Below are 49,342 nucleotides of genomic sequence, written 5' to 3' on the forward strand. Positions count from 1 at the left end.
CGGGAGCGCGGCGTGGACCTGACGCTGTTCTCGCCCCGCGCCTCCGCCATGGGCCACCACCTCGGTGACGAGACCCGCAGCACCGCCTGGACCCGGGCCTGCAACGACCTCATCCACCGGGTCGTCCGGCTCTATCCCGACCGCTTCGCCGGCGTGGGCCAGCTCCCCCAGTCCCCGGGGGCGCCGATCGCCGGCTCCGTCCGGGAGCTGCGCAGATGCGTGAAGGAGCTCGGCTTCGTCGGCTGCAACCTCAACCCCGACCCGAGCGGCGGCCACTGGACCTCGCCGCCGCTGACCGACCACTACTGGTACCCGCTGTACGAGGCCCTGCAGGAGCTCGACGTGCCCGCCATGGTGCACGTCTCGGCCGTCACCAACCCGAACTTCCACGCCACCGGCTCGCACTACCTCAACGCCGACACCACCGCGTTCATGCAGCTGCTGCCGGCCGGCCTGTTCCAGGACTTCCCGGGCCTGCGGTTCGTCATCCCGCACGGCGGCGGCGCCGTGCCCTACCACTGGGGCCGGTTCCGCGGCCTCGCCGACATGCTCGGCCGGCCGCCCCTGGCCGAGTCCGTCATGCGCAACGTCTTCTTCGACACCTGCGTGTACCACCAGGCCGGCATCACCCTGCTCTTCGATGTCATCGACGTCGACAACATCCTGTTCGGCTCCGAGATGATCGGCGCGGTCCGCGGCGTCGACCCGCACACCGGGCACCACTTCGACGACACCCGCCGGTACGTCGACGCCCTGCCGCTCAGCGACGCCGACCGCCTCAAGGTCTACGAGCTCAACGCAAGACGCGTATACCCCCGTCTGCCGTAGGGAGTTCCATGATCCGCACAGTCCTGGCTCTGCTGCTCACCCCGCTCTTCGCCCCGTCGTCCGCCGCACCCGCCCCGGTCACGTGCGGCTCGCTCGCCTCCGCCCGCCTGCCCGGCGTCACCATCGCCTCGGCCTCGGTCGTCGGCGGCAACTGCGAGATCCGCGGCACCATCGCCCCCGCCGGCACCATCGTCGTCCGGCTGCCCGTCAGCGGCTGGAGCGGCCGCTACGTGCAGACCGGCTGCGGCGGCCTGTGCGGCAACGCGAACATCAACTACACCCAGGCCGCCAACTGCAAGCCGATCGCCGACGGCACCGTCGCCTCGGCCACCACCGACATGGGCCACCAGGGCCAGAACGACGGCTCCTGGGCCGCGAACAACCCGCTGGCGCAGATCGACTTCGCCTACCGGGGCGTGCACGAGACCGCCGAGACCGCCAAGGCGCTCATCAAGGCCTTCTACCACCGGGCGCCGCGGTACTCGTACTTCGACGGCTGCTCCGACGGCGGCCGCGAGGCGCTCATGGAGGCGCAGCGGTACCCGGACGACTTCGACGGCATCGCCGCCGGCGCGCCCGCGAGCAACATGGCCGTGCAGAACACGTTCCACCACGCCTGGAACGTGCTGGCCAACCGCGACGCCAACGGCGGCTACATCCTGCTGGCCGACCGGCTCCCGCTCATCCACACCGCCGTGCTCACGGCCTGCGACAGCCGCGACGGCCTCACCGACGGCGTGATCGACGACCCGAGGCGGTGCGACTTCGACCCGGACACCCTGCGCTGCACCGCCGGCCAGGCCCCGGCGACGTGCCTGAGCCCGGCCGAGGCGACGGTGGTACGCAAACTTCACGACGGCGCCACGGACGCGCAGGGCAACCGCCTCGAGCCCGCGATCGCGCACGAGTGGGGCTCGGAGCTGGAGTGGACCCTCTTCATCCCCACCGCACCGGGCCAGACGGTCGGCAGCGAGATGTTCGCCCTGTCCTACCTGCGCTACCTGGCCGACCCGAACCACCCGAACCCGGCCTACCAGCTCGCCGACCTCCAGCTCACCGTGCCGTCGTTCTGGTCGACGGTGATGCCGTCCTCGTCGTACATGGCGGCATTGGACCCGGACCTGTCCCGCTTCGAGCGCGGCGGCGGCAGGCTGATCCTCTGGCACGGCTGGAACGACCAGCACATCTCGCCGCAGAACACGCTCGTGTACTGGGACGCGATGCGCAACGAGATGGGCGGCCGCACCGTGGACCGCTTCGCGCGCCTGTACCTGTTCCCGGGCATGGCCCACTGCGGCGGCGGCGAGGGCCCGAACAGCTTCGACGTGATGACGCCGCTGATGTCCTGGGTCGAGCGCGACAAGGCCCCGGACCGGATCGTCGCCACGAACGCCACCCGGAGCCGGCCGGTGTACCCGTACCCGGCGGTCGCGCGCTACGACGGCACGGGGAGCACGGACGACGCGTCGAACTTCGCGCCGTACACCCCGCGCGACACGGTACGCAACGACGCCCACTGGGTGGGCGAGCGCCTCTTCTCCGGCGACTACCAGACCTGGCCGAGGGCCGTGAACGGGAAACTGGTCCTCTGACGCACGGAACCGGCGCGGTCAGACCCCGACAACACGAGCACGTTCGTGATATCAATGCCCGCGCGTCTGATGATCACGAAGGTGAGTTCGACGAGGCTCCACCGTCGACGGGTTCCTGGCGGATCCGGATCGTGTCGGGGATCGTGGCCGCGCTGATCCTCATCGCGGTCGGCGACAGCCCGCTGACGCAGACCGCGCTGGACTTCCTCAAAGCCTGCGTCACCGTGACCATCGCCGACACCCCAGCCGGACCTGCTGGCGGCCACCCGCACCTGGCTGGAGACGCGGTTCCACCCCGCGGACGCCCGGCAGCCGCAGGTCGGCTGGGTCTGCGGCCAGCTCGCGGTGGACTTCGCGCTCGACCGCCGCAGCGCCGACGTCGTGATCTCCGGCCGGGAGTACTCCGACGACGAGGCCATCCACACGGCGATGCTGGTCCTCGACGACTGCCGGGAGCATTGAGCCGGGCGATTCGGTGCCACGACGGCGCGCTGCGGCTGCAGCCTGCCGGGTTCGATGATCGAACAGGGAGTAATGCTCGAAACCTGTGGATGAACGTCGGGCGGCGTACCCTTCCGACGAGTCCAGGTCCAGGAATCGAGTAAGGCCCGCGCGCCAACGCGGGTCGGGGAGGTACGCCTCTGCTTACCGTAGTCACTGACGACGAGCACATGCCAGCCGCCACGATGACCCAGTCGACCGGGATGGCCGTAGCTGGTGGGTCCCTGATCGATGAGATCGTGCGGAACGGTCGCGCCGAGCCGCGGCAGGTGCTCACGTCGGCCGGTGCGGTCGAGGTGACCGCGCCGCGGGTCAACGACAAGCGGCTCGACGAGGTCACCGGTGAACGCCGGCGGTTCGGGTCGATGATCCTGCCGGCATGGTGCCGCAAGTCCCCGAAGGTCAACGAGGTGCTGCCGCTGTTGTATCTGCACCGAGCAAGCAACCGAGCGGCAGCAGCATGATCATCACACCTCGGCCGCCCGAAGCCGCCGGGCCACTGCACAGCGGCGCACCCGGAGACGACGCGGTGGAGGTCCTGCGCCAACCCGGCGAACCGGTGGTCCTCTGCCGAGCTGCGGGCAGCCGACCCGGGTGGGGCGTGCACCGCGCTTCTGGCCTGTTCATCGGCGTGTACTTCGACGCGCAGGACCGAGTCGACGCAGTCGAGTTCGGTCGCCCCCACGACACCGACGACGCAGTCGTCCACAACGCGCTGAACGTGATCACAACGCCAGCCGCGGACCTCGTCACACAACTACGACGTCACACCACCGTTCACGAAGAGGAGAACGGCCACACCTTTGCGATCTGGGCACACGCTGGCGGTGTGGGAATGCTCGACATGATCGCGAATCGCGTCGCTGGTGGGGCGACCGTGGAGTTTCGCCCTACGGGGACGTCGATGGTTCCGTTGATCCGCAGTCGCCAGCTCGTGACGGTGGCGCCGGTGGAGCTCGCGCGTTTAGAGGTCGGGGACATCGTGCTGGCCAGGGTGGCCGGGGCGACGTACCTGCACCTGGTGTCCGCGATCGAGGCCGGCACCGGCCGCGTCCAGATCAGCAACAATCATGGCAGGGTCAACGGGTGGACCAGCGGCCAGCGGGTCTACGGCATCTGCACCGCGGTCGACGGCGTCGCCCGTCCCCGCCTCGCGGGGAAGGTCCGGTTGCTCTGATTCCGCCGCGCCTCAGTACGCCATGACCTTCTTGAGCTGCGCGATGACCTGCGACAGCGATCGGTCTATCGCCCTGAATCGCCAGGCCTCGTTGGGCGGTTTGAGTACGAGGAGCCGGGTCTCGACCCGCAGTTCCCGGTAGTCGCCCAGTTTCAGCGACTTGACCGCGCTCGCCGGAAGCCTCTCCCACCGGCTCCCACGGCGCAGGAACGGAACGTCCCCGGCGTGGACGCGGCGCACCGCCAGCCATGCCAGCATCAGGTCGCGCGCGCCCAGGCAGCGCTCCTCGAGGCGCTTGTCGAGGTACAGCATCGCGGGATTGTGGCTCCAGGTGACCGCGGTGCAGTAGTCGTGGCACGCGTTCTCGGCGATGGTGAGCAGCTGCAGCAGGAAGGGGTCCGAGCGGTCCTCGACCTTCTTGCTGATCGTGATGTAGTTGCGCAATGTGTCCTGGGCGGTGCGGGCGCTGACGAAGACGCGTTCGTAGCTGTCCAGGTGCTTTTCGAAGGCCCGTTGCAGATGCTCGTTCTGCGTCAGCCGCTTGTGCTGGACGAGGAACGCGACGGTGGAGCCGACCGCGACGATCAGGGCCGTTCCGAGGGCGCCGAGCGCGGTGAAGGCCGCGGGGGACATTGGATCACCTGGTCTGCACGCGATGCATGTTCGGGATGATGATGAACGTGCGGGTCACGGTGACGATCGGCAGCTTCTGGATCTGCTCCATCACGAGCCGGTGGAGCTCCTCGATGGACGTGGTCTCGATTCGCGCGATGACGTCGGCCTCGCCGTAGACCGCCTCGACCTCCTTGACGAACTGGGGATAGTCCTCCAGGAGCCGGTTGACGAGATCGCCGGAGCTCTTCGCCGGCACCGTGATCAGCAGGTACGCCGAGACTACGGAATGGTTGGTCATGGGCGTGTTCCGATCTGGAGCGGCCAATGATGCACGGGCTTCGATCTCGTCGCTGGTCCTCATGGTGGCACCGTCGCGCACGCATTTTCGCTCTTCCGAGGTCGCCCGAAAGGGCACTCCGCAATACGGCCGCTTCGACGCGGTCGTTCTGCCCCGCGCGCCCGCTGACGTGAGCCTGGACCAGGTCGCGCGCCGGACGACGAACGACTACGGAAAAGTCCGGTGGAACGCGCGATGGTCCTGGATGACCCCGCCACGGTCGAGCCGCACGCATGAGCTGGGCGACGGCCGGCCGGTCGACGACGTCGTCGCCGGCCTGATCGCGATCGCGTCGGCGGCCTAGCGTCCGGCCCGGGCCGGCTGGAACGCGGGGAACACCGCGGGCGGCGGGGTTGTCGCGTCCGGCCAGCGGGCGGACATCGCGTCGGCCAGCCGGGCGAACCAGGCCGCCATCGCCGGCAGTGTCGCGGCCCGCTCGGCGAGCCCGGTGAACACCCGGATCTGTTGCACGAGCTGTGCCCGGCGGCGCCGGGTGGTGTCCGAAGGCCGGCCGGAAGCGGCAAGCAGTGGCAGCCGTTGTACCCGAACAGCCAGGGCCGCCGCCGCACCGACCGCGAGCGCCTGGTCGAGGCGGCCGACGACCTCGGCGGGCACGGACCCGGCCAGTTCGCGGCGGTAGGCCCGATCGGCCTCGGTCACCACGCTGCCGGGCAGCGTCGCCCAGTGGGCGCTGTACATCGGGAACGGGAAGTGCAGGAACGACACGTCGAAGCCGAGATGGCCGAAGATCGCGCCTTCGAAGTCCACGAGACGCACGCCCTGCGGCGTCACCAGTGCGTTGCCGGGATTGAGGTCGGTGTGCGTCAGGGCCGCGAACGGGCCGGCGTCGGCGATGCGATCCTCGACGAACGCGGCGTCGCCGGCCGCGCCGCGCGCGTCCGGCAGGCCCAGGCCGGCGCACGCGACCTCCACGTCCCGCCACCGGTCCGCGCCGGGCCACGGCAGCCCGGGGCCGGCGTCCGTCTCCGGCGCGCCGAGACTTGCCAGCGCCCGCCGGTACGCCTCCCCCGCGCCGCGGGTGCCGGCGTGCAGGCGACCGACGGCCACGCCGAGCTCCACCACCGCCCGCGCGGCGGCGTCGGCGTCGGCGTCGAGCAGGACGCCCTCCAGCGTCGGCCCGTCCGCCAGGTCGGTGGTGACGACGACCCCTGCGGCGTGGTCGGAGGCGATGAACCGCGCGGCGACCCCGGTGGGTGCGACCGTCCGCAACGCGGCCTCCTCCCGTCGCAGCCCGGCCGGGCCGCCGTGACCGGGCCCGTCGGCCCGGCGGGTCTTGACCACCACGGTCCGGCCGGCGCCGGGCAGGTCACGGTCGAACGTGAGCCGCGTGACCGGGGCCCAGTCGTGCCCGAGCGGCGTCTGCGCCACCAGCGAAGCGGACCCGCCATGCAGGGGGCGCAACAACGCGAGGACCGTGTCCCGCTGGTGCGCGGTCAGGGGATAGTGCACGACGCATTCTTACCGGTGACGGTACGGACCGGCGTTGCCGGACGGACCTATCCTGCGGGGCATGACCATGCAGGGCGATCTCCTCGCCGAGGGCGAGCCCGAACGCGAGTACACGCCGGGCTTCGCCACCCGGATGGCCAGGAAGTCGGTCGGCGCGGCCCTGCTCGTCCGTGACCCGGGCGGCCGTCTGGTGTTCGTGGAGCCGGTGTACAAGGCGACCCTGGAGATCCCGGGCGGCGTCGCGGAGGAGAACGAGTCACCGGTCGCGGCGTGCCGGCGGGAAGTACTGGAGGAGCTCGGCCTCGGCCTGCCGGTCGGGCGGCTCCTCGTCGTCGACTGGACGCCGGCCCACGGCATCTGGAGCGACGGCCTCACCTTCGTCTTCGACGGCGGCGTGCTCCCCGCCGACGAGGTCGACCGGCTGCGGCCGGCGGACACCGAGCTGCGTGCCGTGCTGCCCATGTCCCTGGACGAGGCCGAGCCCCGGCTGAAGCCGTCCCAGGCCAGGCGCCTGCGGGTCGCCCTGGCCGCGGCCCGGTCCGGGGAGGGGCCGGTCCACACCGAGTTCGGCCGGCGCGTCGCGGCGTGACGTTCGCCGGCGATCCGCGGCACAGCCGGGTGGCCGCGGCCCGCCTCGAAGGTCGGCCACGGCCAGTGTGCTCAGTAGCCGATCGCGGTCGCGGCGACCGCGCGGAGCTCGGACGCGTCGCGGGCGGGCACGTACAGGTCGGGCAGGTCGCGCGGGGAGTCGTGGAAGAGGATGCCGTAGAGCGTGGCCGCGTCCAGGTACCGCGCGGTGTCGTTCGGGTGTTTGCCGTCCGGGTCGATCAGGTACGACGGGCCGTAGGTGGCGATCACCGTCTCGAACTCGTCGCCGATCGGGGCCAGGACGTTCGGGGTGGGCAGGGCCGCCGACAGGGTTGCGTAGCCGGTGTCGATCGCGGTTTTCGCCGCGGCCCGGGACGGGAACGGGGACGGGTCGACCAGGGCCCAGTTCTTGAACAGCACCACCCGGCCGCCCGGCTTCAGGGCGCGGGCGAACGCCGGGGCGTACGTGTGCAGCAGCGTGTCCAGCGCGGCCGGCGGGTTGGTGGCGACCAGCGTGCTGTACTCCTGCAGCACGATGTAGTCGTACCGCCGGCCGCAGCTCAGGGCCGGGGCCGGCAGGCCCTCGTCCCAGGTCTGGCGCAGCGTGTACCCGGAGTGGATGACCTCGGTCACGTTGAGCGTGCGGCCGGTCGACGCGGCCAGGCGGTGCACGAGCCCGGGCGTGTCCTCGTGCGTGGCGCGCGTGAAGCTGCCGAGCAGGCTGTTGCCCACGAACAGGACGTCGAGTGCGGCCGGGGCGGCGGGGCCGGCGGTGACCGTGAAGCGGATCCGGGCGTCGCCGTTCTGCACGGTGTACTCGCCCGGCTCGGCCGGCAGCGGCGAGTCCACGGCGCCGGCTCGGAGGGTGAAGCGACGGCCGGCGAGGCGGGACAGGTCGATCACGGTGCCGTCGGTGAGCGGGCTCAGCCCGAGTACCGGGCGGTGCGTCGCCGCGTCGACGACCGCGACGCCGTGGCCCGCCCAGGAGCCGGCGGCGGCGGAGGTGGCCGCGGACTCGCGCGGCGTGGCCCAGACCAGGCCGGTTGAGAGGACCACGGCGACCGCCAGCACGGCGGCGATCCACAGCCGGTGACGGTACGGCATCCCGCGATAACTCCTCGAACACGACGCTGGCACAGGGGCCCGCCCAGCGTCGTCACCGCGGCGCGGACAGTCAATCGATCGCGCGGCCGCGATGTCGACCCGGACGTCCGACGCCGTAGGGTGCTGGCGTGGCGGTCTCCGCGTACGTCGTCGAACACGCGACCCGGCTCCGGCTCGCCGGGGACTGGCGCGGCGCGTGCGCGGTGGCGAACGTCGTGCCGGACGCGAGCCTTGCGGATCTTCCGCACCTCGCGCCGGACCTGCTGCGGTGGTACCTGGAGCGGGAACCGCGGTGGCGGACGTACACCGGGTTCCGGTTCGGCCTCGGGTGGCACGGCGCCGGGTGGCTCGTCGCCCGGATGGCCTACGGCGAGCCGCAGCGCATCGAGCTGCGCGTCGAGGCGGCTCCCCCGGCGCTGGAGCTTCCGCGCTACCAGTGGGACTCCGGGTGTACCGCCGAGCTGCGCACCCGCTGCGGCGGCGCGACCCGCACGCCGTTCTTCGACCCGGCCGGCCGGCGCCTCGAGCCGGACGAGCTCGGCGGGGCCGGCCCGGAAGGCGTCACCGAGCGGGCCCTGGCGCGGCACGACGCGGGCCGGTCCGCCGACGCCTGGGCCGAGGCCGGGTTCGACCTGCGGGTGCGGCTGTTCGACCCCGCCTGGGGGCCGGTGCGGACCAGCGCGGCCGCGCTCGCCGGCGACGAACGGGCGCGTGGCCGCGAGGTCGACAAGGCGCTGGCGGGGCTGCGGCCGGTACACCTGACGCTCATCGAACCGCGAGACCACCCGGTCCGCCTCGACTGGCCCGGCCGCGGCCTCGTCGTCGAGTGGCCCGCCGGGGCCCGGCCGCGCGCGACGCTCGTGCCGATGCCGACCCGTAAGGAGCGCGCCGCCGGGCGTGACGCGGTCGAGCGCGCCGAGTTCGGCCGCCCGGTCGCCGAGATCCCGCGCATCTGGCCCGACCGGGTGCGGATGCCGCCCGAGGTGGCCGGGCTGCTCGACGGCACGCTGAGCCGCGCCGACCTGCACCCGCTCGTGCAGGCCGCGCTCTTCCCGGCCGCGGCCCCGCTGCGGCCGCCCGCGCCGCCGCCGCTGCCGGACCGGGTCCGGGTGTACTGCGGCGGCGCGGTCCACGCGATCGTCATGCGCGACGGCGCGCTCCACGTGCCGCACAGCCCGGGCGAGATCGACCGCGAACGGGCGCTCGCCGCGCTCGGCGGCCGTGTCCAGGGCTGCGTGGCCGCGCTCGACGGGTGGCGCGACCCGGCGGTGCGGATGCCGCGGCAGATGCGCGCGCTGCGCGACCGGGTCCTCGCCCTCGTCCGCCACGGCGACCCCGACGCGCTGGCCGCGGCCCTCGACCGCGGCCTCGACCCGCACCTGCGCGACACCCTCGGCGCGACGCTGCTGCACCTGCTGCCGCACTTCCCCGGCACCGGCCTGGTCCCGCGGCTGCTCGCCGCGGGCCTGGACCCGTCGGTGCGGGAGCGCTCCAACCGCACCGCGGCCGAGCGCGCGGCCGCGGCCGAGCGCCCCGACCTGGTGCGGGCGCTGACGGCCTGAGGTCAGGGGCGCTCCGGGCGGTACCGCACGTTCACCACCGCCCGCGGCTCCCCCTCGCGCGCCGCCAGCAGCCGGACCGGGTCGCCGCCGGGGTTGTCGAACAGCCGGATGCCGCGGCCGAGCAGGACCGGCGCGATGTGGAGGTCGATCTCGTCGATCAGGCCGCGATCGAGCAGCTGCCGGCCGATCGTCGGCGAGAAGACCTCGAGGTTCTTGCCGCCGGCGGCCGCCAGGCCGATGCGCACGGCCTCGGCCACGTCGCAGTCGAGGAACGTGACGCCCGCCGCGGGCCGGGCGTCCTCGGGGTGGTGGGTAAGGACGAAGATCGGGCCCTGCCACGCCCCGCCGTACGGCCGCGCGCCGTCGATGGCGGCGTCCCACCCGCTGCGGCCGCCGAGGACGGCGCCGGTGGTCTCGACGTACTCCTCGACGAGCCCGGGGCGGAAGGACATCCCCCGGTCCATCCAGTCCATCGCATGACCGGGCCCGGCCACGAACCCGTCCAGGGACATCGTGAAGTGCCACAGGACCTTGGCCGCGGCCGTCTGCCGCTCGGTGTCGTTGCTCATGCGGGTTCAGACGAGCCCGGGCCCGCGAAATCATCGCCGGTTCCCGGAGGATTTCCCTCAGGTGCCGGACGGTTGCGCCGACGGTCCCAGCGTCACACGGAAGCGACACACACCGGGGGCAGGGATGACCACGCCTCACCCAGGACGAGGTCAGCGCCCAGCCCGCGCTCTCCCCGGACGCCACGCAGATCGCCTACGTGCACAACGGCACCGTCTGGGTCATGCCCCGCCGGTCGGTTACATCACCGGCTGACACGCACGGCGAGACGCCGGGCGAGTCATAATCGCCTATGCGTACTCCGCCCTGGCCGGTCGCGGTGGCGGCCGGCCTCTACGCCCTGCTCTGCGTGTCCCTGCTGGCGATCGGCGTCTCGGGCATCTTCGCCGACGACGCGGGCGGCTGGGGTTTCACCATCGTCGCGCTGGTCGCCGCGGCCGTGCCCGCGCTGCTCGCGCACGGCCTGTGGCGCGGCTACCGCGGCGCGCGCGTCGTCGCCTGCATCTTCGCCGTCGTCGGCCTCGCCGCCGGCCTGCAGCGGCTCGGCGGGGGCGAGCTGTCCGGGCTGGCCCTGATCGCCGTGCACGCCTTCATCGCGGTCGCCGTCACCGTCCCGAGGGCGTCGCGGGCCTGGTTCACGCCGCCGGCCTGACACCACCGGCAACTCGCGGTGCCGCCCGGGCCGCGGACGGTACCGTGATCCGGATGGCCGCGCGACGGGAATGGCTGGCCGCCGCGCTGCGGGTGACGCCGGTGACCGGCAGCCGGTGGACGGCCGCCCGCGCCGCGACCACCATGCTCGCCGCCCTGCTCGCGCTGTGGCTCGCCGGCGCGCTCGACCACGCCGCCTACGCCACCTTCGGCGCGTTCGCCTCGGTCTACGGCGGCACGGCCCGCTCGCCGCGCCGGTGGCGGCTGCAGGCGGCGCTCGGCGCCCTGCTCACCACGGCCGTCGCGACCGGCGCGGCGGTCGGCACCCTCGAGCAGCGGGCCTGGCTCTCCGTGCCCGTGGCCGCCGCGTGGGCGGCCGGCGCGGCGTGGCTCTCCGATCGTTTCGCCTGGCGGCCGCCGGGGCCGATGTTCGCGGTGTTCGCGGTGTCCACGTGCGCGGCGATCCCCACGCCGCCGGGCCGCGTCGCCACGGCGGTGCTGGTCGCGGCGGCCACCGCGGCGTTCGCGGTGGTCCTGGGCGCGGCCGAGGCCCGCCTCCCGGGAACCGCGCCGCCGGCCCCGTCCGCGCCGGCGCCGCCGCGGGAGAGGTGGCGGCTGCACGCGGTGCGCTGCGCGGTGGCGGTCGCGCTCGCCGGGGCCGTCACGACCGCGTCCGGGCTCGGGCACCCCTACTGGGCGATGACCGCGTCGGTGGTACCGCTGGCGGTTCTCGAACTGCACCACCAGCTGCTGCGCGGCCTGCACCGGGTCGCCGGCACCGCGGCCGGGCTCGCCGTCGCCGCCGGGCTGCTGGTGCTGCCGCTGCCCGTGCCGGCGACCCTCCTGCTGGTCGCGGCCCTCCAGGCCGGTGCGGAGCTGCTGGTGGTGCGCCACTACGCCGCCGCGCTGGTCTTCATCACGCCTTTGGCGCTGCTCGTCGGGCAGGTCGCGGACCGGCGGCCGGTGCCGGAGCTGATCCTGTCCCGGTTCGCCGAGACGCTGGTCGGCGTCGGCATCGGGCTGGCGGTCGCCGCCCTCACCCGCCGGCGTGACCCCGTTGTTTCCGGGGCCGGGTGAGGGGTAGCGGCAGGGGAATGACCGCCCCCGCGTCCACGTGGAGCCCGCTGCGCATCGGGGTGTTCCGGGTGCTCTGGCTCGCGGTCCTCGGCAGCCAGGTCGGCACGTGGATGCAGACGGTCGGGGCGCAGTGGCTGCTCGTCGACCGGCCCGGGGCGGCCGCGCTGGTGGCGCTGGTGCAGACGGCGGGCACGCTGCCGGTGGTGCTGCTGGCGCTGCCGGCCGGGGTCCTCGCCGACTCGCTGGACCGGCGGCGGCTGCTGATCTGGGTGCAGCTGTTCATGCTCGCGATCGGCGTGCTGCTCACCGGCCTGACCATGACCGGGCAGATGACCCCGCCGCTGCTGCTGGCACTCACGTTCGGGCTGGGCTGCGGCATGGCCATGACCAACCCGACGTACCAGGCGCTGATTCCGGAACTGGTGCCGCGCGCCCAGCTGCCGTCGGCGGCCGCGCTCGGCTCGGTCAGCGTCAACCTCGCCCGGGCGGTCGGGCCGGCGGTGGCCGGCGTGCTCATCGCGCACACCGGTGTCGCCGCCGTCTTCGGCATCAACTCGGCGACGTTCCTGATCTTCGCGGTCGTGCTCTTCTTCTGGCGGCGGCATCCGGAGCCGGACGGGATGCTGCCCGAGCCGTTCCTGGCCGCCCTGCGCGCCGGGGGCCGTTACGTGCGCCACTCCCCGACGCTGCGCCGGTTCCTGTTCCGCATCGAGCTGTTCGTCCTGCCCGCCGTCGCGCTGTGGGCGTTGCTGCCGGTGCTGGCGAGCCAGCGGCTGCACATGGGCGCGGGCGGGTACGGGCTTCTGCTCGCCGCGCTCGGCGTCGGCGCGGTCGGCGGGGCGGTGGTGCTGCCGAAGCTGCGCGAGGCGCTGTCGGACAACCGGATGCTCGGCATCGGCAGCGCGACCTACGCGCTCGCGCTCGCCGTCGTGGCGCTGGTGCGCGAGCCCGCGGTCGTCGTGGCCGCGCTCGTGCCCGCCGGGTTCGCCTGGATCGCCGTGCTGTCCAACGCCAACGCCGGGCTGCAGCTGTTCCTGCCGAACTGGGTGCGGGCCCGCGGGCTGGGCATGTACCAGAGCGCCTTCTTCGGCGGTCAGGCGCTCGGGGCGTTCTGCTGGGGCCTGCTCGCCCAGCGCGCCGGCCTGGTGCCCGCGCTGCTGGTCGCGGCCGCGATGACGGCGGCGGGGGCGGCGACGATCCCGCTGTGGCCGCTGATCGACACCCGCCACCTCGACCGGGAGCCCGCCACGTTCTGGCCGGAGCCGCGGCTGGCCGTGGAGCCGGACCGGTTCGCCGGGCCGGTCGTGGTCGAGGTGACGTACGTGATCGCGCCGGAGAACGAGCCGGCGTTCCTGGCCGCGGCCGACGCGCTGCGGCGCACCCGGATGCGGACCGGGGCCGTGCAGTGGGGCCTGTTCCGCGCCGGGGAGGTGGCCGGCGAGATGCTCGAGGTGTACGTCGTGCCGACGTGGGACGAGCACCTGCGCCAGCACGCCGGCCGGCTGACCGGGGCCGACCAGGAGATCGACCTGCGGGTGCAGGCGCTGTCGGAGCGCCCGCCGACCGTGGTGCACCTGCTGCCGGCCCGCCCGCGGTAGGGCTCAGCTGCCGATGGTGGCCTCGGTGAGCTCCGTCATCGCGCCCGGCAGCCCGGCCCCGTGGGCGGCGGCGCGGCGCTGCCGGTCCGCGCCGGTGCCGTACTCGCGCAGCTCGGCCAGGCCCGACACGACGTGGGCCCGGTCGCCGTGGCGGTCCAGGGCCGGGCCGACCGTGGCGACCAGCTCGTCGACCAGGTCCCAGGCCGGGCGCGGCTCGTGGCTGCGCAGGTCGATCAGGGTGCCGCTCAGCCCGGTGTGGGCGGCGTTCCAGTGCGCCGCGCGCAGCAGGTGCTCCGGCGGGCGCAGCGCCTCGCGGCCCGCGGCGATGCCCGCGATCGACGTGGCGACCAGGGCCCGCACGAGCCCGGCGATGACGACGGTCTCGCCCGCGGTCGGGCACACGTCGCCGACGCGGATCTCCACGGTCGGGTACCGCAGCGAGGGCCGCGCCCACCACAGCACCATCGACCCGTCGAGCATGACCCCGGTCGCGATGAGTTCGCCGACGACCCGCTCGTAGTCCTCGACCGAGTGCAGGTACGGCGACGGGCCGAGGCTGGGCCAGCGTTCCAGGGCCATGCCGCGCCAGCTCGTGTGCCCGGTGTCCGCGCCGGCGTGGAACGGCGAGTTGACGCTGAGCGCCTGCACGACCGGCAGCCAGGGCCGGATCGCGTTGCAGACCTGGATCGCCAGCTCGCGGTCCGGCACGCCGACGTGCACGTGGAAGCCGCACAGCGCCGGGTCGTGCGCGATGGGGCCGTAGTGGCGGGCGATCGCGTGGAAGCGGGGCGTGTCGACGACCTCGAGGTCGGGCTCGCCGACCGGGGTCGCCGCCACCGCGACGAGCCGGGCGCCCACCGCCTCGGCGGCCGCGCCGGCCCCGGACCGGTTCTCGCGCAGGGTGCGGTACAGCTGCGTCAGGTCGGTGCAGACCGGGCTGACCATCTCCATCATGCTGCGCCGGAACTCGACCTGGCTGCGCCCGCGCAAAGCGGCCGGCAGCGCCTCGCGGGCCGCGTCGGCGCTCGGCGCGTTCTGCCAAGAGTGCGGGTCGAGCAGGAGGAACTCCTCCTCGACGCCGACGGTGAGGGTCAGCCGGGCGAGGGTCTCGGCCACCTGAGCCGGGCTCTGCACGGTCAGCGACATCACGTCTCCTCCCGGAGAACCGCGGCGGGACGGTTGGCGACGAGCACGGCGATCGCGATCCGGTCGGCGTGGCCGTAGGCGGGCTCGAGCAGCTTCTCCCCGTAGACGTCGGGGTCGATCTCGCGGTACGTCCACCGCAGCCCGGTGCCGGCGAGCCGCGCGGTGACGGCGTCCAGCAACGGGTCCCGGCCGCCGGCGATCCCGGTGCCGCTGAGCAGCACGAGCGACCCGCCCGGGGCGAGGCGCCGCACGGCGGCGTCGAGCACGGCGAGGGGCAGGTCGTGGCCGTGCGGGCCGCCGCCGTCGCGGTAGGTGCGGCCCTCCGGGTCGATCATGAAGGGCGGGTTGGAGACGATCAGGTCGAACGGGCCGGGCACGCCGGTGAGCAGGTCACTGTGGCAGGGGCGCACGTTTGCCGCGCCGGCCAGGGCGGCGTTGATCCGGGCGTAGCGCAGCGCGGTGGGGTTGATGTCGACCGCGACGACCTCGGCCGCGGGGAGGCGCTTGGCGACCGCGACGGCCACGGCCCCGCTGCCGGTGCCGATGTCGGCGGCCCGGCCCGGCCGGTCCCGCCGCCCGGCCAGGTGGGCGAGCACGGCGTCGACGGTGCGGTGCGTGTCGGGGCCGAAGAACACCGCGTCGGGCCCGTCCGGCGGGAACGCCGAGTGGATGAACAGCTCGCCGTCGTAGGCCGAGACCCGGATCGCGCTGCGCCGCCCGCCGGGCCCGCCGCGCAGCGCCCCGGCCGCCTCCAGCAGCTCGACGACGTCGCCGGGCAGGGCGTCGCCGTCGAACGGCCGGCTCCACCCGAGCACGTCGGTCACGGTGTGCCCGCGGGCGTTGCCGGGGCGCCGGTTCACCCGTTCGTGGGTCGCCGGGGTGACGGTGGTGAACCGGTACCCGGCGGCCTTGAGCCGTGTGCCGAGCCGCAACAGCGCCGCATCGGGCTCGGCGGGAGCCTCGATCGTGGAGGTCATGGTCTGCGACTTCCCCGAAAATCTCATGCTTAACCGAAGTTTGCGCGGGAAGGTGATCACCCATGCAGCTACCCCAGGCTCGCGGGCCGGTGTCGGCCACCCTCGTCGGCGCGCTCGCCGGTCCCCCGCGCGACCTCCCCGCTCACCCCGCGTTCACGGCCGCCGACCCGCTCGGCGACGAGGACCTCCAGCTGACCCTGCACGTCGGCTACGAGCTGCACTACCGGGGCTACGACGACGTCGACGACGGCTGGGAGTGGCAGCCGTCCCGCCTCGCGCTGCACCAGGCGGCCGAGCGCCGCTTCGAGACCGCGCTGCGGCGGCTCGTGCCCATGCCCGCCGCCGTGGCACCGGCCGCGGTGCCGGGCGCGCTCACGGCAATCGTGGAGGCCGACGACGGGCCGCCGCTGTCGAAGTACCTCGCCGGCCGCGCCACCCTCGAGCAGTTCCGCGAGTTCGTCATGCACCGCTCGATCTACCACCAGCGCGAGGCCGACCCGCACACGTGGGCCATCCCGCGCCTGGCCGGACGGGCCAAGGCGGCCCTGGTGGAGATCCAGGCCGACGAGTACGGCGGCGGGCGCCCCGGGCGCATGCACGCCGAGCTGTTCCGGACCACGATGCGCGAGCTGGGCCTCGACGACACCTACGGCGCCTACCTGGAGCCGGCCCCGGCGGTCACGCTGGCCGTGAACAACCTCATGTCGCTGTTCGGGCTCAACCGGCGGCTGCTCGGCGCGATCGTGGGCCACCTCGCGATCTACGAGATGACCTCGTCGCGGCCAAATCGGCGCTACGGCAACGGCCTGCGCCGGCTCGGCGGCGGCGCGGACGCGACCCGCTTCTACGACGAGCACGTCGAGGCCGACGCGGTGCACGAGCAGATCGCGGCCCACGACCTGTGCGGGGCCTACTGCGCTGACCTGCCGCCGGGGCGCCGGGCCGAGCAGACCTCACTGGTGCTGTTCGGCGCCGCGTGCGCGCTCGCCCTCGACGCGCGCTTCGCCGGGCACCTCCTGGCGCGCTGGAAGGCCGGCGGGAGCTCGCTGCGGGATCAGGCCGGCTCGATCGGCCGGCGGCTGGTCGGGGCGCTGGGGGCCTGAAAGCCCACCACCTTGTGGGTACCGTCGCAGAACGGCTTGATCGCCGATCGGCCGCACCGGCACAGCGCGACGGTGCGCCGGCCCGGGTCGATGACCTCACCGTCCTGGGTGAGCAGGGTGAAGTTGCCGCGCACCAGCAGCGGGCCGTCCTCGCAGGGGGTGACGGAGGCAGCGTCGTCCATGCCCAGTGCTGTGCCCGGGCCACCCGCGGCCAAACGCCGATGTGTGGCGGGGTGACCGCCCCGGGAATGGGTGAGGGCTGCGCATGATCGCCGTCGCCGTGCTGGGACCCCTGGTGGCGTTGGGGCTGGTGGGCTGCGTTGACACGGGCGCCCGCGCCGTCGCCACCGCCGGCAAGCTGCTCGGCGCCGTGCGCGACGTCGGCCCCCCCATCGGGCGACGGGCCTGGAGGGATAACCCGGCCGGGCCGGTTTGCGGGCCCGGCCCCGGGGCAGCGGGCGCCGCGTGTCGCTGCGCTACCAGCCGTCGCTGGACGGTCTGCGGGCCGTCGCGCTGGGCGGGGTGCTGCTCGCGCACGGGCTGCCCGCGGTGCTGCCCGGCGGATTCCTGGGCGTCGACCTGTTCTTCGTGCTCTCCGGCTACCTGATCACGTCGCTGCTGCTGGACGAGTACGACTCCCGCGGCCGCCTCCGGCTGGGCGAGTTCTGGCGACGCCGCGCCCGGCGGCTGATGCCCGCGCTCGCGCTCGTCGTCGCGTTCGTCGTCCTCGCCGGGCCGCGGCTGCTGCCCGGGCAGGACCCGGCGCCACTGCGCCCCGACGCCGTCGCCGCGCTGACGTACTGGGCCAACTGGCGCATGATCTACCGCGGCGGCGACTACTTCACCCAGACCGCCGCCGCCTCGCCGCTGCAGCACACCTGGTCGCTGGCGATCGAGGAGCAGTTCTACCTGCTGTGGCCACTGCTGCTGATGCTCGCCGGGCGCCTTCCGCACCCCCGCCGGTGGATCGGCGCCGGCGCGCTGGCCGGGGCGGCGGCCTCGGCGGTGGCGGCCGCGGTGCTGTACGACCCGGCCGCGCCCGACCGCGTCTACTTCGGCACCGACACGCGCGCGAGCGCCCTGCTCATCGGGGCCGCCCTCGCCGCGGCCCCGCCCGGCCTGCGGGGCCGCCGATGGGCCGCCGCGGTCGGGGCGGCGGTCCTCGCCGCCGCCGCGCTGGGCGTCCACGGCGACACCGCCGCGCTGTACCGCGGCGGCTTCGTGCTCATCGCCCTCGCGGCCGCCGCCCTTGTCGCCGCGCCCGCGCGCGTGCTCGGCGTGGCGCCGCTGCGCTGGATCGGCCGCGTCTCCTACGGCGGCTACCTGTGGCACTGGCCGCTGTTCGCGATCCTCGACGCCGAGCGCACCGGCCTGGCCGGCCCGCCCCTGTTCGCGGTCCGGGTGGGGGCCACCCTCGCCGTCGCCGCCGCCAGCTTCCACCTCGTGGAGCAGCCGGTCCGGCGCCGGCGTCCGCTCCCGGCGATCGCCACGGCCGCGGCGGCGATCGCCCTGCTCGCCGCGGTTCCCGCGGAAAAGCCCCGAACCGCGGCGGCGGTACCTCCGGTGCCGGCGACGCCCGCCGCGGCGCCGGTCGCGGCGCCCGCGGTCGCGACTCCCCCGGTGCGGCGAGCGGGCCGCCGGCCGGGACCGCCCCGGGTCACCGTCATCGGCGACTCGGTCTCGTGGACCCTCGGCGCCTACTGGCCCGGCGCCGCGGAGTTCACGCTGAGCAACCAGGGCGTGCAGGGCTGCGGCATCGCCGTGCTGCCCGACGTGCGCTACGGCGGCGCGCTGCACGCCAACTACCCGTACTGCGCCACCTGGGAGTCGCGCTGGGGCGGGTCCGTCGCCGCCGACGACCCGGACGTGGTGGTGATCCTGCTCGACCGCTGGGAGCTCATGGACCGCCGGCTCGGCGACCGGTGGACCCACGTCGGGGAGGCGGACTACGACGCGTACCTCACCGGCCAGCTGGACCGCGCCCTCGACCTCGCCGCCGCGCACGGCGCCCGCGTCGCGCTGCTGAGCGCGCCGTACACCCACCGCGAGGAGCGCCCGGACGGCGGGCTGTGGCCGGAGGACGAGCCCGCGCGGGTCGACGCCTGGAACCGGCTGCTGGCCCGGGCCGCCGCGGACCACCCGAGCCGGCCGGTGGTGCTGGACCTCAACCGGGTGCTGTGCCCGGCCGGGGCGTTCGCCTGGACCGTCGGCGGGGTCCGGGTGCGCAGCGACGGCCTGCACCTCACCCCGGACGGCGTGCGCCAGATCGTCGCGCCGTGGCTCGCGCCGCAGCTGGCCCGGCTGGCGACCATCTGAAACCGGACCGCAACGCAGCAACGGGGCCGGGCTGCCGAACTTACCGGCATGCGCAGTGGCCTGGCCTCGGCCTACCTCGCCGTCGCGGCGGTGGCGGACCTCGGGTTCCTCCTCAGGTGGCGGTGGCCGGCGCCGCGGAGCTGCACCCGGGCCCCACGGCCTGACCCACCGGCAGCTTCCGGGGTCACCCGCAACGGTTACCACCTCGGCGGCGGTCGAAGCGCGCGCCCGTTGGGTACCAGGTGGTACGGGGGTTCGTGCCGCCGGTGAGAGGAGGTCTCCGCTTGCTCGACGAGTTCGCCGTGCGGGTCGACGGCGGGGCCGACGAGGCGACGGTCGCGGTCAGCGGCGTGGTCGACGTCGACTCCGGCAACCGTCTCTTCGACGCCGTCGCGGACGTGCTCGCCCGCGACGGGCTGCGGCGGGTCGTCGTGGACCTCGGGGCGGTGACGCTGCTCGACGCGGCCGGGGTGGGCGTGCTGCTGGCGGCGCGCAACCGGGCCCGGACCGCCGGCGTACGGTTCCGGGTCGGCCGCCTCAGCGAGCCGGCCCGGGACGTGCTGGCCGTCGTCGGCCTGCTCGACCTGGCGAACTGACCCGGCCTCAGGGCACCGGCCGGGCCGTGTCCGTCGGGCCGTGCACCACCGGCGTGTCGCCGTCCCACGTCACCTCGTCCAGCCAGAGCCGGCGGCCCGGCGACGTCGAGCCCTCGGCGCCGGGCGGCCACGCGTGGTAAAGCAGCCAGGTCCGCCCGTCCTGCTCCACCATCGAGGCGTGCCCGGGCCCCGAGGCGCCGCCGCGCGAGGCGAGGATCGGGTTGCCGGGCGCCTTGCGGCACGGGCCGAGCGGCGTGTCGCACCGCGCGTAGCCCTCGGCGTAGGCGGCGGTGTCGTAGGCGTTGGCCGCGTAGAACAGCAGCAGCCCGGCGCCGTGGCGCCACAGGAACGGCGCCTCGACGACGTGGCCCTCCCACGCCTCGGTCTGGCGCAGCAGCCGCGCCGGCTCGCCGAGCAGGCTCAGGCCGTCGGGGGCGAGGCGCTGCGCCCACAGCCACGTGTCCTGGCCGGCCGCGTTGCCGTCGTTCTTCCACAGCAGGTACAGCCGCCCGTCGGCGTCGCGGAACGGGCTCGCGTCGATGGAGCCGCCGAGGTCGGCCTGGCACACGAGCCGCTGCACGGATCCGTAGGGACCCTCCGGCCGCGCGGCCACGCCCCGGGCGATGCACTGCCGGCCGGAGTCGCGGTCCGCGACTGTCACGTAGAGCCCGAACCGGTCGGGGGCGAGCTGGATGATCTCCGGCGCCCAGGTCCTGCCGGGGTCGGCCCAGGCCGGCAGCGCCGGGAGGGCGTCGCCGGCCGGGGTCCAGGTGACCAGGTCGGGTGAGGTCAGCACCGGCACGTTGCGGCCGTCCGTGTTGGTGTGCACGAGGTACCAGGTCGAGCCGGCCCGGATCGCCTGCGGATCGGGCGCGTCGCCCGCGTAGACCGGGTTGGTGTACGTCGGGCCGGAGCAGCCGGCCAGCAGCACCGCCAGGACCAGCGCGACGCGCCTCATCCCTTGAGGCCGCTGCGGGAGACGCCCTCGATGATGTACCGCTGCGCGAACACGAACAGGACCAGCGCCGGAACGCTGGCGAGCACAGCCCCGGCCATGATGACCGGGTAGTCGGAGACGTACTCCCCCTGCAGCAGGCCCAGCCCGGCCGGCAGCGTGAGCCGGCCCGGGCTGAACAGCACGAAGACCGGCCACAGGAAGTCGTTCCAGTTGGTCAGGAACGACAGCACGGTGAGGGTGGCCAGCGCCGGGCGGGACAGCGGCAGCACCACGCGGGCGAAGACCTGCCACTGGTTGGCTCCGTCCAGCAGCGCGGCCTCCTCGATCTCGCGCGGCAGCGACAGGAAGAACTGGCGCAGGAAGAACACCCCGAACGCGCTGGCGGCGCCGGGCACGACGACCACGACCAGGGTGTCGAGCCAGCCGACGGTGTCGGCGATGAGGAAGCTCGGGATGATCAGCGTGGCCGGCGGCACGAACAGCGTCGCGACGATGAGGCCGAAGATCAGCCGGCGGCCCCGGAACCGCATGCGGGCCAGGGCGTAGGCGGCCATGGATGCGGTCACCAGCACCGTGGCCGCGTGCAGCGTCGCGGCCAGCATGCTGTTGGCGAACCAGCGCAGCACCGGGTTCTGCGAGCCGGGCTCGGCCAGGCGGTGGTAGCCGTAGCCGGAGACCGGGTCGGGCAGCCAGGTCGGCGGGGTGTGCTGGGCCGCCGGGTACGTCTTGAACGACGTGAGGACCATCCACACCAGCGGCAGCACGAAAACCGCGGTCAGCAGGATGAGGGCGGTGTAGAGCAGGGCGCGGCGCATGGTCAGTCCTCCCGGTACCGCAGCAGCCGGAAGTTGGCCACGCTGACGATGGCGAGCATGAGGGTGAGGGCCACGCTCATCGCGGCCGCCCGTCCGGCGTCGTTCCGGCCGAGGCCGAGGTCGACCACGTAGGCCACGACGGTGCGCGTCTCGGTGCCCGGGGCGCCCTGCGTGATGAGGTAGGACTGGCCGAACATGTTGGCCGAGGCGATGATCGTGGTGGTGATGACGAACAGCAGCACGGGCCGCAGCCCGGGCAGGGTCACGTGCCGGAACCGGGCCCACGCGCCGGCCCCGTCGACCTGGGCCGCCTCGTAGAGCTCGGCCGGGATGTCCTGCAGCCCGGCGAGGTAGATGACGGCGTTGAAGCCGCACGTCCACCAGACGGTCACGCCGACGAGGGAGATCCACACGTACGGAGTCGCGGTCAGCCACGGCGTGCCCGAGGGCAGGCCGGCCGCCTCCATCACGGCGTTGACGAAGCCGAGGTTGGCGTCGAGCAGGAACCGCCACAGCAGGCCGATGACGGCCACGCCGAGGACGTACGGCGCGAAGTACACCGCCCGGAAGAACGTGCGGCCCGGGAAGGAGCGGTTGAGCAGCAGCGCGATGCCCAGCGGCAGCACGACCAGCAGCGGCACCGAGGCGACGGTGAAGATCCCGGTGGCGCGCACGCTCTCCCACCAGTCGCCGTACACCAGCGATTCGGGGTCGAACAGCTCGGCGTAGTTGTCGGCGCCGACGAACGGCTTGTTGGGCAGCGAGAAGTCCCACTGGTGCAGGCTCAGCCACACCCCGAGACCGATCGGCAGCAGCCCGAAGACGCCGAACACGGCGAGGTACGGCAGCAGGAAGAGGTACGGGGTGGCGCGGCCGTGCGCCACCCCGTTCGCGGCGGACATCCGTCAGCTCCCGTACTTCTTCCGGTTGTCCTCGAGCAGCTTGTCCGCCTTGGCCACGCCGTCGTCGAGCGCCTGCTTCGGCGACTTCTTGCCCAGCACCGCCTCGTTGAAGGCGGTGTAGAACAGCGCGGTGACGTCGCCGATGCCGGGCGCGGCGGGCGGGAACGCGGCATCGGGCAGCTCCGCCGCGAGCGTGTTCATCTCGGTCAGCTCCTTGAACTTCGGGTCGTCGCGCACCGCGTTGCGGGCCGGCACCTGACCGCCCGCGGCCCAGTCCAGGGAGTGCTGGCTGAGCCAGTTGATGAACACCTTGGCCCCGGCGACCTTGTTCGCGTCGGTCTTCTTCTGCTGCACGATGGTGAAGTTGTGCGAGTTGGCCCAGACGGCCTTCCTGCTGCCGATCTGCGGTACCGGGGCCACGCCCCACTGCACGTCCGGGCTCTTCTTGAGGTCGTTGACCTGCCAGATACCGTTGACGTTGAAGGCGTTCTTGCCGCTCTTGAGGGCCAGGTAGTCGGCGTCCTGGCCGACGTTGGCCGGCGAGTGCCCGTCGGCGACCAGCTTCGTGAGCCAGCTGACGGCCTCCACGGCCGGGTCGGAGTTGAAGGTGGCCTTGGTGGCGTCGGCGTTGTACAGGGCGCCGCCGAACTGGTACACCAGCGAATAGGCGGTCATGCCGCCGGTGAACTGGAACGGACTGATCCAGAAGCCCTGGATGCCCTTGCCCTTCAGCGCGGCGAGGGCGGCCTCCATCTCGGCCCGGTTGGCCGGCGGCTTGGCCGGGTCGAGGCCGGCCTGGGTGAAGAGCGCCTTGTTGTAGTACAGGCCGACGGGGTGCATGTCGAGGGGGATGCCGTAGCGCTTGTCCTGGTACAGCCCGCCCTTCCACACCACCGGCGCGAAGTCGGACTCGGACAGGCCGAGCGCGCTCGCCACGTCGTCGATCGGCTGGATCACCTTGCGGGCGGCGAAGGTGGCGAGCATGTCGATGTGCATGACGGCGATGTCGGGGCCGTTGCCGCTGGACACCGCGCCGGGCAGCTTGGCGTAGTAGTCCTCCCACTTGTACGTGGCCACGGTGACGGCGACGTTGGCGTGCTCGCCGTTGAACTGGTCGACGAGCTTCTTGAAGATGTCGCCGTCCCCGCCGGTGAAGCCGTTCCAGAGGTTCAGCTGCACCTTCGGGCCGGTGTAGTCCTTGCCGCCGTTGCCGGGTTGCGCGGTGTTCTTGGCGTCGTCGTCGTCGCCGCACGCGGCCAGGCCGAGCGCGGCGGCGCCAAGGCCGAGGCCGAGGCCGAGTACATGGCGTCTGTTCATGGCGGGGGTCATTGCTCTCAACGCTCCTCTGTCGGGGTGTCTGGAGGCGTCCTACGGGGGTCTACCGGGGGGTCTGGAAGCGGATGAGGTTCCAGGAGGGGCCCGCCAGGCGCACGGTGGCGCGGCCGCCGTCGAGGCGGGGCGGGTCGAGGCGGCGCGGGGTCACGTCCGTGGCGTCGCCGGCGTCGATGGCGAGGTGCTCGACCGCGGTCAGGCCGGGGAAGCCGCGCAGGTCGAGCTCGGTGGTGACGGGCGACTCGCCGCGGTTGACGGCGAAGACGGACAGGGCGCCGTCCTCCTCGTCGTGCACGGCGACCGTCGAGAGGGAGGCGACGCTGCCGTACCGCTTCGTGTCGTGCGACGGCCCGCCCGGCTCGGTGCGCAGGACCGTGCCGCGGGCGTGGCGGGCGGTGAGGGCGAACGGGTGGAAGATGCTCTGCCGCCAGGCCCGCCCGCCCTTCTCGGTGCGGATGGGGGCGATGACGTTGACGAGCTGGGCCTGGCAGGCCACACCCACCCGGTCGGCGTGGCGCAGCAGCGTGACGAGCAGGTCGCCGACGACGACCGCGTCGGTGGCGGTGTAGTCGTCCTCGATCAGCGCCGGCGCCTCGACCCAGCCGCGGCGGTCCAGGTCGTGCTGGAGCCGCGACTGGTACCACACGTTCCACTCGTCGAACGAGATCTTGAGCCGCCGCCGCTGCCGCAGCCGCGCGCCCACGTGGTCGGCCGTGGCCACGACCTCGTCGATGAACGCGTCCATGTCCACCGCGGAGGCGAGAATGCTGGCCCGGTCGCCGTCGGAGGGGTCGTAGTAGGTGTGCGCCGAGATGTAGTCGACGTGTTCGTAGGCGTGCTCGAGGACCGTCGCCTCCCAGGCCGCGAACGTGGGCATGCCCCGGTTGGAGCTGCCGCAGGCGACCAGGCTGACGCCGGGGTCGATCAGCTTCATGGCGCGGGCGGTCTCGGCGGCGAGGCGGCCGTACTCCTCGGCGGTCTTGTGCCCGACCTGCCACGGCCCGTCGAGCTCGTTGCCCAGGCACCACAGGCGCACCCCGTAGGGCTGCTCGACGCCGTGCTGGCGCCGTGCGTCAGAAAAGTACGTGCCGCCCGGGTGGTTCGTGTACTCCAGCAGGTCCAGCGCGTCCTGCACGCCGCGGGTGCCGAGGTTCACGGCGAGCATCGGCTCGACGCCGGCCTCCCGGGCCCAGACCATGAACTCGTCGAGGCCGAACGCGTTGGTCTCGACGGTCTTCCAGGCCAGGTCGAGGCGGCGGGGCCGGTCCCCCACCGGGCCGACGCCGTCCTCCCAGCGGTACCCGGAGACGAAGTTGCCGCCGGGGTACCGCACCACGCTGACGCCCAGCTCGCGGGTCAGCTCGAGGACGTCCCCGCGCAGCCCGAGCCGGTCCGCGGAGGGGTGGCCGGGTTCGAAGATGCCGCCGTACACGCAGCGGCCCATGTGCTCCACGAACGACCCGAAGAGCCGCCGGTCGGCCTCGCCGATGCGGAACGCGGGATCGATCACGACGCGTGCGGTATCCAAAGCCGTGGCCTTTCGTTCGAACGTGATGAGTTTTTACAACGTTGTAGGCAACGTTGTAAAGGGCTCGGCACGCGGTACAGTGCTGCTCGTGCGGCACAGCCTCAAACATGTGGCCGAGCGGGCCGGGGTCTCGGTGAAGACCGTGTCCAACGTGGTCAACGGGTATCCACACATCCGCCCCGAGACGCGGGCCCGGGTGGAGGCCGCCATCGTCGCGCTCGACTACCGGCCGAACCTCAGCGCGCGCAACCTGCGCCAGGGCCGCACCGGGCTCGTCGCGCTGGCCGTGCCGGAGCTGGACAACCCGTACTTCGCCGAGCTGACCCGGCACGTGGTGACCGCCGCCGCCGCGCACGGCTGGACCGTGCTCATCGACCACACCGACGGCGACCCGGACCGGGAGCGCGAGGTCGCGGCCGGCATCCGCGACCACCTGGTCGACGGGCTCATCTTCAGCCCCCTGGCCCTGTCCGGCGCGGAGCTCACCGGCGGCGCCGACCGCACCCCGACCGTCCTGCTCGGCGAGCGCATCGACGCCGCCGACGGCCGCGGCCCGGCCGACCACGTCGCCGTGGACAACGTCGCCGCGGCCCGCGACGCGACCGCCTACCTGGCCTCGCTCGGCCGGCGGCGCATCGCCGCGCTGGGCGTGCAGCACACCGCCGAGGGCGTCAGCGCCCGGCTGCGGCTGGCCGGCTACCAGGCCGCCCTGGCCGACGCCGGCCTGCCCGCCGACCCGGCGCTGCTCGCGCCGGCCGACCGGTGGCACCGGGCCGACGGCGCCGCCGCGATGCGCGCGCTGCTGGACTCCGGCGCCCGCCCGGACGCGGTGTTCTGCTTCAACGACACCCTCGCCCTGGGCGCGCTGCGGGCGCTGCACGAGGCCGGGCTGCGGGTGCCGGAGGACGTCGCGGTGGCCGGCTACGACGGTATCGACGACGGCCGCTTCTCCATCCCGACCCTGACCACGATCGAGCCGGACATCGAGCGGCTGGCCACTCTCGCGGTCGAGCTGCTGGCCGAGCGGATCGGGGGCGGCGCCGACCGGCCGCCGCGGGAGTGCCTCGTGCCGCACCGCCTGACGATCAGGGAGAGCGCCTGACCTCAGGCCTCGCCCATGACGAGGCCCTCGATGGTGTGCTGCTGCCGGATCGGGACCAGGCGGCGATCGCGGAGGCGGCGCCGGCACCGCCCGGCTCGGCCGCCCCCGCTCCCGGCGGGTGCTACGTCGCTCGGCCGCCCGCTCCCGGCCGATGCTGGTCAGCCGTCCCGCTCCTCGCTGGTCCGGCGGCGCACCTCGACGGTGTCGGCGGCCACCTGGTCGATCCGGCCGGCCAGGTTCGGGTGGCGGTCCAGGTGCCTCCGCACGGCGGCGAGCAGGGCCGGCAGGGCGGTGGCATCCGCGTCGCCCAGGGCTGAACCGGGCGCGGTCCCGCCGCCCGGCCGCCCCGGTGTCATCGGGCGGCGGGGCCTCGTCCGCTCACGCGCTCCGGCGCAGGGCCAGGACGGCGATGTCGTCGGTCGGGGCGTTGTCGTCCAGCATCGCGGCCATGACGGTCGCGCACATGGCCTCGGCCGGCGCGCACGTGACCGCGGCGGCGAGCCGGGCCAGGCCCAGCGGCAGCGAACGGTCCCGGCGCTCGACCAGCCCGTCGGTGTAGAAGACCAGTCCCCCGCCGCTTGGCAGCCGCAGCTCCGTGGTGCCGCGCGGCGCGTCGGGGTGGGCGCCGAGCGGCAGGTTGGGCTTGATCGTCGTGAGCCGGCCGGGGCCGTCCGGTTCGACGGCCACCGGGGGGAGGTGCCCGGCGTTGGAGACGGTCACCGCGTCGAGGCTCGGCGGGATGACGGCGTAGACCGCGGTGGCCATGGCGCCCGGCTCGAACCGCTGGATCTTGCGGTCGAGGCGGGTGAGCACGTCGGCGGGGTCGTCGGTCTCCAGGGCGTAGGCGCGCAGCGCGGAGCGGATGCGGCCCATGACGACCGCCGCGCGCAGGCCGTTGCCGGCCACGTCGCCCACGGCGAGGCCGATGCAGCCGGAGGGCAGTTCGAAGACGTCGTACCAGTCCCCGCCCACGCCCACCTCGGCCCCCGGCACGTACCGGACGGCGAGATCGAGCCCGGCGATGCACGGCGGGCGGCTCGGCAGCAGGCTGCGCTGCAGCGCGTGCGCGGCGGCCTGGTCGAGGCTGTGCATGCGGGCCTGCGTGGCGGGCGCGATGCGGTCGGCGGCGAGCTGCAGCAGCTCGACGTCCGGCGCGCTGAACCGGCGCGGGCTGCGGGTGCCGACGTACAGCACCCCGATGACCCGCCCCTCGGTGATCATCGGCACGCCCAGCAGCGACGCGATGTGCTCGGCGTGGACGGCGGCGCTGAGCACGTTGCTGCCGTCCACGTGCTCGATCGCGAGCGGCCCGGCGGCGGCGGCGACCCGGCCGGCGAACCCGCGCCCGACCGGCACCCGGACGCCCTGGTACACCTCGCGCTCCAGGCCGCTGGCGGCGGTCGCGATGAGCTCGCTGCCGGTCGGGTCGACCAGCATCACGGTGGCGGTGTCGGCGTGCAGCAGGGCCCGCGCCCGCACCAGCAGCTCGGTGAGCAGGTCCTCCACGCCGAGCCGGGACAGCGCGGTGTCGGTGATCTGCTGCAGTCGGCGCAGCTGCCCGGCGCTGTCGAGCTCGCCGCCGGGCCCGCTCACGCGATCATCGCGCCGGTATGAGCCACAGGGTCCTCCTCGGTGGCGGCGGGGACCCGGACCACGGGCATCAGGACCGAGCCGGCCGAATCAGTACGGTGCCGAGTCTATCCAGCATCGTCGCCCCCGGGCCCCGCCCCGGCCGTCACAGCGTGCTTTCGAAGTCCGATTCCGCCGTCTCCTTCGCCGGGGTGCGCCGGCGCGGCTCCGGCGCCGGGGTGCTCGGCTCGACCGTCGCGGTGGCGGCCGGCAGCGGCGGCGTGGGCGACTTGAACAGCTCCTGCACCGTCTGCACCGCCTGCCCGGCGGTGGGGTTCTCGCGCAGCCGGCCCGTGCTGGCGACGATCTGCTCGTACTTCTCCCGCCCGGCCCGGGTGCCGAGCACATAGCCGACGGCCACTCCGGCGGCCACAGTCAGCAGACGCATTCAAAGTCTCCTCTTCGTTGTACGGGTTCACGCCCGCCGGCGGCGGACGGCGTAGATGATCACGGTGATCGTCGCGGCGAGCCCGGCGACCACCGCCCACGGCAGGGGCTTGTGGGCCTGCGCGGGCAGGTCGGCGTCGCGCACGGCGGCGCGGACGGAGGTGGCCGCGCTACCGGCCTTGCCGGCCACGGTGCTCGCCGTTTTTCCGGCCTTGCCGGCCACCGTGCTCGCCGTGTCACCGGCCTTGCCGGCCACCGTGCTCGCCTTTTCGGCCACCGTGCTCGCCGCGTCGCCCACGGCCCGGCGGGTCTGCCCGGCCGCGGCGCCGACGCGCTGTCTGGCGTCGTCGACCGCCCCGGCGGCCGCCTCCTTGGCCCGGGCCTTCACGTCGGTCTTGGCCGCCAGCTGCTCGGCCGTGCCGGCCAGCTCGGCGCGGGTCTGCGCGATCTCCGCGCGGAGCCGCTCGGGGTCGTTGCCGTGACTGCTCATGCCCTCCGCCCTTCCCGGACGGCGGTCTTGACCGCGTCCACGTCCGCGTGCACGCCGTCGACCGTCGACGCGTCGTCGCGCACTCCACCAGCGCCGACATCCGTCACGGCGACCACCTCCTCGAGTCGCCGACCCTGTTCCCTGGTCAAACGGCAACGAAACTTCCGAATGCGGCGCTGTCAACGATCGAGGGGCAGCTCGAGCCACACGTCCTTGCCGTCGCCGGGGTGCTCCCGCACGCCCCAGCGCGAGGCGAGCGCCTCGACGAGGGCCAGGCCGCGGCCGTGGTCCAGGTCCGGCGGGGGCGCCTGGCGCACGGTGATCGGCGCGCAGTCCTGGTCGTGCACGGAGATGCCGAGCACCCGGTCGGTGCAGTACAGGTCGATGTGCTCGACCCCGCCGGCGTGCAGCAGAGCATTGGCGGTCAGCTCGGAGACGAGCAGCTCGACGTTGTCGCTCAGCCGCGCCGGGGCGGGCCGGGTGAGCAGCCGCGGCAGCGCGGCCAGCACCCAGGCGCGGGCCGCGGCGGCGACCGACACGTCGGTGCCGATCCGGGGCCTCCAGCGCGTGGAGCGGCCCGAGGGTCTGCCGCTGTCGTCGTCCCGCATGCCGTGTCCCCCGGATTTCACTCGATCCGCATGATCCGGGGTTACCCCGACATCGACGGCGCACACCTGATTGAGGTGACGACAGTGACCGCGCTCAGCGGACCGTGACCCCGCGCGGGCCCGTGAGCGGGGCGATGCGCGAACCGCCGGGACCCGGGACGAGCGGCGGAAGCGGGTACCAGGAGACCATGAGAGCCCTCATGACCCGCGCGGAACGCCGGTCGGCCGCCGCCGTCACGCCGCCGGGTCAGCGCTCCGGGATCTCGTGCAGCGCGGCCTCCTCGGCGCTCGCCCCGCCGCCGGCCGGGCCCGCGTCGTAGGCGATCGCGTCCGTCTCCACATCCGGACCGGTGCCCTCGTCCGGCTTGACGAGGCGGCCGACGGTACCGTTGCCGCCGCCTATGCCGGTGTCGTACATGGACACCGGGGAGCCGAGGTTCGGCTCCACCGGCGTGTCGTCGATCACCGTCTCGCGCTCGATCGCGTCGATCTCGGTGGCCAGCGCGTCCGGGTCGAACTCCTCGCCGTCGTCCGGGGCCGGCCGTACGTCCGCGGCCCGGACCTCCAGCGCCGGGTCGGGGACCTCGCGGTCGAGCTTCAGGTCGAGGGGCTCGCCGGCGAGGGCCTCCTCCGGCGTCGTGCCGAAGCGGTCGACCGCGAGCGGACGGTCCTCGCGGTCCAGCGGCAGCGCGGCGGGGTCGGGGCCGTCGGCGATGCGGCCGGACTCGGCGTCGCCCCGGCCGGTGGAGTCATCGTCAGCGGTGTCGGGAAGGCCGGCGGCCTCCGGGTCCGACACCGGGTTGGGGTAATCGTCGGTACGCATGCCGGAACACGTACCCGGCATGGGCCCGGGCACTCACGACAGGCGCGCGGCGTACACCGGGGGTGGTCCGGCCTCGGCCCGGGAGCGCACGGCCCGCAGCGCGTTGCGCAGGTCCCGCCGCTGCCGCGGGCCGGCGTCGGGCGCGATCCGCACCGCGAGCTCGGTGCCGTGGTCGCCCGGCGCCGGACGGACACGTACCTCGACGGTAAAGCCGAGCTCGTCCAGCGGCGGCGGTCTCGGCCCGAGCCGCTCCGGCGCGCAGTCGATGGTGACGCGGTGCCAGCGGTCGGGGCCGGGCCGTCGGCGGCGGCGCGCCCGGACGGCGCCGGTGAGCGCGCCGGCGCCGGCGGCCACGGCCAGGGCGGCGGGCAGTTTCCACGTGCGCATGCGGTGCGCTACCCGGACGGGCGGCGCCGACACCTGTGGTTGACCGGCGCGCCGGTGGGTACAACCACTCCACCAGCCTCCAGCGCCCGATCGGCCGCCGCGGCCATGGCCTCCAGGCCGTCGTCCGCGCGCCGGGCCGCCCGCCGGCTCGTCGGGCTGGGCGAGCCGGGTGCGCTGGAGCAGGTCAGCGCGCCGGTCCCACCACCTTCTCGCAGATCCGGGCGGCCCGCGCGCCGTCCGGCGCAGATAGGCTCATGAGTGTGCGTTCCTCATTCATCGGCAGCGGACCCGGCGGCAACCCCGCCGACATCGTCACGGTGCACATCACGGACGGCGATCCCGTCATCGTCGCCGTCACCGGCCGGCTCCTGTTCGACACGCTGCAGCCCCTTGCGGACGCGCTGAACGAGCTGGACCCGGCCGAGCGTCCCCGGGTCGTCCTGGACCTCGCCGGCGTGCCGCTGTGCGACTCCAGCGCGCTGAACCTGCTGGTGCGCACCCGCACGGCCCGGGCCGACGCGGGCGGCTGGCTGCGGCTGGCGGCAGTGCAGCCCATGGTCGGCAGCGTCCTGGAGATCACCAACCTGTCATGGATCCTGCCGACGTACGAGACCGTCGAGGAGGCACTGGCCTGAGCCGGCCCGGGGGTCAGTCGCGGGCGAGGCGGCGCGCGGCCAGCTCGGCCAGCAGGACGGCGCCGTCGAAGAGCACGCCGTCGTCGAACCGGGCCCGCGGCGAGTGGTTGCCGGGCAGTCCCCGGTGGTCGTCGCCGGCCGCGGCGCCCAGGAAGAGGTACGCGCCCGGCACCCGCTCCAGCACCCGGCTGAAGTCCTCGGAGCCGGGGACGGGGTGCTCCATGAGCGTGAACCGCCCGGCGCCGAACAGGTCGCGGGCGGTCCCGGCCACGAAGTCGTACTCGCGCGGATCGTTGACGGTCACCGGGTACTCCGGCTCGAACCGCACCTCGGCCCGCAGCCCGTGCGCGGCCGCGATCCCCTCACACAGCCGCACCGACTCGCGGGCGATCTGCTCCCCGGCGGCGGCGCTGAACGTGCGGACGGTGGCCTCGAACACCGCCTCGTCCGGAATCACGTTGCGCAGGGTCCCGGCGTGGAACGCGCCGACGGTGACGACAACCGGCTCGAACGGGCTGTAGCGGCGCCCGACCATCGTCTGCAGCGCGGTCACCATCTCGCACGCGGCCGGGATCGGGTCGGCGGCCTCGTGCGGGGCCGCGCCGTGCCCGCCGGCGCCGACGACCCGCACGAACAGCCCGGCCGCGGCCGACATCAGCGGCCCGGGCCGCGCCGCGAAGATCCCGCGGGGGAACAGGGCGGCCAGCACGTGCAGCCCGTAGGCCGCGTCGGCGGGCCGTCCGGCCGCGTCGAGCACCCCCTCCTCGATCATCAGACCGGCGCCGTCGTACCCCTCCTCGCCCGGCTGGAACATGAGGACCACGTCGCCGGCCAGCTCGCCGCGCCGCTCCGCGAGCAGGTGCGCGGCGCCGACGAGCCCCGCGGTGTGCATGTCGTGGCCGCAGGCGTGCATGGCGCCGGGGACCTCGGACGCGTACGGCACGTCGGCGAGCTCGGTGACCGGCAGCGCGTCCATGTCACCGCGCAGCAGCACGACCGGCCCGGGCCGCGCGCCGCGCAGCACCGCCGTCACGGACGAGAGCGCGGTACCGGTGCTGATCTCCAGCGGCAGCCCGTCGAGCGCGGCGAGCACCTGCCGCTGCGTAGCCGGCAGGTCGAGCCCGATCTCCGGCCGCCGATGCAACCGCCGGCGCAGGTCGATGAGGTCTTCCCGCAGTCCCATGGGCTCCGTTCCCGGTGGTGGGGCCGTCCGGTTCGACAGTATCGGATGGACGACCCGCCCCCGCCGGAGCAGCTCGAGCAGGCCACGGCGAGGAGGCTGCCGGGGCTGACCCAGCGGAAGCCGCCGTGCTTCGCGTTCGACGAAGCCCAGTACAGGATCGCGAACACCAGCGCCACGATCGCCACCAGCACCGGCCGCTTCACGATGTTCCACGTCGTGACCGCCGCGCCGCCGGCGCCGATCCACCGGCCGGGCCCGGCTCGACCTCGCCGAATGGCTGTCCCATTCCCGCCGCGGCGGCGGCCAGCCGCGATTTGTCACCCGGACGGGCGAGTGACGTCGATGTCGTCGACGTAACCGCGGAACGCGCCGGTGCCGCCGGGCTGGTCGTAGCCGATGCGGATCTGGTCGACGGTGCCGCCCGCGAGCGGGGTCAGGTCGACCGTGACCCGGTTCCACTGGTTCGCCCCGAGGTGGCCGCCCTGGCCCTGGTACTGCGGGTGCGCCCGCACGGCGTACTGGTCCACGGCCCCCGAGTCGCGCAGGCTGCGCCCGTCGGTCAGGAACAGGTCGAGGGCCACCGAGGCGCCGTTGGCGTTCTGGGGATGGATCCAGTACGTGAGCGTGGTGTGGGCGGTGAGGATCAGGTGCACGTTGTAGAGGCGGTTGTACGAGTACGAGCCGGACGCGCTCAGGTCGTTGCCCGAGTACATCAGCGCGTAGGTGCCGCCGTGGGCCAGCTCGGCGCGGCGGCCGGACTCCATCTTCGTCAGCCCGCAGCAGTAGCCGCCGACGTTGAGCGCCGACTGCACCGTGTCGGTCCACGTCAGCTGCTGCACGGTGGCGCCGAAGTCGGTGCGGAACAGCGGCCAGGCGCGCCCGGCGCCGAGCACGGGCGGCAGCGCCGAGTACCACGCGTTGGCCAGCTTCGAGTACCCGTCGTCCGTCGGGTGGATGCCGTCGGCGCCGATGTCGGCGAGCGTGAGGTTGCCGTAGAAGTCGACAAGCGGTACCCCGAGGGCCGGCAGTTTCGCGTTGAAGGCGGTCACGCGGGCGTTGACGGCCGCGTCCCGGTTGGGCACCAGCGTCGAGATGACGACCTTGATGCCGGGGGCGTCGCGGCGGACCTGCTCGACCAGCGCGCCGAGGCGGGCCGGCGCGTTGGCGACGTCGTAGTTCTGGATGATGTCGTTGGTGCCCGCGTTGATCAGCACGACGTCGGGCCTCGCGGCCCCGATCCAGGCGTCGGCCCCGGCGGCGACCTGGTCGATGCGGAAGCCCGGGTGGCCCTCGTTGTCGCGGTCGGGCCCGTTGCCGGACTGCTGCGAGCCGACGAAGTCGACCGCGATCCCGGCGTCGTCGGCGAGGTGGCGGCGCAGCTCCTCGCGGTAGCCGTTGCCGTCCGTCGAGGCGGTCCCCCAGGTGATGGAGGCGCCGAGCGGCATGATGCGCACCGGCGTCGTGGCCGCGGCCGGGCCCGGAATCGCGGTGACGAAGGTCAGCGCGGTGGCGGCCACGCCGATGACTGCGAAAGAAGGCCGTCGATGCTTGGGCACGTGCCCAGCAAAGACGGCCGTCGATGATTTGTCAACGATTGACAGAACGTCAGGCCGTCCGGCGCAGGGCCAGCAGGGCGATGTCGTCGCCGGCCGGCTGGTCCTGCAGCATCGTGGCCATGACCGTGGTGCACAGCCGGTCGGGGGCGGTCGCGGTCACGGCCGCGGCGAGGCGGTCGAGGCCCTCGCTGATCGAGCGGGCGCGGCGCTCGACCAGGCCGTCGGTGTAGAACAGCAGCGTGCCGCCCGTCGGCAGGGCGAGCGCGGTGTTGGTCCGGGCCAGGTGCATGTCGGTGCCCAGCGGCAGGTTGGCGCGGATCGTCAGCAGCTCGCCGGGCGTGGCCGGGGTGGCGAACATCGGTGGCGGGTGCCCGGCGGTCGACATGGTGACGGTGTCCAGCGACGGGTCGATGACCGCGTAGATCGCGGTGGCCATCGCGCCCGGCTCGAAGCGGTGGATCTTGCGGTCCAGGCGGGTCAGGACGTCGGCGGGATCGTCGGTCTCCAGGGCGTACGCGCGCAGGGCCGAACGGATCCGGCCCATGACCACCGCGGCGCGCAGCCCGTTGCCGGCCACGTCCCCGACCGCCACGCCGATCGCGCCCGAGGGCAGCTCGAAGACGTCGTACCAGTCCCCGCCGACACCCACCTCGGCGCCGGGCACGTACCGCACCGCGAGCTCCAGGCCGGCCATGTCCGGCGGGCGGGTCGGCAGGAGGCTGCGCTGCAGGGCGTAGGCGGTGGCCCGGTCGAGGCTGTGCATGCGCGCCTGGGTGGCCGGGGCGATCCGGTCGGCGACGAGCTGCAGCAGCTCGATGTCGCCCGCGGCGAACCGGCGCGGCCGGCGGGCGCCGACGTACAGCACCCCGAGGAGCCGCCCCGCCGTGATCATCGGCACGCCGAGCATCGAGGCGATGTGCTCGTGCAGCACAACCGGGCTCATCACGTTCGTCTCGTCGACGCGGTCGATGGCGAGGGGCTGGGCGGTCGCGGCGACCGTGCCCGCGAAGCCACGACCGACCGGCACCCGCACGCCCTGGCGCACCTCGCGCTCGAGGCCGCTGGTCGCGGTGGCGACGAGCTCGGCGCCGGTCGGGTCGAGCAGCATCACCGTCGCGGTGTCGGCGTGCAGCAGCTCGCGGGCCCGCACGAGCAGCTCCTCGAGCAGGTCCTCGACGCCCAGCTTGGACAGCGCGGCATCGGTGACCAGCTGCAGTCGCCGCAGCTGTTCCCCGCTGTCGCGCGTCCCCGTCACTGGCTGCCGCCCTCCGCGACCACTTCGACGGCGGCGAGCTGGTCCAGGCCGCTGAACGACAGCAGCGCCTCGTTGAGCGGGCTGATGCGGATGTCGAGGCGGTCGGCGTGCGCGAACAGGGTCGCCAGCGCGGCGCTGTCGAGGTAGTCGACCCGGGTCAGGTCGACCAGCGCCCGCGAGCCGCCGCCCAGCGCGTCGCGCAGCCGGGCCGCGAACTCGGCGGCGTTGGTGAGGTCGATCTCGCCGACGGCACTGAGCTGAGCGACGCCGTCGGCCGAGCGTCCGATGGTGATGTGCAGCGGCGTGGTCATGATGTGATCCTCGTGGACATCTCGACGGTCGTACCGGTGGCGCCGGTCCGCAGATCGACGTGTTGCATGAGGGCCCGCATGAGCTTGAGGCCGTGGCCGCGGTTCGGGTCGGGCTCGCTGCGCGCGGGCCGCCAGCTGCCGTTGTCGGTGACGGTGAGGTGCAGGTCGTCGCCCATCGCCCGGACCAGCAGCCGGACCCAGCCGACGCCCTCGCGGTGGCCGTGCTCGATGGCGTTGGCGCACGCCTCGCCCGCGGCGACGAGCACGCGCTGGGCGAGCTGGTTGCCGATGCCGGCCCGGTGCATCCAGCGGCGCAGGGCGGCGCGGGTCGGGGCCAGCTGGTTGCTGCGGGCCTCGAAGGACAGCTCCAGCGGGGCCGGGTGGCGGTACAGCAGCAGCGCCACGTCGTCGCTGGCGCCGTCCTCGCCGATCATTCGCGCCATGACCTGGTCGGCGAGCTCGTCGATGGGCAGGGCCTGGTGCGACTGCACGGCCTCGGCGGCGTTGCCGATGCCGACGGTGAGCGGGCGCCGGCGGCGTTCGACGAGCCCGTCCGTGTACACCAGCAGCACCCCCCGCGGCGGCACGGCCGCGCGCGCCTCGTCCCGCCCGCCGTCGCGCGGCACGCCGATGGGCAGTCCCCGCCCGCCCTCCAGCAGCTCGCTGCGCGCATCGGGCCAGGACAGGATGGCCGGCGGGTGGCCGGCGCTGGAGTACACCAGGCCGCCGTCCTCCGGGTCGAGGATGGCGCAGAACGCCGTGGTGCACACCGCCCCGGGCAGCAGGGCCGCGAACCGGTCCAGCGCGGTCAGCACCTCGCCCGGCCCGGTCGCCTGCAGCAGCAGGGCGCGGGCGGCGCTGCGCAGCTGGCCCATGATGGTGGCGGCGGTCAGCCCGCGGCCGACGCAGTCGCCGACCATGATGCCGATGCGCCCGTCGGGCAGGCCGATGGCGTCGTACCAGTCGCCGCCGACCTCCAGCGGCCGGGTCGCCGGCTGGTAGCGCACCGCGAAGCCGGCCGGCAGCACGACCGGGCCCAGGATCGAGCGCTGGAGCGTGACGGCGACCTCGCGCTCCCGGTCGAACGCGTAGGCCCGGTGCACCGCCTGCGCGAGCGAGCCGCACAGCAGCAACAACAGCGTCTGGTCCTCGGTGCCGAAGCCGCGGGCCGGGTCGAGCGCCAGCCGGATCCCGACCGGCCCGAGCGGCGACTCGATGGACGTGCCGGCGCCGGCGGGCCGGCCGGCGTCGCCGATGTCGATGAGGATGCGGGACGGGCCGAGGTCGCGCAGGTCGTCGAGGACCGGCGGCAGCTCGGCCCCGTCGGCCGCGTCGGTGACCGTGACGCTCCCCGCGCGGGCGGTCACGCCGGTGGCGTGCCACTGCCGGCGCAGCTGGGCGGCGGCCGCCTGCAGCACCTCGGGCACGGTCCGGGCGCCGGCCAGCCGCTCGTTCATGGCGTTGAGCGCCGTCTCGCGCTGGGCCGCCGAGCGCTCCGTGGTGATGTCGCGCAGCGTGCCGACGAGCATCGCCGAGCCGCCGTCGTCGTGCACGGAGTTGATCGTGACGGCGGCCCACAGCCGGTGCCCGTCGCGGTGGCGCACCGGCATCACCAGGCTGCCCTGCCGCCCCGAGACGACGCGGCGGTACTGGGCCATGACCTCCTCGTAGGCGACCGGGTCGGTGTCCGGGTCCGGCCACCACGGGTGCGGCGGCGCGTACGGTACCCCGTCGGCCGGGTACCCCAGGATGTCGGCGAACGCGGCGTTGACCTCGACGACGGCGCCGCCGGCGTCGGCGACGAAGAAGCCCTCCTGCAACGAGTCGACGAGCGCGCTGCGGAACCGGGCGTGCTGGTTGCGCAGCCGCGCCAGGTCGACGTTGGCCCGGACGCGGGCCAGCAGCTCCTGGGCCTCGAACGGCTTGACGAGGTAGTCGTCGGCCCCGGCCGAGAGCCCCTCGACCGCCGCCTCCTGCCCCGCCCGCGCGGACAGCAGCATGACCGGGACGCCGGCGGTGCGCGGGTCGGCCCGCAGCGCCGCCACGAGGGCCAGGCCGTCCAGGCCGGGCATCATCACGTCGCTGACGATCAGGTCCGGCGGCCGGGCCCGGGCGGCGGCGAGGGCGGCGGAACCGTCGGCGACCGTCGCCACCTCGTACCGGGCGGCCAGCAGCCGGCGCAGGTAGTCGCGCATGTCGGTGTTGTCGTCGGCGACGAGCACGCGGGCGCGGGGGCCGTCGCCGGGCGCCGCGGGTACCACCGGCCCGGCGGCGTCCTGCGGGTCGTCCTCGGGGGCGCCGGGCAGCCAGCGCAGCGCCTCGCGCACGAACGGCTCGGCGGTCTCGGTGGCGGTGTCGCTGCCCGTCGAGGTCGCGAGCTGGTCGGCCGGCAGGTGCGCCGAGCCGAACGGCAGGCGGATGGTGAACGTGGTGCCGGAGCCGGGCCCGCTGACCGCCTCGATCGTGCCGCCGTGCAGGTACACCAGCTCCTGCACCAGGGCGAGGCCGATCCCGCTGCCCTCGTTGGAGCGGGCCCGCGCGGTGGGGATGCGGTGGAAGCGCTCGAACAGCCGCGGCATCTCCTCGGCCGGCACGCCGATGCCGGTGTCGGCCACGGTCACGACGGCGTGCTCGCCCGCGGCGGCCACGGCGACCCGGACGCCGCCGTCGAACGTGAACTTGAGCGCGTTGCTGAGCAGGTTGAGCACGATCTTCTCCCACATGCCCCGGTCGGCGTACACCGGCCGGGGCAGCGGCGGGCAGTCGACCTCGAAGGCCAGCCCGGCCCGCTCGACCGCGGCCCGGAACACGCTGGCCAGCTCGGCGGTGAACGCCGGCAGGTCGACCGGCTCGTAGTGCGCCTGCATCCGGCCCGCCTCGATGCGGGAGAAGTCCAGCAGCGTGTTGACGAGCTTGCCCAGCCGCAGCCCGTTGCGGTGGATGACCTCGACCTCGTTGCGGGCCCGGTGGTCGTCGGCGGGCAGCCGGTCGCGCAGCTCCTGCAACGGTCCCATGATCAGGCTCAGCGGCGTGCGGAACTCGTGGCTGATGTTGGAGAAGAACGTCGTCTTGGCCCGGTCGAGCTCGGCGAGCTCCTCGGCCCGCAACTGCTGCGCCTGGTAGCTGCGGGCGCTGGCGATGCCGGTGGCCACGTGCCCGGCGGCGAGCTCGAGGAAGCCGCGGTAGCCCTGGTCGAGCAGCCGGTACCGGTTGAGCCCGGCGACGAGGAAGCCGTAGGGCGCCGCGCCCTGGCGCAGCAGCGGCATCAGCAGCGCCTCGGCCGGCGGCTCGGGCCAGGCGCCGGTGGGCAGCCCGTCGAGGTCGCGCAGGTCGACCCGGGTGGGCGTGCCGGCCAGCGGCCACGGCGCCGCGACCCCGTCCGCGCCGATGCGCGCCGGGGCGGCCGGGTGCCCCGCCGGGAAGCCGGTCGTGGCGGCCAGGCGCGCGCCGGCGTCGTCGAAGAGGTACGTCAGCGTGAAGGGCAGGTCGCGGCCGTTGCGCATGAGCTGCTCGGCGGCGAAGGCGAGCATCTCCTGCTCGGTGCGCACGACGCTCGGGTCGGAGCCGAGGTCGCGCAGCGTGGCCATGCGCCGCTCGCCGATGACGCGCTCGGTGTCCTCGCTGACCACGCAGAGCATGCCGGTGAGCGCGCCGTCGTCGTTGCGCACCGGGCTGTAGGAGAAGGTGTGGTACGTCTCCTCGCGGTACCCGGAGCGCTCCAGGAACAGCAGCAGCGCCTCGTCCCAGGTCGCGGCGCCCGTGCCGAGCACGGACTCGATGCGCGGGCCGATGGTGTCCCAGATCTCGGCCCAGACCTCGCTGGCGGGGCGGCCCAGCGCCCACGGGTACTTGCGGCCGAGCGTGTCGCGGCGGTACGCGGCGTTGCAGAAGAACGTCAGCCGCGGGCCCCACGCCATCCACATCGGGAACCGCGAGGCCAGCAGGATGCTCACCGCGGTACGCAGGCTCTGCGGCCACCCGCCGGGCGGCCCGAGCGGTGTCGCCGCCCAGTCCACGGCGGCCAGGTCCCGGCCGACCTCGGCGTCCGCGGCGAACACGTCGGCCCCGTCGGGACGCCTGCCTTCGGGCATGCGGCCCCTCCCCCTTGCTCGCCCGGCATGATCGGTCGCGGTCCCAGTGCCCAGTCACCGCGGACTTCAATCACGGCGGGGCCGCCGTACGGGTATACCGCAGTTCCGCTTTGGACGACGTGTGGTCGTCCCGGCGACGGCCCCCGGTCGATCGATGCCGCTAAAGTCCCGGCATGGGGACCCGGGGGAAGACGATCGCCGCGGCGCTGGTCGCCGTCGCCCTGCTCGGCTGCGGGTTCTGGTCGCGCGGGCCGAGCGACGGCAACGAGGCGGCGCGCAACGAGGCCGAGTGGGCGGCCAAGCAGATCCAGGCCGAGATCGGCAACAACGGCGACGGGCGCGACGCCGAGTCGGTCACCGCGACCGTGATCATGCCGCTGCAGATGCCCCCCGAGATCCAGGTCGTGCCGGTGGCCTGGTCCGGGCGGGCCTCCAGTGACGAGCGGGGCGTCATCGAGATCCAGATCGACGTCTGGGAGCCCGAACGCAAGGGGCAGTCGCTGGGCGACCCCGGTCAGACCGCCGGGCACGCCACCGCCTGCTACCGGTACACGATGCAGATCTACCGTGGCACCGCCTACGCCGGGATTCCGTGCCCGAAGACCCACATGACGAGCATGCCCTCGGAAACGCCGCTGCCGCGGCTGCCGGACGACGCCCGGGCCCGCCTCGCGAACGCCCTGCGCACCGCGACCCCGCAGACGCTGGCGAGCACGGTGCGGGCCGCGTTCCCGCAGGACTACATCACCGTCGACACCACCACCACCACGGACCAGGGCACCCTCGTGGCCGCCGTGGGCGTGCCCCACCCCCAGACGCGCGACTGCATCGTCATGATCAAGGACCCGGGCGCCGAGCCGAAGCCGGTCGACCTCCCGCGCATCCAGCTCCAGCCGGGCGAGTCGGGCTGCCACACCCGCCTCTACACCAATCCGGTGCGCTGAGGATCAGCCGAGCCGGGCCAGGTCCTCGCCGGTCAGCCGGAGCCCGCCGGCGGCGACGTTCTCCTCGAGGTGGGCCAGGGAGCCGGTACCCGGGATCAGCACGATGTTCGGGGAGCGGGCCAGCAGCCAGGCCAGGGCGACCTGCGGTACCGACGCGCCGTGCCGGGCCGCCACCGTGCTCAGGGCGTCCGCCGTCAGCGGGGCGAAGCCGCCGACCGGGAAGAAGGGCACGTACGCGATGCCCGCCTCCGCGCACGCGTCCACGAGCGGGTCGTCGTCGCGGGCCGCGATGTTGTAGAGGTTCTGCACGCACACGATGTCGGCGGCCTTGCGCGCCCGGTCGACCTGGTCCCGATCCACGTTCGACACGCCCAGGTGCCGGATCAGGCCCTCCGCGCGCAGGGCCATGAGGGTCTCCAGGGCCGGCTCCAGGGGTGCGTCGGCGTGGCCGCGGTCGCCCAGGCGCAGGTTCACCACGTCGAGCCGGTCCAGGCCCAGGGTGCGCAGGTTCGCCTCGACGCCGCGGCGCAGGCCGTCGGGCGTGAGGCCGGTGTGCTCGGCGGCCGGGCGGCCGAGGTCGTCGCCCTCGACGAGGGCGCCCACCTTCGTCACGATGACCAGGCCGGCCGGGTACGGGTGCAGCGCCGTCCGGATCAGCTCGTTGGCGGCCACGCCGGCGCGGGCGTAGTAGTTCGACGTGTCGAGGTGGTCGACGCCCAGCTCCACGGCCCGGCGCAGGATCGCCAGCGCGGTGTCCCGGTCGGGCGCGTCGCCGCGCGGCCAGCCCGTGAGCTTCATCGTGCCGTACCCGACCCGGCCGACGCCCAGATCGCCGCCGAAGAACCATCGCTCGCTCGTCACGAGGGCCGACAGTACCGCAGCCGCGTCCGGTACCTTGGTGGCCGTGACGGGCGCCGATATCCGGCTGGGGATCGACTTCGGCACGTCGAGCACCGTCGCGGTGCTCGCGCTACCGGGCCGGGAGCCGCGGCCGCTGCTCTTCGACGGCTCGCCGCTGCTGCCCTCGGCCGTCGGGCTGGACCCCACCGGGCGGCTCGTCGTGGGCCGCGACGCGCTGCACGCGGCGGTCGGCGCGCCCGGGTCCGTGGAGCGCTACCCGAAGCGGTGCATCGACGACGGTACCGTCCTGCTGGGCGACACCGAGCACACGGTCGCCGCGCTGTTCGGGGCGGTGCTCGGCCGGGTGCTCGACGAGGCCGCCCGCGCCGCCGGCGGCCCGCCGTCCGAGGTCGTCATCACGCATCCGGCCGCGTGGGGTGGCGAGCGGCGGTCGGTCCTGCGCCAGGCCGTGGCCCCGCGGTCGGTACGCCTGGTCAGCGAACCGGTCGCGGCCGCGCACCACCTCGTCTCGGTCGCGGCCGATCGGCTGCCGGACGGCACGGCGGCGCTGGTGTACGACTTCGGGGCCGGCACGTTCGACGCGACGGTCGTGCGCCGCAACGGCGCCGGGCTCGCATGGGAGGTGCTCGCCACCCAGGGCCGCCCGGACTCCGGCGGCCTCGACATCGACGCGGCGATCGTCGCGCACCTCGAACGGGCGCTGCCGGACGAGGCGGCGTGGCGGCGGCTGAACGAGCCGGACTCGCCCGCCGACCGGCGCGCCCGCCAGCAGCTGTGGGAGAACGTGCGCACCGGCAAGGAGTCGCTCACCCGCGCCGGGCAGACGCTCATCCACGTGCCGCTGCTCGACGTGGAGGTACCACTGGGGCGGGAGGAGCTCGACGCGCTGGCCGCACCCGTCCTGGCCCGCTGCACCGAGACGACCCGGGCGGTGCTCGGCCTCGCCGGGGTCGACGCCGGCACGATCCTGCTCGTGGGCGGGGCCAGCCGCATGCCCGCCGTCGCGGCCACGCTGCACCGCGAGTTCGGCGTCGAGCCGCTCACCCTCGACCAGCCCGAGCTCGCCGTCGCCGAGGGCAGCCTGGAGGCCGGGGACAGCGCGATCGAGGCCGTCGACGACAGCGGCGACTGGCCGTTCGCCACGCCGCTGCCCGCCCCGGCGCCGGTCCGCCCGCGCCGCACCCGGGTGCTCATGGCGGCCGGGGCCGGGCTCGCCGTCGCCGCGGGGGTGGCGGCGGTGGCGCTCGCCGACGGGCCGTCGCCGCCGGGGGTCGTCGCCACGTCGGCCGGCGCGTCCGGAGGCCCTTCGCCGTCCGTCTCCCCGGCGCGCACCTACGGCGCCGGGATCGACCCGTGCCTGCTCGGCACCTGGAGGACCGTCTCGCACCGCAACTACGGCACAATCGACGGCCAGCGGGTGCAGTACGTCGGCCCCGGCGGCGACATCACGGTGTACCGCGACGACAACACGCTGACCGTCGACTACGACCCGGGCGCGCCGGACGTCGCCGTGGTGGGCGGCGTGACGTGGGAGTCCAAGCTCCGCGGCCAGGTCACCATGCGCTGGACCGCCGGCGACGGGGAGATGCTCTCGACGGTGGTCACCTCGACCGCGCGGGGCCGGCTGACCCGCAACGGCAAGTTCAACAACGACGAGGTGACGACGTTCAGCCTGGAGCCGGAGAAGTACACCTGCACCGCGACCCGGCTGACCGAGGTGAGCACCCTGGGCAACTGGGCCGCGGACTCCGAGCGCATCGGCTGATCACCCGAGGCCGTCGAGAGACGTCAGGCTCCGCCGCCAGCACCGCGGGGCGCAGGCCGTACACGGAATCGCGGCCGACGTCACGCCGATCCGCACCAGGAACACGCGGTCACCCTACGAGACGACGAAGACGATCCGGCCTCGGGCGTGCCGGGTCTCGCTCAGTTCGTGGGCCGCGGCCGCCGCCTCGAGCGGGAACGTCGCCGCGATCGGGATGTGCAGCCGGCCCTCGTCGGCCAGGGCGGCCGCGAGGGCCAGGGCGTGGACCGCCAGCGGATCCCCGCCGGCGGCGGACGGGGAGCCGTGGGACATGTGCACGCCGTGGGCCGCGGCGGTGAGGTCGGCGATGGTCACCACGCGCGCCGGGGTGCCCGCGACGGCGATCAGGTCCGGCAGGGCGCCGCCCGCGGTGTCGAAGACCGCGTCGACGCCGTCCGGGGCCAGGGGGCGCACGCGGTCGGGCAGGCCCTCGCCGTACACCACGGGAATCGCGCCCAGCGAGCGCAGGAAGGCGTGGTTGGCCGGGCTCGCGGTGCCGATGACCGTCGCGCCCCGCGCCGTCGCCAGCTGGACCGCGACCGTGCCGACGCCGCCCGCCGCGCCGTGCACGAGCACGGTGTGACCGGGGCCGACGCCGAGGCGGTCCAGCACGCGCGTGCCCGTCTCGACGGTACCGGCGGCACCGCCCGCCTCCGCCCAGGTCCACGCGGCCGGCTTCGCGGCCCAGGCGACGAGGACGGCGTGCTCGGCGTGGGCGCCCCGGGCCGCCATCGCGGTCCAGCCGAACACCTCGTCGCCGGCGGCGGTGCCGGTCACGCCCGGGCCGACCTCGTCGACGACCCCGGCGGCGTCGAAGCCGGTGCGGAACGGGAAGGCCGCCGGGACCACATCGCGCAGCCGCCCGGAGCGGATGCGGGTCTCACCGGCCGAGAAGCCCGACGCGCGCACGGCGATGCGGATCTCCCCCGGGCCGGCGTGGGGCGGCGGGACGTCGGCTACGTGGACGACGGCGGGCGGGCCGTACTCGGTGAACTGGACTGCTCGCATGATCCGGACCGTAACGGAACCCCCCGCCCGCCTGGCTAAAGTGAGAGGGGTGACGGCGGAAGTGAGACAGCGCTCGGACGCGCGGGACAACCGGGGGCGCATCCTCGCCGTCGCGCGCGCGGCGTTCGCGGCCGAGGGGCTCGGCGTGCCGATCCGGGAGATCGCGCGGCGGGCGGAGGTCGGGCCGGCGACGGTGTACCGGCACTTCCCGACCAAGGAGGCGCTGCTCACAGCGGCCGCCGCGGCCGCCGGGCCGGCGCTGTGCTCGGCGATCGTGGAGCGGGGGCTCGCCGAGGCCGACCCGTGGCACGGTTTCCGCCACGTGGTCGGGGAGCTGATGCGCCGGCCCGCCCGCCGCCGCCCGCCCACCGGCTACCTGCGCTCCGATCGCGAGCGGACGGTACGCCTGCTGCTGCGGCTCATCGCGAGCGCCAAGGCGTCCGGCGAGCTGCGCGCCGACCTCGAGCTGGAGGACGTCGTCGTGGCGCTGATGGCCAACGAGGGCATCCGGGCCGGGTCGCCCGCGGTTCGCGCGGCGGCGTCGCGGCGGTTCGCGGCGCTGACGATCGAGTCGTTCCGGGCGCGCCCGGAGCCGGCGGCGCTGCCCCCGGCGGCCCGGGTGCTTTCTTAGGCTCGTCTTAGACAGACGGTAGTGTATTTCGTAGGGCCGCCCCCGATGCTGGTCGTTGAAACTTCAACAACAGCTTCGGGAGGCTCGCCATGACCAGCACCATCGCCCGTCCCGGCATCTCGTGGAAGTCGACCCTCGCCGCCGCCGGCATCGGGGCGGTCGGCGGGTTCGTCGTCAACAGCGTGATCGCGCTGACCGGGCGGGGCCTGCTCGACGCGCCGAGCGAGTTCATGCCGTTGCAGCCGCAGGTGTACGGCATGCTGACCCTCGTCGGCGCGCTCGCCGGCGCCGTCGGCTGGCACCTGATCGCGAGCCGGGCCCGCGACGCCGTCCGCCTGCTGCGGGTGCTGGTGCCCGCCGTGCTCGTGCTCTCGTGGATCCCCGACGTGCTGCTGCTCGCGAACAAGTCGCAGCCGGGCACCACGACCGCCGGGGTCCTCTGCCTGATGCTGATGCACCTCGGGGTGGCCGCCGCGGCCGTCCCGGCGTACCGCCGGCTCATCCCGCCGCGGTCGTAGCCCGGGGACGCGGTCAGGCCGGCACCGTGACGGCGGACCGGCAGCCCTGCCTCCGCGCGGCCTGAGGACGCGGGTCAGCGGACGCCGGGCAGGCTCAGGGTCATGGTCAGCCCGCCGCCCGGGGTCGGCTCCGGCCGCAGGGTGCCGCCCATCGCCTCGGCCAGGCCGCGGGACAGAGCCAGGCCGAGGCCGACGCCCGTGGAGTTGTCGCGGTCGCCGAGGCGCTGGAACGGCTGGAACACGCGGTCGTGGTCGGCCGCCGGCAGGCCCGGGCCGTGGTCGACGACCCGGATCTCGACCCGCTCGGCGTGGGCGCTGGCCCCGATCGACGGCGGGCGGTCCGGCGGGCTGTGCCGCAGGGCGTTGGCGATCAGGTTGACTAGGATGCGCTCCAGCAGCGCCGGGTCGGCGGTGACCTCCGGCAGCTCCTCGGGCACGCTGATCGCGACGGCCGCGTCGAGGTCGTCGGTGGCGCGGGGCAGGGCGTCGGCGAGGTCGACCGCCTCCAGCGTCAGGGCGAGGGCGCCGGCCTGCAGGCGGGACATGTCGAGCAGGTTCTCGACCAGGCGGGTGAGCTTGTCCAGCGACTCCTCGGCGGTGGCGAGCAGCTCCCCGGTGTCCTCGGGCGAGAAGTCGACGTCGGCGCTGCGCAGGCTGCCGACGGCGGCCTTGGCCGAGGCGAGCGGGGTGCGCAGGTCGTGGCTGACCGCGGAGAGCAGCGCGGTGCGCAGCCGGTCGACCTCGGCGAGGGTACCCGCGGCGGCGGCCTGCTCGCCCAGGCGGCGCTGGCGCAGGGCGATCGCGGCGTGCGCGGCGAACGCCTCGACCAGGCGCCGGGCGGTCGCGGGCAGGGCGTGTCCGCGCAGCACCAGGGCCACGTTCTCCTCGATCGGTACCTCCGTCTCGCCGTCGGCCGGCGAGGTGCACGGTGCGGCGCCGACCGAGGCGGCCACCTGCCACGGCGCGTGCTCCGAGTCCCGCTCCAGCAGCGTCACGCAGGACTGGCCGAAGGACTCGCGGACCCGCTCCAGCAGCGCCTCGAGCGGGTTGTCGCCGTGCAGGACGCTGCCGGCGAGGGTGGCCAGGGTCTGGGCCTCGGCCGAGGCGCGGGCGGCGTCGCGGGCCCGGCGGGCGGCGCCGTCGACGACGGTGGCCACGGCGACCGCGACGCCGACGAACGCGACGAGCGCGAAGAGGTTCTCCCGCTCGTCGATCGTGAACCGGTTGAGCGGCGGCGTGAAGAACCAGTTGAGCAGCAGGAAGCCGCCGACGGCGCAGATGAGCGCGGGCAGCAGGCCGCCGACGAGCGCGGCGGCGACGGCCAGCACCAGGTAGGCGAGGATCTCGGTGGTCAGCGCCGTCCCGTCGCGCAGGGCGTCGAGGACCAGGGTCAGCAGCGGTAGGCCGGCCGCGGCGACGAGCAGGCCGGCGATGCGCCGGCGGCGGTCGAGGCCGCCCGGGCGCCGGGCGCGGAAGGCGAACCGGCGCGCCTCCTCGTGGCTGACGAGGTGCACGTCGATGGCGCCGGACTCGGCGGTGGTGGTGGTGCCCACGCCGGGCGAGAGGATCTGGGCGAGGCGGCCGCGGCGGCTGGCGCCGAGGACGAGCTGGGTGGCGTTGACGCCGCGGGCGAAGTCGAGCAGCGCCTGCGGGACATTCGCCCCGAGGACCTGGTGGTAGGTGCCGCCGAGGGACTCCACGAGCAGCCGCTGCCGGGTGAGGCGGGCCGGGTCCGCGGCGGCGAGCCCGTCGCCGCGGACCACGTGCACGGCGAGGAGGTCGGCGGCCTTGGTCCGGGCGGCGACCCGCGCGGCCCGGCGGATGAGCGTGTCGCCCTCCGGGCCGCCGGTCAGCGCGACCACGACCCGTTCCCGGGTCTCCCACTTCTTGTCGATGCCGTGCTCGCTGCGGTACCGGTCGAGCTGCTCGTCGACCTTGCCGGCCAGCCACAGCAGGGCGAGCTCGCGCAGGGCGGTGAGGTTGCCGACCCGGAAGTAGTTGCCGAGCGCGGCGTCGATCTTCTCCGGTTTGTAGACGTTGCCGTGCGCCATCCGCCGCCGCAGCGCCTCCGGGGTCATGTCGACGAGCTCGATCTGCTCCGCCCGCCGGACCACGGCGTCGGGGACGGTCTCGCGCTGCGGCACGCCGGTGATCGCCTCGACGACGTCGTTGAGCGACTCCAGGTGCTGCACGTTGACGGTGGTCAGCACGTCGATGCCGGCCTCGAGGAGCCGGTCGACGTCCTGCCACCGCTTGGCGTGGCCGCTGCCGGGCACGTTGGTGTGCGCGAGCTCGTCGACGAGGGCGACCTCGGGCCGGCGGGCCAGGACGGCGTCGAGGTCGAGCTCGGTGAAGGCCGCGCCCCGGTAGGTCATGTCCCGGCGCGGGACGGTCTCCAGGCCCTCGAGCATCGCCTCGGTGGCGGGGCGGTCGTGGGTCTCCACGAACCCGACGACCACGTCGGTGCCGCGTTCGCGGCGGCGCCGCCCCTCCTCCAGCATCTTGTAGGTCTTGCCAACGCCGGGCGCCGCGCCCAGGTACACCCGCAGCGTCCCGCGCGCCGTCATGTCAGCTCCGATCCAGGGCGAGGTTCAGCTCGAGCACGTTGACCGCCGGTTCCCCGATGAACCCGAGCGTACGGCCTCCGGTGTGCTCGTCCACCAGCCTGCGCACGTCGGCCTCGGACCGGTTGCGCGCCTGGGCGACCCGCGGCACCTGGAGGTTCGCGTAGGCGACGCTGATGTGCGGGTCGAGGCCGCTGCCGCTGGCCGTGACCGCGTCGGCCGGCACCGCCGGGTGATCGGGCGCGTCGCCGCGGATCGCGACCAGCGCGCCGCCGGGCTCGCCGGTGGCGCACTCGACCGCGCGGCCCTGGTACGACGCCACGAAGGGAACCGCGGGACAGGCCTGGTAGGCGCTGACGACCCGGTCCGGGGACACCGCCAGCACCGCGGCGTGGCCGTCGGGGGCGCAGTAGGGCCGAGCGCCGTCGACGCGCTCGAGCTCCCCCACCGCCTTGCTGCGCTCGCAGACAAGGTTCAGCAGCTTGAGGTTCTCGGGGCCGAGGTTGCTGGCGCCGGTCGAGGTCGGGTCGTAGCCGTCGCCGGCCGCCGAAGGGCGCGACTGGAAGTACTGCCGCAGCGGTTGTCCCTGACCGTCCACGAAGGACTGTCCGATGAGGTCACGGTGGTCGCGGTTCAGGCCCGGCAGGCGGGCGGCGGCGACCATGAGCAGCGGGTAGGCCAGGCCGAGCACGACGGTCAGCAGGACCAGGGCACGCAGGGCGGCGAGGTGCTGGGCGAGCCAGGCTGGGAGGCGCATGTCAGATCCCGGGGATGGTCATGACGACGAGGTCGATGAGCTTGATGCCGATGAACGGCACGATCACCCCGCCGGCGCCGTAGACGAGCAGGTTGCGGCGGAGCATGGCGGCGGCGGAGCCGGGCCGGTACCGCACGCCGCGCAGGGCGAGGGGGATCAGCGCGATGATGACCAGGGCGTTGAAGATGACCGCGGACAGGATCGCCGAGGTCGGCGAGTGCAGCCGCATGATGTTGAGCCGGTCCAGGCCCGGGTACACGGCCGCGAACATCGCCGGGATGATCGCGAAGTACTTGGCGATGTCGTTGGCGATGGAGAACGTGGTCAGCGCGCCGCGGGTGATGAGCAGCTGCTTGCCGATCCCGACGATCTCGATGAGCTTCGTCGGGTCGGAGTCGAGGTCGACCATGTTGCCGGCCTCTTTCGCGGCCGACGTGCCGGTGTTCATGGCCACGCCG

47 protein-coding genes and 2 pseudogenes (1 of these 49 running past the window's edge) are annotated in these 49,342 nt (G+C 74.3%); 19 read left to right on the forward strand and 30 right to left on the reverse strand.

What is annotated here, in order from left to right; all coding sequences use genetic code 11:
- The 4 genes and pseudogenes from AB0B76_RS45280 to AB0B76_RS45295 all read left to right on the forward strand — a co-directional run.
- Positions 1-828, forward strand: partial view of an amidohydrolase family protein gene (locus AB0B76_RS45280; protein ID WP_360388020.1) — the 3' portion only. 132 nt of this gene lie to the left of the window's left edge; only the last 828 of its 960 coding nucleotides appear in the window; its start codon lies beyond the left edge, outside the window; the stop codon is at positions 826-828.
- A gap of 8 nt (positions 829-836) precedes the next feature.
- On the forward strand, positions 837-2,420 hold the full coding sequence (locus AB0B76_RS45285) for a tannase/feruloyl esterase family alpha/beta hydrolase (protein WP_360388023.1): 1,584 nt from the start codon (positions 837-839) through the stop codon (positions 2,418-2,420).
- A 737-nt stretch (positions 2,421-3,157) separates the two neighbouring features.
- Positions 3,158-3,355: pseudogene (locus tag AB0B76_RS45290) on the forward strand (IS256 family transposase); the annotation flags it as partial.
- Positions 3,356-3,381: 26 nt separating this feature from the next.
- A complete protein-coding gene (locus AB0B76_RS45295; protein ID WP_360388025.1) occupies positions 3,382-4,098 on the forward strand; it encodes a hypothetical protein in 717 nt (238 codons plus the stop codon).
- A gap of 12 nt (positions 4,099-4,110) precedes the next feature.
- Here the strand turns inward: AB0B76_RS45295 and AB0B76_RS45300 are convergent, their stop codons facing one another.
- Positions 4,111-4,731, reverse strand: a complete 621-nt coding sequence (locus AB0B76_RS45300; RefSeq protein WP_360388027.1) for a hypothetical protein — start codon at positions 4,729-4,731, stop codon at positions 4,111-4,113.
- A gap of 4 nt (positions 4,732-4,735) precedes the next feature.
- On the reverse strand, positions 4,736-5,011 hold the full coding sequence (locus AB0B76_RS45305) for an Lrp/AsnC ligand binding domain-containing protein (protein ID WP_360388030.1): 276 nt from the start codon (positions 5,009-5,011) through the stop codon (positions 4,736-4,738).
- Here AB0B76_RS45305 and AB0B76_RS45310 point away from each other — a divergent pair.
- Entirely contained in the window at positions 5,010-5,354 is a 345-nt protein-coding gene (locus tag AB0B76_RS45310; protein ID WP_360388033.1) for a hypothetical protein, read from the forward strand. The genes AB0B76_RS45305 and AB0B76_RS45310 overlap by 2 nt on opposite strands.
- On the opposite strand, the gene AB0B76_RS45315 is transcribed toward AB0B76_RS45310, so the two are convergent.
- Positions 5,351-6,520, reverse strand: coding sequence for a hypothetical protein (locus AB0B76_RS45315; protein WP_360388036.1), 1,170 nt, complete (start codon positions 6,518-6,520; stop codon positions 5,351-5,353). The genes AB0B76_RS45310 and AB0B76_RS45315 overlap by 4 nt on opposite strands.
- A gap of 61 nt (positions 6,521-6,581) precedes the next feature.
- On the opposite strand from AB0B76_RS45315, the gene AB0B76_RS45320 reads away from it, so the two are divergent.
- The gene (locus tag AB0B76_RS45320) at positions 6,582-7,109 is read left to right on the forward strand and encodes an NUDIX hydrolase (protein ID WP_360388039.1); all 528 of its coding nucleotides are present in this window, start codon (positions 6,582-6,584) and stop codon (positions 7,107-7,109) included.
- A 71-nt stretch (positions 7,110-7,180) separates the two neighbouring features.
- On the opposite strand, the gene AB0B76_RS45325 is transcribed toward AB0B76_RS45320, so the two are convergent.
- Positions 7,181-8,212: a hypothetical protein gene (locus AB0B76_RS45325; RefSeq protein WP_360388042.1), complete on the reverse strand. Its 1,032-nt coding sequence runs from the start codon at positions 8,210-8,212 to the stop codon at positions 7,181-7,183.
- A 128-nt stretch (positions 8,213-8,340) separates the two neighbouring features.
- Here AB0B76_RS45325 and AB0B76_RS45330 point away from each other — a divergent pair, with 128 nt between their 5' ends.
- Positions 8,341-9,774: a hypothetical protein gene (locus AB0B76_RS45330; protein WP_360388044.1), complete on the forward strand. Its 1,434-nt coding sequence runs from the start codon at positions 8,341-8,343 to the stop codon at positions 9,772-9,774.
- Between the two features lie 2 nt (positions 9,775-9,776).
- Here AB0B76_RS45330 and AB0B76_RS45335 read toward each other — a convergent pair whose 3' ends face one another.
- Entirely contained in the window at positions 9,777-10,343 is a 567-nt protein-coding gene (locus AB0B76_RS45335; protein ID WP_360388047.1) for a dihydrofolate reductase family protein, read from the reverse strand.
- Positions 10,344-10,633: 290 nt separating this feature from the next.
- On the opposite strand from AB0B76_RS45335, the gene AB0B76_RS45340 reads away from it, so the two are divergent.
- From AB0B76_RS45340 to AB0B76_RS45350, 3 genes are read left to right on the forward strand one after another with little or no spacing between them, the layout of a single operon-like run.
- Positions 10,634-10,993 carry a hypothetical protein gene (locus AB0B76_RS45340; protein ID WP_360388050.1) on the forward strand — a complete coding sequence of 120 codons (360 nt, stop codon included), beginning with the start codon at positions 10,634-10,636 and terminating at the stop codon, positions 10,991-10,993.
- Between the two features lie 53 nt (positions 10,994-11,046).
- Positions 11,047-12,069 (forward strand): FUSC family protein, encoded by a 1,023-nt coding sequence (locus tag AB0B76_RS45345; protein WP_360388052.1) that lies wholly within the window; start codon positions 11,047-11,049, stop codon positions 12,067-12,069.
- Between the two features lie 17 nt (positions 12,070-12,086).
- Positions 12,087-13,667 (forward strand): MFS transporter, encoded by a 1,581-nt coding sequence (locus AB0B76_RS45350; protein ID WP_360388055.1) that lies wholly within the window; start codon positions 12,087-12,089, stop codon positions 13,665-13,667.
- Between the two features lie 3 nt (positions 13,668-13,670).
- Here AB0B76_RS45350 and AB0B76_RS45355 read toward each other — a convergent pair whose 3' ends face one another.
- Both AB0B76_RS45355 and AB0B76_RS45360 read right to left on the reverse strand, forming a co-directional pair.
- On the reverse strand, positions 13,671-14,813 hold the full coding sequence (locus AB0B76_RS45355) for a glutamate--cysteine ligase (RefSeq protein WP_360388058.1): 1,143 nt from the start codon (positions 14,811-14,813) through the stop codon (positions 13,671-13,673).
- On the reverse strand, positions 14,813-15,817 hold the full coding sequence (locus AB0B76_RS45360; protein ID WP_360388060.1) for a methyltransferase: 1,005 nt from the start codon (positions 15,815-15,817) through the stop codon (positions 14,813-14,815). Before AB0B76_RS45360 ends, AB0B76_RS45355 begins: the two co-directional genes overlap by 1 nt.
- 35 nt (positions 15,818-15,852) lie before the next feature.
- Here AB0B76_RS45360 and AB0B76_RS45365 point away from each other — a divergent pair, with 35 nt between their 5' ends.
- The gene (locus AB0B76_RS45365; RefSeq protein ID WP_360388062.1) at positions 15,853-16,893 is read left to right on the forward strand and encodes an iron-containing redox enzyme family protein; all 1,041 of its coding nucleotides are present in this window, start codon (positions 15,853-15,855) and stop codon (positions 16,891-16,893) included.
- On the opposite strand, the gene AB0B76_RS45370 is transcribed toward AB0B76_RS45365, so the two are convergent.
- A complete protein-coding gene (locus AB0B76_RS45370) occupies positions 16,845-17,075 on the reverse strand; it encodes a CDGSH iron-sulfur domain-containing protein (protein ID WP_360388064.1) in 231 nt (76 codons plus the stop codon). The genes AB0B76_RS45365 and AB0B76_RS45370 overlap by 49 nt on opposite strands.
- A gap of 283 nt (positions 17,076-17,358) precedes the next feature.
- Between AB0B76_RS45370 and AB0B76_RS45375 the strand changes: the two genes are divergently transcribed.
- Positions 17,359-19,209 carry an acyltransferase family protein gene (locus AB0B76_RS45375; protein WP_360388067.1) on the forward strand — a complete coding sequence of 617 codons (1,851 nt, stop codon included), beginning with the start codon at positions 17,359-17,361 and terminating at the stop codon, positions 19,207-19,209.
- Between the two features lie 284 nt (positions 19,210-19,493).
- Complete coding sequence (locus tag AB0B76_RS45380; RefSeq protein ID WP_360388070.1) at positions 19,494-19,805, forward strand: STAS domain-containing protein; 312 nt, start codon at positions 19,494-19,496, stop codon at positions 19,803-19,805.
- Between the two features lie 7 nt (positions 19,806-19,812).
- Here the strand turns inward: AB0B76_RS45380 and AB0B76_RS45385 are convergent, their stop codons facing one another.
- The 5 genes from AB0B76_RS45385 to AB0B76_RS45405 form a co-directional block, all read right to left on the reverse strand.
- Complete coding sequence (locus tag AB0B76_RS45385) at positions 19,813-20,763, reverse strand: glycoside hydrolase family 43 protein (protein WP_360388073.1); 951 nt, start codon at positions 20,761-20,763, stop codon at positions 19,813-19,815.
- Positions 20,760-21,578 carry a carbohydrate ABC transporter permease gene (locus AB0B76_RS45390; protein WP_360388076.1) on the reverse strand — a complete coding sequence of 273 codons (819 nt, stop codon included), beginning with the start codon at positions 21,576-21,578 and terminating at the stop codon, positions 20,760-20,762. The genes AB0B76_RS45385 and AB0B76_RS45390 overlap by 4 nt, the downstream gene beginning before the upstream one ends.
- Before the next feature lie 2 nt (positions 21,579-21,580).
- Positions 21,581-22,480, reverse strand: a complete 900-nt coding sequence (locus tag AB0B76_RS45395; protein WP_360388079.1) for a sugar ABC transporter permease — start codon at positions 22,478-22,480, stop codon at positions 21,581-21,583.
- A gap of 3 nt (positions 22,481-22,483) precedes the next feature.
- Complete coding sequence (locus tag AB0B76_RS45400; RefSeq protein ID WP_360388082.1) at positions 22,484-23,797, reverse strand: ABC transporter substrate-binding protein; 1,314 nt, start codon at positions 23,795-23,797, stop codon at positions 22,484-22,486.
- Positions 23,798-23,858: 61 nt separating this feature from the next.
- A complete protein-coding gene (locus tag AB0B76_RS45405; protein WP_360388085.1) occupies positions 23,859-25,340 on the reverse strand; it encodes an alpha-N-arabinofuranosidase in 1,482 nt (493 codons plus the stop codon).
- A gap of 88 nt (positions 25,341-25,428) precedes the next feature.
- Between AB0B76_RS45405 and AB0B76_RS45410 the strand changes: the two genes are divergently transcribed.
- On the forward strand, positions 25,429-26,442 hold the full coding sequence (locus AB0B76_RS45410) for a LacI family DNA-binding transcriptional regulator (RefSeq protein WP_360388088.1): 1,014 nt from the start codon (positions 25,429-25,431) through the stop codon (positions 26,440-26,442).
- A 158-nt stretch (positions 26,443-26,600) separates the two neighbouring features.
- Here the strand turns inward: AB0B76_RS45410 and AB0B76_RS45415 are convergent, their stop codons facing one another.
- From AB0B76_RS45415 to AB0B76_RS45445, 7 genes are all read right to left on the reverse strand, one after another.
- Positions 26,601-26,798 (reverse strand): hypothetical protein, encoded by a 198-nt coding sequence (locus AB0B76_RS45415; RefSeq protein WP_360388091.1) that lies wholly within the window; start codon positions 26,796-26,798, stop codon positions 26,601-26,603.
- A gap of 22 nt (positions 26,799-26,820) precedes the next feature.
- Positions 26,821-28,035 (reverse strand): GAF domain-containing SpoIIE family protein phosphatase, encoded by a 1,215-nt coding sequence (locus AB0B76_RS45420; protein ID WP_360388094.1) that lies wholly within the window; start codon positions 28,033-28,035, stop codon positions 26,821-26,823.
- Positions 28,036-28,177: 142 nt separating this feature from the next.
- A complete protein-coding gene (locus tag AB0B76_RS45425) occupies positions 28,178-28,459 on the reverse strand; it encodes a hypothetical protein (RefSeq protein WP_360388097.1) in 282 nt (93 codons plus the stop codon).
- A 27-nt stretch (positions 28,460-28,486) separates the two neighbouring features.
- A complete protein-coding gene (locus AB0B76_RS45430; protein ID WP_360388100.1) occupies positions 28,487-28,948 on the reverse strand; it encodes a DUF3618 domain-containing protein in 462 nt (153 codons plus the stop codon).
- Positions 28,949-29,127: 179 nt separating this feature from the next.
- Positions 29,128-29,556, reverse strand: a complete 429-nt coding sequence (locus AB0B76_RS45435) for an ATP-binding protein (RefSeq protein WP_360388103.1) — start codon at positions 29,554-29,556, stop codon at positions 29,128-29,130.
- A gap of 247 nt (positions 29,557-29,803) precedes the next feature.
- Positions 29,804-30,379 carry a DUF5709 domain-containing protein gene (locus tag AB0B76_RS45440; RefSeq protein WP_360388106.1) on the reverse strand — a complete coding sequence of 192 codons (576 nt, stop codon included), beginning with the start codon at positions 30,377-30,379 and terminating at the stop codon, positions 29,804-29,806.
- 33 nt (positions 30,380-30,412) lie between these two features.
- On the reverse strand, positions 30,413-30,766 hold the full coding sequence (locus AB0B76_RS45445; RefSeq protein ID WP_360388109.1) for a hypothetical protein: 354 nt from the start codon (positions 30,764-30,766) through the stop codon (positions 30,413-30,415).
- A gap of 260 nt (positions 30,767-31,026) precedes the next feature.
- On the opposite strand from AB0B76_RS45445, the gene AB0B76_RS45450 reads away from it, so the two are divergent.
- The gene (locus AB0B76_RS45450; RefSeq protein WP_360388111.1) at positions 31,027-31,401 is read left to right on the forward strand and encodes an STAS domain-containing protein; all 375 of its coding nucleotides are present in this window, start codon (positions 31,027-31,029) and stop codon (positions 31,399-31,401) included.
- A gap of 13 nt (positions 31,402-31,414) precedes the next feature.
- Here the strand turns inward: AB0B76_RS45450 and AB0B76_RS45455 are convergent, their stop codons facing one another.
- The 5 genes from AB0B76_RS45455 to AB0B76_RS45475 form a co-directional block, all read right to left on the reverse strand.
- Positions 31,415-32,584: a M20 family metallopeptidase gene (locus AB0B76_RS45455; protein WP_360388114.1), complete on the reverse strand. Its 1,170-nt coding sequence runs from the start codon at positions 32,582-32,584 to the stop codon at positions 31,415-31,417.
- Positions 32,585-32,901: 317 nt separating this feature from the next.
- A complete protein-coding gene (locus tag AB0B76_RS45460; RefSeq protein ID WP_360388116.1) occupies positions 32,902-34,101 on the reverse strand; it encodes an SGNH/GDSL hydrolase family protein in 1,200 nt (399 codons plus the stop codon).
- An 88-nt stretch (positions 34,102-34,189) separates the two neighbouring features.
- Positions 34,190-35,395, reverse strand: a complete 1,206-nt coding sequence (locus AB0B76_RS45465; RefSeq protein ID WP_360388119.1) for a GAF domain-containing SpoIIE family protein phosphatase — start codon at positions 35,393-35,395, stop codon at positions 34,190-34,192.
- On the reverse strand, positions 35,392-35,706 hold the full coding sequence (locus tag AB0B76_RS45470; RefSeq protein ID WP_360388121.1) for an STAS domain-containing protein: 315 nt from the start codon (positions 35,704-35,706) through the stop codon (positions 35,392-35,394). Before AB0B76_RS45470 ends, AB0B76_RS45465 begins: the two co-directional genes overlap by 4 nt.
- Positions 35,703-39,797 carry a SpoIIE family protein phosphatase gene (locus AB0B76_RS45475; protein WP_360388124.1) on the reverse strand — a complete coding sequence of 1,365 codons (4,095 nt, stop codon included), beginning with the start codon at positions 39,795-39,797 and terminating at the stop codon, positions 35,703-35,705. The genes AB0B76_RS45470 and AB0B76_RS45475 overlap by 4 nt, the downstream gene beginning before the upstream one ends.
- Positions 39,798-39,970: 173 nt before the next feature.
- Here AB0B76_RS45475 and AB0B76_RS45480 point away from each other — a divergent pair, with 173 nt between their 5' ends.
- Positions 39,971-40,741, forward strand: a complete 771-nt coding sequence (locus tag AB0B76_RS45480) for a hypothetical protein (RefSeq protein ID WP_360388127.1) — start codon at positions 39,971-39,973, stop codon at positions 40,739-40,741.
- A gap of 3 nt (positions 40,742-40,744) precedes the next feature.
- On the opposite strand, the gene AB0B76_RS45485 is transcribed toward AB0B76_RS45480, so the two are convergent.
- Positions 40,745-41,602 carry an oxidoreductase gene (locus AB0B76_RS45485; RefSeq protein WP_360388130.1) on the reverse strand — a complete coding sequence of 286 codons (858 nt, stop codon included), beginning with the start codon at positions 41,600-41,602 and terminating at the stop codon, positions 40,745-40,747.
- Between the two features lie 43 nt (positions 41,603-41,645).
- Here AB0B76_RS45485 and AB0B76_RS45490 point away from each other — a divergent pair, with 43 nt between their 5' ends.
- On the forward strand, positions 41,646-43,367 hold the full coding sequence (locus tag AB0B76_RS45490; protein WP_360388133.1) for an Hsp70 family protein: 1,722 nt from the start codon (positions 41,646-41,648) through the stop codon (positions 43,365-43,367).
- Positions 43,368-43,481: 114 nt separating this feature from the next.
- On the opposite strand, the gene AB0B76_RS45495 is transcribed toward AB0B76_RS45490, so the two are convergent.
- Complete coding sequence (locus tag AB0B76_RS45495; protein ID WP_360388135.1) at positions 43,482-44,414, reverse strand: NADP-dependent oxidoreductase; 933 nt, start codon at positions 44,412-44,414, stop codon at positions 43,482-43,484.
- Between the two features lie 49 nt (positions 44,415-44,463).
- Between AB0B76_RS45495 and AB0B76_RS45500 the strand changes: the two genes are divergently transcribed.
- Both AB0B76_RS45500 and AB0B76_RS45505 read left to right on the forward strand, forming a co-directional pair.
- The gene (locus tag AB0B76_RS45500; RefSeq protein WP_360388138.1) at positions 44,464-45,045 is read left to right on the forward strand and encodes a helix-turn-helix domain-containing protein; all 582 of its coding nucleotides are present in this window, start codon (positions 44,464-44,466) and stop codon (positions 45,043-45,045) included.
- Between the two features lie 89 nt (positions 45,046-45,134).
- The gene (locus AB0B76_RS45505) at positions 45,135-45,563 is read left to right on the forward strand and encodes a DUF6069 family protein (RefSeq protein ID WP_360388141.1); all 429 of its coding nucleotides are present in this window, start codon (positions 45,135-45,137) and stop codon (positions 45,561-45,563) included.
- Positions 45,564-45,637: 74 nt separating this feature from the next.
- On the opposite strand, the gene AB0B76_RS45510 is transcribed toward AB0B76_RS45505, so the two are convergent.
- From AB0B76_RS45510 to AB0B76_RS45520, 3 genes and pseudogenes are all read right to left on the reverse strand, one after another.
- Positions 45,638-48,130 carry an ATP-binding protein gene (locus AB0B76_RS45510; RefSeq protein WP_360388144.1) on the reverse strand — a complete coding sequence of 831 codons (2,493 nt, stop codon included), beginning with the start codon at positions 48,128-48,130 and terminating at the stop codon, positions 45,638-45,640.
- Between the two features lies 1 nt (position 48,131).
- A complete protein-coding gene (locus AB0B76_RS45515) occupies positions 48,132-48,884 on the reverse strand; it encodes a potassium-transporting ATPase subunit C (protein ID WP_360388147.1) in 753 nt (250 codons plus the stop codon).
- A gap of 1 nt (position 48,885) precedes the next feature.
- A pseudogene (locus AB0B76_RS45520) lies at positions 48,886-49,342 on the reverse strand (potassium-transporting ATPase subunit B); the annotation flags it as partial.

The sequence above is a fragment of the Dactylosporangium sp. NPDC049140 genome (genome assembly GCF_040648435.1).

What these genes read in the sequence shown, in the direction of transcription:
- AB0B76_RS45365 (WP_360388062.1), top strand. Translation starts at nt 15,853, where the DNA reads ATGCAGCTACCCCAGGCTCGCGGGCCGGTGTCGGCCACCCTCGTCGGC.
- AB0B76_RS45415 (WP_360388091.1), bottom strand. Translation starts at nt 26,798, where the DNA reads ATGACACCGGGGCGGCCGGGCGGCGGGACCGCGCCCGGTTCAGCCCTG.
- AB0B76_RS45360 (WP_360388060.1), bottom strand. Translation starts at nt 15,817, where the DNA reads ATGAGATTTTCGGGGAAGTCGCAGACCATGACCTCCACGATCGAGGCT.
- AB0B76_RS45400 (WP_360388082.1), bottom strand. Translation starts at nt 23,797, where the DNA reads ATGAACAGACGCCATGTACTCGGCCTCGGCCTCGGCCTTGGCGCCGCC.
- AB0B76_RS45495 (WP_360388135.1), bottom strand. Translation starts at nt 44,414, where the DNA reads ATGCGAGCAGTCCAGTTCACCGAGTACGGCCCGCCCGCCGTCGTCCAC.
- AB0B76_RS45320 (WP_360388039.1), top strand. Translation starts at nt 6,582, where the DNA reads ATGACCATGCAGGGCGATCTCCTCGCCGAGGGCGAGCCCGAACGCGAG.
- AB0B76_RS45515 (WP_360388147.1), bottom strand. Translation starts at nt 48,884, where the DNA reads ATGCGCCTCCCAGCCTGGCTCGCCCAGCACCTCGCCGCCCTGCGTGCC.
- AB0B76_RS45390 (WP_360388076.1), bottom strand. Translation starts at nt 21,578, where the DNA reads ATGCGCCGCGCCCTGCTCTACACCGCCCTCATCCTGCTGACCGCGGTT.
- AB0B76_RS45370 (WP_360388064.1), bottom strand. Translation starts at nt 17,075, where the DNA reads ATGGACGACGCTGCCTCCGTCACCCCCTGCGAGGACGGCCCGCTGCTG.
- AB0B76_RS45475 (WP_360388124.1), bottom strand. Translation starts at nt 39,797, where the DNA reads ATGCCCGAAGGCAGGCGTCCCGACGGGGCCGACGTGTTCGCCGCGGAC.
- AB0B76_RS45425 (WP_360388097.1), bottom strand. Translation starts at nt 28,459, where the DNA reads ATGCGTCTGCTGACTGTGGCCGCCGGAGTGGCCGTCGGCTATGTGCTC.
- AB0B76_RS45325 (WP_360388042.1), bottom strand. Translation starts at nt 8,212, where the DNA reads ATGCCGTACCGTCACCGGCTGTGGATCGCCGCCGTGCTGGCGGTCGCC.
- AB0B76_RS45470 (WP_360388121.1), bottom strand. Translation starts at nt 35,706, where the DNA reads ATGACCACGCCGCTGCACATCACCATCGGACGCTCGGCCGACGGCGTC.
- AB0B76_RS45305 (WP_360388030.1), bottom strand. Translation starts at nt 5,011, where the DNA reads ATGACCAACCATTCCGTAGTCTCGGCGTACCTGCTGATCACGGTGCCG.
- AB0B76_RS45510 (WP_360388144.1), bottom strand. Translation starts at nt 48,130, where the DNA reads ATGACGGCGCGCGGGACGCTGCGGGTGTACCTGGGCGCGGCGCCCGGC.
- AB0B76_RS45345 (WP_360388052.1), top strand. Translation starts at nt 11,047, where the DNA reads ATGGCCGCGCGACGGGAATGGCTGGCCGCCGCGCTGCGGGTGACGCCG.
- AB0B76_RS45440 (WP_360388106.1), bottom strand. Translation starts at nt 30,379, where the DNA reads ATGCGTACCGACGATTACCCCAACCCGGTGTCGGACCCGGAGGCCGCC.
- AB0B76_RS45355 (WP_360388058.1), bottom strand. Translation starts at nt 14,813, where the DNA reads ATGTCGCTGACCGTGCAGAGCCCGGCTCAGGTGGCCGAGACCCTCGCC.
- AB0B76_RS45340 (WP_360388050.1), top strand. Translation starts at nt 10,634, where the DNA reads ATGCGTACTCCGCCCTGGCCGGTCGCGGTGGCGGCCGGCCTCTACGCC.
- AB0B76_RS45335 (WP_360388047.1), bottom strand. Translation starts at nt 10,343, where the DNA reads ATGAGCAACGACACCGAGCGGCAGACGGCCGCGGCCAAGGTCCTGTGG.
- AB0B76_RS45445 (WP_360388109.1), bottom strand. Translation starts at nt 30,766, where the DNA reads ATGCGCACGTGGAAACTGCCCGCCGCCCTGGCCGTGGCCGCCGGCGCC.
- AB0B76_RS45295 (WP_360388025.1), top strand. Translation starts at nt 3,382, where the DNA reads ATGATCATCACACCTCGGCCGCCCGAAGCCGCCGGGCCACTGCACAGC.
- AB0B76_RS45435 (WP_360388103.1), bottom strand. Translation starts at nt 29,556, where the DNA reads ATGCGGGACGACGACAGCGGCAGACCCTCGGGCCGCTCCACGCGCTGG.
- AB0B76_RS45455 (WP_360388114.1), bottom strand. Translation starts at nt 32,584, where the DNA reads ATGGGACTGCGGGAAGACCTCATCGACCTGCGCCGGCGGTTGCATCGG.
- AB0B76_RS45285 (WP_360388023.1), top strand. Translation starts at nt 837, where the DNA reads ATGATCCGCACAGTCCTGGCTCTGCTGCTCACCCCGCTCTTCGCCCCG.
- AB0B76_RS45350 (WP_360388055.1), top strand. Translation starts at nt 12,087, where the DNA reads ATGACCGCCCCCGCGTCCACGTGGAGCCCGCTGCGCATCGGGGTGTTC.
- AB0B76_RS45505 (WP_360388141.1), top strand. Translation starts at nt 45,135, where the DNA reads ATGACCAGCACCATCGCCCGTCCCGGCATCTCGTGGAAGTCGACCCTC.
- AB0B76_RS45430 (WP_360388100.1), bottom strand. Translation starts at nt 28,948, where the DNA reads ATGAGCAGTCACGGCAACGACCCCGAGCGGCTCCGCGCGGAGATCGCG.
- AB0B76_RS45480 (WP_360388127.1), top strand. Translation starts at nt 39,971, where the DNA reads ATGGGGACCCGGGGGAAGACGATCGCCGCGGCGCTGGTCGCCGTCGCC.
- AB0B76_RS45395 (WP_360388079.1), bottom strand. Translation starts at nt 22,480, where the DNA reads ATGTCCGCCGCGAACGGGGTGGCGCACGGCCGCGCCACCCCGTACCTC.
- AB0B76_RS45385 (WP_360388073.1), bottom strand. Translation starts at nt 20,763, where the DNA reads ATGAGGCGCGTCGCGCTGGTCCTGGCGGTGCTGCTGGCCGGCTGCTCC.
- AB0B76_RS45300 (WP_360388027.1), bottom strand. Translation starts at nt 4,731, where the DNA reads ATGTCCCCCGCGGCCTTCACCGCGCTCGGCGCCCTCGGAACGGCCCTG.
- AB0B76_RS45310 (WP_360388033.1), top strand. Translation starts at nt 5,010, where the DNA reads ATGGGCGTGTTCCGATCTGGAGCGGCCAATGATGCACGGGCTTCGATC.